Here is a 55180-nt window from a genome sequence, read left to right on the forward strand (position 1 = left end):
AAGACTGGCCGATGATCGAGCGCAGGCGAAGGCCGTTGTCGAAGGTGCCGGTATAACGCAGGCCCAGATTGGCGCGCGAACCGCCCTCGATCCGGTCGAAGCCGGAAAACTTGTCGCGCTCGAAGAGGTTGGTGGCGTCGAAGACGAAGCTCTGGGCGTCCTCGTTCGGCAGGCCGCCGGCATGGTCTTCGTCCGGACGCAGGTAGATCTGTGCGATCGGCTCGAAGAGATGCGTGCTGTAGTCGGTCGTCGCCAGGATCGGATAACGGGCTTCGAGGCCGGCGGTCAGCATCGTGCGGGTCGTGCTGTTGTCGTCGACATAGTTGCCGGCATAGCCGAGGCCCGGGTCGGTCATGTCGAGGCGGTGGATATCGCCGCGCGCCGCGAGCAGGGGGGTCAGAACAAGGCCGCCCGGCACGACGAACTGGCGCCGCCATTCGACCTCGCTGGTCAGCCGCGTCGTGCCGCCGGCAAGGCCGCGGAAGCGGTCGTTGCCGCGCACGCTGTAGGCGTCGCGCAGGTCGCGTTCGACATTGGTGATGTTCGTGGTGATCGACAGCTCGCCGCCAAGCACCGGCTGCGGCACGATATATTCGTGGTCGAGCGTCTGGGCGATCGCCTGCTTGCGCTCCAGACGGTCCTGCGGATCGGCGTCCTGCACGTCGAAATAGAACGAGCGCAGGTCGAAGACGTTCCGGTCGCCAAGGCCGGTCAGGTAGATCTGGTTGACGTGGATACGGTCTTCCAGGCCATCGAGATCGTAGGTGCGCGAGAAGTTGTTGTCGGTCTGCGCCATGACATCCCAGCCGAAGGACCAGCGGGGATTGATCTTGAAGCGGCCTTCGGAGGCAACCATGCCGCGGAAGTCGTCGCGCCGGTCACTCGTGCCGGCGGTGAACACACCGGGGTTCCACTGGTCGATGCCGGCAGCACGCAGCGTGATCTGGCCGTTGTGGAAGCGCTTGCGGAATTCACCCTCGACGAGGAAGCCCTGACGGGTCAGGACGGTCGGCGAGAGGGTCGCGTCCATGTCCGGCGCGATGGCGAAATAATAGGGCGTCGTGATGCCGAGGCCGAGCTTCTGCTCGTAGCTGAATTGCGGGAAGAGGAAACCGCTCTTCCGCTTGACCGTATGGTCCGGCACTTCCAGCACGGGAATATAGGCGATCGGCTTGCCGAACATCTCGAAGCGCGCGCGCTCCATGCGGATGGTCTTGGTGCGGCCGTTCTGCACGACGCGCTCGGCCTTGACCTGCCAGAGCGAGCGGTGCGTGGGGTTGGTGGCACAGGGCGTGCAGGCGGTGTAGACGGCGTGGTTGAGGATCATCTCCTCGCCGTTGACGCGCTCGCCGCTGGTTGCCGCCAGCTTGGTAAGGTCCGTGGTCTCGATGCGCAGCGCATTGACGAAACCGTTGGCGAAATCGTCCGACAGGTCCATCTCGTCGCCATAGACGCGATTGCCGGTCGGCTCGATGAGCTCGATATTGCCATGCGCCGTCAGGCGGCCGGTCTGCTGGTTGTACTCGACCTGGCGCGCGACGAGCTTGTAGCCGCCATAGTTGATCTGCACCGCGCCGCGGGCGATCACCTTTTCCGTATCCTTGTTATAGACGAGCTCGTTGGCCGCCAGCAGCAGCTTGGCGTCGTCGGAAATCTTCGGTTCCATCGACTGGATGTCGGGTGCCTGCGCCCGGGCGGGGAGCGCGGACACGATGGCGCACATGGCCGCACCTGCAAGCAGGGCGGCTTTCAACCACCGATTCGTTTTGCGGTCGCCTGCCGCCACTAGCCATCCTCCTGATGGAGAAGAATCGTCGCGCCCAAGGACATTGCGACGACCACTGGGAGCCAGGCCGCAACGAACGGAGGTACAACACCGCTGCTTCCGAATGCTTTCACAAGCACGGTGACGACATAAAGCATGAAGCCCGACAGGATGCCACCCAGAATCACCGCACGCGATTGATTAAACCGGCTAAATTTCAATGATACACAGGCTGCGATCAGCGTCATGGCAACCAGAAGCAGCGGCAGGGACAGCATGGAATGGAACTGGGTTTCCATTGCATCCGTGGGGAAGCCGAAGGACTTGGCCGCCTCGATCTTGCGTCCAAGGCTCAAAAACGGAATGGATTCAGGCTTTTCGAGGCTCTCCTGAACGAATTCCCGTTTCAGGTTGGTACGAAGCTGTACCTCGTCGAGACGGACCGGCAATTCGCCGTTGCGCGTCTCGTGCACGTTCTTAAGCAACCAGTAACCATCTTCCAAGGTCGCCGAATCGGCGTCCTGCCGCAGAACGATGCGGCCGTCGGGATCGAAGTGGATAACGGTGACGTTCACAAGGCGCGTACCGCCGTCGAGAACGGCCTTGGCGCCGATGATCGCCTGGTCGTTGCCGTAGATCTGGCGCAGCCACGGTACGGCGGTCTCGGTGCGTGCGGCGTTGCTGGCGCCCCAGCCCGCTTCCAGCTCCGCGGCCTTCTTCGAGCCCCAGGCGGCGATCGGATTGATGGCCAGTACGGCGGTGATGCCGAACAGGAAGGCGCCGATGATGAAGGGGCGCAGGAACTGCCAGACCGAAATGCCCGCCGCGCGCGTGACGACGAGTTCGTAGCGCCGGTTGAGCGAGATCAGCGCTGCCATGCCGGCAAAGAGCGCGACGAAGGGCACGGTCTGCATCAGGATAGTCGGGATGCGCAGAGCCGTCACCAGGAGGCCGCTGGTGATGGTATAGCCCGGCAGCACGCCGACACGGTTCGACATCTCGCTGAAATCGATGATGAAGATCAGCGAGAAGATGCCGAGCAGGAACCAGACGGTGGTGATGATGTAGCGGCGGAAGAAATAGAAGCCGAGCGTCGGGATCATGGCGTGCCGCTCCCGCCGGCGGAGGTGGAGCTCGCCCGCGAAAAGCGGGTCATGAGCCGGTCGCGCAGGTCCGTCAGCCGCTCGCCCAGCGTCACGGGAATGTCGAGGCTCTTGTTGCGCCCGAGATAGCGGATCGCCAGCGCCGCGGTGATGGCCGGAATGAGGTACATGATGGGAATGTAAAAGGCGGAATCGTCCGCGTTGTTCGATGCGTAGAAGCTCGTCCAGCGCACGAAGAGGGCGGTCAGCAGCGCCGTGATCATCGGATGGACGCGCGCCTCGCGGTGCGAGCGGGCATCGCCGCTGACGACGAGCGCGATGAGGCCGAAGACCGCCGGGAAGAGCCATTCGGTGAAGCGGCGGTGGATCTCGGCGGTGAAGGCGCCGGGGTTCTTCTTGTATTGCGGATCGTTGGGATCCGGGTCGAAGAGATAGATGAGATCGCGATCCTTGGCCCTGATGTTGGATTTGCCGACGCTCTGGGTGAGGTCGGCAAGGTCGAAGGCATAGGAATCGAACTTGATGATCGAGACGTTGCCGTCCGGCAGCTTGCGGTGCACCTCGCCGTCCTTCATGACGAGCGCCGAGCTGTTCTCGTCCACCGCGCCCTCGCGGGCATAGTAGACGAGCTCGAAGCGCGGGTCGCGCGTATCGGCGACGAAGAGGCCGGATAGCACGCCGCCATTGCGCCGCTCCGCCACCTGCACATAGAGGCCGTCGGTGATCTTGCGGAAGGTGTTTTCCTGCACGACGGCGGACAGCATGTCGGCATGGGCCGTGGCGATCATCTTGCGCACGGCGGTGCGCGAATAGGGTTCGACGAAGTTGTCGACGGCGAAGGAGACGAAACTCATCGCCACGGCGAGGATCATCACGGGCCGGATGATCGTCATGCGCGAGGCGCCGGCCGAATTCAGCACGGTCAGCTCCGAATCGGAGTTCATCACGGTCAGCGTCTGCGACACGCCGATAACGAGTGCGAAGGGCAGGATGATCGGGATGACCGAAGGCAGGACCAGCGACGCCAGCTTCAGGAAGGCGAAGATCGACTGGCCGCTGTCGGTGACGAGATTGATGCTGCCGAGCGCCTGCGTGACCCAGACGATGCCGAGCAGGGGCACAAGCGTGGCGACGAACATGAGCGACGCCCGCCGCAGGATATAGCGCTCGATCAGTTTCATCGTTTCGTCCGCGTTTCCGACAAGCGGCTCCGGCCTCGTGCGGGGGCACCCATCGGAACAGCCATGGGCATATAAGCTTTCTTCAGGCTGATGCCATAGGCGGGAGTCTCTCCGGCCAAGGAAAATTTATGGCGAACAAGCATGCCTAACCATCTGTAAACAAGGTGTCGCATCTTGCCAAGCGCCGCAAAAGCGACAAGGAATTGATGAGATTGGCGGCCTCCCTGGCGGGATGACAGGCCTGCCGGCATTCATTCGGAGTAAGTCATGGCTTCCAGATTCGACATCGGTTTCGCAAAGACGGCACGCGCTTCGGGCGGCCTTGCGATCCTCCTGCAGATTGCGAACGAGACCCCGGCCGGTCTCGGCGAGGTCGATCCGGAAGGTGTCGTCACCCGTGCGGCGGGTGTTGCGAAATTTTCGGGCAAGGCGCTGAAGACGCTCGACGTTCTGGCGCCGCACGGCGCCCCTGTCGACCGCATCCTCGTGCTGGGCCTCGGCGAGGCGGAAAAGCTGGTGGCTCATGACTGGCTGAAGGCCGGCGGCGCCGCTGCCGGCAGGATCGGCCGCGCCGAGAAGGTGACGATCTATCTCGATGCGCCCGGCGCCACCGTGACGGCAAAGAACGCCGCCGATTTCGCCCTCGGCATGCAGCTCGGCGCCTACAGCTTCGACACCTACAAGACGAAGAAGAGCGACGACGACGAGGCGAAGAACGGCAAGGCCGTCAAGGTGACGGTCGTCACCGCCGTGGCGAGCGCCGCCAAGAAGGCGAACGAGGTGTCCGATGCCGTCGCCGAGGGCGTGATTCTCGCCCGCAACCTCGTCAACGAGCCGGCCAACGTGCTTGGCCCCGTCGAGTTCGCCGACAAGGCCAAGGCGCTCGAAAAACTCGGCGTCGAGGTGGATATTCTCACCGAGCGCGAGATGAAGAAGCTCGGCATGGCGGCGCTGCTCGGCGTCGCGCAGGGCTCCGTGCGCCCGCCGCGCCTCGCCGTCATGCAGTGGAAGGGCGGCAAGGACAAGGATCGGCCGATCGCCTTCATCGGCAAGGGCGTCGTCTTCGATACGGGCGGCATCTCGATCAAGCCGGCCGCCGGCATGGAGGACATGAAGGGCGACATGGGCGGCGCTGCCGCCGTCATCGGCCTGATGCACACGCTTGCCGCCCGCAAGGCGAAGGCGAACGTCGTCGGCATTCTCGGACTTGTGGAAAACATGCCCGACGGCAACGCCCAGCGCCCGGGCGACATCGTCAAGTCGATGTCCGGCCAGACGATCGAGGTCATCAACACCGATGCCGAAGGCCGCCTCGTGCTGTGCGATGCGCTCTGGTACTGCAACGAGACCTTCAAGCCGCAGTTCATGGTGAACCTTGCAACGCTGACCGGCGCGGTCATGGTTGCGCTCGGCAGCCACCATGCCGGCCTGTTCTCCAACGACGACACGCTCTCCGCGCGCCTCACCGCCGCCGGCCTTTCGACGAATGAGCGCCTGTGGCGCATGCCGCTCGGCCGCGAATACGACAAGATGATCGACAGCAAGTTCGCCGACATGAAGAACACCGGCGGCCGCTATGCCGGCTCGATCACCGCCGCGCAGTTCCTGCACCGCTTCGTCAAGGACACGCCCTGGGCGCATCTCGACATCGCCGGCACCGCCATGGGCTCGCCGACCGACGAGATCAACCAGTCCTGGGGCTCGGGCTTCGGCGTGCGCCTGCTGGATGAGCTGGTGCGCGCGAACTACGAAGGGTGAGGAGAGGGTGAGCGAAGTCCTCTTCTACCACCTGACCGAATCGAAGCTCGAGGATGCGCTGCCGCCGCTCGTCGACAAGAGCCTCGAGCGCGGCTGGCGCGTCGTCGTGCAGACCGGCGATGCGGAGCGCCGCGATGCGCTCGACACGCATCTTTGGACCTTCCGCGAGGACAGTTTCCTGCCGCATGGCACCGACGAGCAGGCCTTTCCCGCCGAGCAGCCGGTGCTGCTGACCACCGCATTCGACAATGCGAACGGTGCGACGGTGCGCTTCCTCGTCGCCGGTGCCGCGCCGCCGCCGCTCGATGCCTATGAACGCGTCATCTTCATGTTCGACGGCTACGATCAGGTCGAGGTGGAAACAGCGCGCGAGCACTGGAAACGCCTGAAAGGCGAGGGGCACCAGCTCACCTACTGGCAGCAGAACAGCGACGGCCGCTGGATGAAGAAGGCCTGACCGCGTTGCGGCAGGCCTTGCTTCCGGGAGTTTGTGGGTATATACCCGAAAAAATGTCCAGGGATCTCTGTCACTGCATCGTGCTGCGCAAGGCCTCGCGACGGGTCTCGTCCTACTATGACGAGGCGCTGGCGCCGCTGGGGGTGAACATCGCGCAGTTCAGCCTGCTCCGAAATATCCATCGCATGGCGCCCGTCTCGCTGACGGATCTCGGTACGCGTGTCGAGCTCGACCGGTCGACGGTCGGCCGCAACGCCAAGGTGCTGGAGCGCATGGGGCTGATTGCGATCCAGCCCGGCAAGGACCAGCGCGAGGCGGTTCTGACCATCGCAGAACCCGGCCACGCGGTGCTGCGGGAAGGCTCGCCGCTATGGGATGGCGTGCAGGACGCGATCGAAGCCCGCTTGGGTCCCGACGGTACGGAACGGCTGCGGGAACTGCTCGCGGCGCTCTGAGTTTTTGGCTTGAAAGGGGTATATGCCCGCTAATGCGGGCATATACCCGAAAATCGCGCTGCATAGCGCAGGTGGGAAGGGATTTACGGATGTTCTCGACAGGCGTCGCCCGCTGGATGGCCGGCCGCAATCTTCACTACGGCTGGATGGTGGCCGCGACCACCTTCCTCACCATGCTGGCCACCGCCGGCGCGATGGGCTCGGCCGGTGTCATGATCCAGCCTCTGCACGAGGAGTTCGGCTGGGATATTGCCGACATCTCCTCGGCCATGGCCGTGCGGCTGGTGCTCTTCGGCCTGCTCGGCCCGTTCGCCGCCGCCTTCATGAACCATTTCGGCATCCGCCAGGTGGTGTCGACGGCGCTCGCCCTCATCATGGGCGGCATCGTCGCCTCCTTCTTCATGACGGAGGTCTGGCAGCTCCTGCTGCTCTGGGGCGTCGTCGTCGGGTTCGGCACTGGCATGACGGCGCTGGTGCTGGGAGCGACTGTCGCCGCGCGCTGGTTCGCGAAACGCCGCGGCCTCGTCGTCGGCCTGATGACGGCAAGCAGCGCCACCGGTCAGCTCGTTTTCCTGCCGCTGCTCGCGGCGCTTACGGACGCCTATGGCTGGCGCGCGGCCCTGACGCTCGCCGTCGCCGTCATCGCCGCGGCCATGGTGCTCGTCCTTCTCCTGATGCGCGATCATCCCGCCGATCTCGGCCTGCCCGCCTATGGCGAGACGGCGGTCGTCCGTCCGCCGAAGCAGGATCACAATCTTCGCGCCACGCTGCTTGCGCCGCTCGTCACGCTGAAGAGCGTTTCCGGCAACGCGGTGTTCTGGGTGCTGTTCGGCACGTTTTTCGTCTGCGGCCTCTCGACCAATGGCCTCATCCAGACGCACTGGATTTCGATCTGCGGCGATTTCGGCATGGCGGCGGTCACGGCGGCCGGCACGCTTGCTGTCATCGGCATCTTCGATTTCTTCGGCACCGTCTTTGCCGGCTGGCTCTCCGACCGCTACGACAACCGCCTTCTGCTCTTCTGGTTCTACGGGCTGCGCGGCCTCTCGCTGCTCTACCTGTCCTTTTCCGGTTTCAGTGTGGTGGAGCTGTCGGTCTTCGCCGTCTTCTACGGCCTCGACTGGGTTGCCACCGTGCCGCCGACCGTCAAGCTCGCCGCGGAGAATTTCGGCCGCGAAAAGGCCGGCCTCGTTTTCGGTTGGGTCTTTGCCGGCCACCAACTCGGTGCGGCAACGGCGGCTTTCGGTGCCGGCTATCTCAAGAGCGACTACGACACCTACATGCCCGCGCTGCAGATCGCCGGCCTGATGTGCCTTCTTGCGGCGCTTTCTGTCCTGTTCCTCAAGCGTCCCGATCCGGCCCCGCTCGCCACGCAGGCGGGGTGAACGAAGCCCTGACGGAGAAGGCCCGCCGGGAGGCGGGCCTTTGCATGCAGGCTAATCGTAGAACATGTCGACGAACTTGCGCCGCCCGAGCATGAAGGCGTCGGCGACGTGGCGCAGCGGCGCGAGATCGACATCCGATTGCCCGGTCTTCACCAGGTCGGCGAAGCGCCTGTAGAGCGTCGGATACTCCTGTTCCGGCTCGTCATGCACCAGCTTGCCGTCGACGGAGAGCTTTGCGCCGCCCTCCGACAGGACCATCTCGCCCGCCTCGGTCTGCGCAATGATGTCCCAGCTCTGCTTGCCGGTCTGCCGCCAGTCGAATTCGGCGGCGAGGTCGAGACCCCTGGCGTCAGTGAAGGTCATCGCGGCGGCGATCGGCGCATCGCGATTCTCCGGGAACTCCAGCGTGGCCGCGGTGATGAAGACCGGGCGCGGCAGGATATGGGTGACGATGGAGAGCGCGTTGATGCCCGGATCGAAGACGCCGAGGCCGCCAGCCTGCCAGATCCATTCCTGGTTCGGATGCCAGTGGCGCACGTCCTCCTTCCAGATCACCCGCATGGAACGGATCGTCGTGCCGGCGAGGAAGGCCCTGGCCGCCTCGACGGCCGGTGCGTAACGCGAATGCCAGCTGGCAAACAGCGACAGGCCCTTCGATGCCGCCAGTGCCTCGAGGTCGGCGACTTCGGAGAGCGTCGCGCCCGGCGGCTTTTCCAGGAAGACGTGTTTTCCGGCCGAAAGTGCCTTTTCCGCCGCCTCGTAGCGATATTGCGGCGGCATGCAAAGCGAGACGGCATCGATAGCGGGCGCTTTGGCCAGCATCTCGTCGATCGACTTGAAATTGTCGATTCCATCGACCGTGCCGTGGCGGCTCGCCGCCGCGATCAGCTTGTAGTCGGCATTCTTCGCGACGGCCGGAAGATGCTGGTCGCGCACGATCTTGCCGACGCCGACGATTGCGAGATTGATCGGGGACATGGCTCCGTCCTCATTTGTATGATGATTTGGCGCTGTTGTAGCAGAACCGCCGAAGGGGGCAAGGGCGCGGTTGCGCCCATATCTGCCTATCGTTTGTGCAATGCGGCCGAAGCCGTATTCGCCTTTCGTCTAATGCAGGCCCTCAGGCCGGGAAAACCGGGCCGCGGACTTGAAACGAGCCTTGAAATCGGCACTCTGGCTGTGCTTGGCACCAAAGCAATAACATACCAAGCGGGGAGGAGTTCTCATGAAAGCGCTGCTGGCCTTCAGCCGGCTCATCGACGTGATCACGGAAAATATCGGGAAGGCCGTTGGCTGGCTGATCCTGATCGCCGTGCTCGTCAGTGCCGGAAATGCCATCGTCCGAAAGGTCTTCAACACATCGTCCAACGCCTGGCTCGAGGCGCAATGGTATCTGTTCGGCGGCGCCTTCATGCTCGCCGCCGCCTACACACTGTCCCAGAACGAGCACATCCGCATCGACGTGGTTTACGGCAAGTTCTCGCGCCGGGTGCAGCACTGGATCGACCTGCTCGGCCATTGCCTCTTCCTGATGCCCTTCGTGCTGTTGATGGTCTACTTCCTCGTGCCCTATGTGCTGATGTCCTATCGCTCTGGCGAGGGCTCTTCCAGCGCCGGCGGCCTCATCGTCTGGCCGGCGAAGGCGATTCTCCTCGGCGGCTTCCTGCTGCTGGCCTTCCAGGGTGTCTCCGAGATCATCAAGAAGATCGCCATCATGCGCGGCGACATGGAGGACCCGACGCCCTACGTGCCGACGCACGCGCCGCTCGATACGTCCGTCGCAGGGGAGAAGGGCGCATGATCGAGTTCATTGCGGAAAATCTCGCGCCGATCATGTTCATGTCGCTGATCGTGTTCCTGCTGCTTGGCTACCCGGTGGCATTCGCGCTCGCGGCGAACGGCCTGCTCTTCTTCGTCATCGGCGTGGAACTCGCGCCGTTTTCCGACACGATCAACCTCTCCTGGCCGCTTCTCAACGCGATGCCGGAGCGGCTCTGGGGGGTGATGTCGAACGACACGTTGCTCGCCATCCCCTTCTTCACCTTCATGGGGATCGTGCTGGAGAAATCCGGCATGGCCGAGGACCTGCTCGACACGATCGGCCAGCTCTTCGGGCCGATCCGCGGCGGTCTTGCCTATGCGGTCATCTTCGTGGGCGCGCTGCTTGCCGCCACCACCGGCGTCGTCGCCGCCTCGGTCATCGCGATGGGCCTCATCTCGCTGCCGATCATGCTGCGCTACGGCTATGACCGGTCCATCGCCTCGGGCGTCATCGCAGCCTCCGGCACGCTGGCGCAGATCATCCCGCCGTCGCTCGTCCTCATCGTGCTCGCCGACCAGCTCGGCCGCTCGGTCGGTGACATGTATGCCGGTGCGCTCATTCCGGGTCTGGTGCTGACCGGGCTCTATATGGGCTACATCCTGCTGATGACCTTCCTGAAGCGGGACTCGATGCCGGCGCTGCCGCTGGAGGCGCGTTCTCTCGGCTCGGGCGTGACGTCGCTCGCCATCGCGCTCGCCGTCGCGGCCGGTTTTGCCTATGCGGCACATATCTATCTCTATCCGACGCAGGGCGAAAACGCCGACATTCTCGGCGGCACCGTCGGCGTCATCTTCATCTACATCGTGGCGGTGGCGGACAAGACGCTCAACATCAACATGATGTCGCGGCTGGCCCAGCAGGTCATCATCGTGCTGATCCCGCCGCTGGCGTTGATCTTCCTCGTGCTCGGCACGATCTTCCTCGGTATCGCGACGCCGACGGAAGGCGGCGCCATGGGCGCTGTCGGCGCCCTCGCCATGGCGGCGGCCAAGGGCCGGCTTTCCCTGGAGGTCATCCGCTCGGCGCTGACGGCCACAACCCGGCTTTCGGCCTTCGTCTTGTTCATCCTCATCGGTGCGCGCGTCTTCTCGCTCACCTTCTACGGCGTGAACGGGCACCTGTGGGTCGAGCACCTGCTGGTCTCGATGCCGGGCGGCGAGACGGGCTTCCTGATCGCGGTGAACGTGCTGGTCTTCTTCCTGGCGTTCTTCCTCGATTTCTTCGAGCTCGCCTTCATCATCGTGCCGCTGCTCGCGCCGGCCGCCGACAAGCTCGGCATCGACCTCATCTGGTTCGGCGTGCTGCTCGGCATCAACATGCAGACGAGCTTCATGCATCCGCCCTTCGGCTTTGCGCTGTTCTACCTGCGCTCGGTCGCGGCCAAGGTGCCCTATCTCGACAAGGTGACCGGCAAGGTGACCCAGCCGGTTACGACGGGGCAGATCTACTGGGGCGCCGTGCCCTTCGTCGGTATCCAGATCCTCATGGTGGCGCTCACCATCCTCTTCCCGGGCATGGTCATGCACTACAAGGGTGAGGGCAGCGGCGTCGATCCGGCGACCATCAAGATCGAGGTGCCCGGCTTCGGTGGCAGCGACGGCGGCCTGCCCGGCCTGACACTGCCCGACAATGGCGGCGGCCTCGGCCTGCCGGGCGGCCTGCAGCTTCCCGCCGGCAATCCGCTGGAAGGCGGCGAGCAGAAGCCGGCCGAGCAGGGCGGAGAGCAGAAGCCCGCCACGGACCTGTCGAGCCCGCCGTCCTTCAACTGACGGGAACGACCGGGAGACGGACATGGGAACCGCCTGCAGCCGACGGGTTGCAGGCGGTTTTTCTTTTCCGCATTCTGCTTCCGCGGATGCCACGGGAGGAGTGTCGATGCGCTTTGTGAACCCCATCCCCTTCGTCCGCGATATCGCGCGTTCGAAGGCGTTCTACCGGGACAGGCTCGGGCTCGTGGTGCGGGAGGATTTCGGAAGCTTCGTGCTCTTCGAGACGGGCTTTGCCCTCCATGAGGGGCCGGCATTGGAAGAGACGATCTGGCAGGAGGCCTCCCCGGGAGACGAGCCCTACGGGCGGCGGAACCTGCTGCTCTACTTCGAACACGAGGATGTCGATGCGGCCTTCGACGCCATCGCGCCGCATGTGGACCTGATCCATCCGGTCGAGCGGCAGGCCTGGGGGCAGCGCGTCTTCCGCTTCTACGACCCCGACAGGCATGCGGTCGAGATCGGCGAGCCGCAGACCCTGTGAGGTTATTGCATGGTCGTGTGGCAAAGAAAAACCCCGGAGCATCGCTGCTCCGGGGTTTCTGCATCCCTATTCCGGCAGGCTTACAGCTTGTTGCTGCGCTGCTGGATCATCATGAAGGTATCGTAGTTGTATTCGGCGATCTGGGCGTTGAGGTAGTACTCGCCGCGGAAGGCCTTGATCGATTCCCAGATCTTCTTGAAGGTCGGGTTCGAGGCTTCCATCTCGGCATAGACCTCGTTGGCGGCGTCGAAGCAGGCCGAGAGGATTTCCTGGCTGAACGGGCTGAGCTTCGCGCCGGCGGCGACGAGGCGCTTGATGGCCGAGGGGTTCAGGTAGTCGTATTTCTGCAGCATGTTCGCGTCAGTCGCCTGGCAGGCCGTGCGCAGCAGCGACTGGTAGGCCTTCGGCAGGCCGTCGAAGGCCGCCTTGTTGAACATGGCATGCACCGTCGGGCCACCTTCCCACCAGCCGGGATAGTAGTAGTAGGGCGCGACCTTGTAGAAGCCGAGCTTCTCGTCGTCATAGGGGCCGACCCATTCTGCGGCGTCGATCGTGCCCTTTTCGAGCGAGGGATAGATGTCGCCGCCGGCGATCTGCTGCGGCACGACGCCGAGCTTCTCGACGACCTTGCCGGCAAAACCGCCGATGCGCATCTTCAGGCCCTGCATGTCGGCGACAGTCTTGATTTCCTTGCGGAACCAGCCGCCCATCTGCACGCCGGTATTGCCGCCGGGGAAGCCGACGAGGCCCTGGGTGGCGAGGAATTCGTTGAAGAGGTCGATACCGCCGCCATGGTACTGCCAGGCGTTCATGCCGCGGGCGTTGAGCGCGAAGGGCACGGCCGCGCCAAGCGCCCAGACCGGGTCCTTGCCCCAGTAATAGTAGGAAACGGTGTGCGCGGCCTCGACGGTGCCGGCGGACGCAGCATCGGCGGCCTGCAGGCCGGGCACGATTTCACCGGCGGCGAAAACCTGGATCTGGAAGTTGCCGTCCGTCGCTTCGGAGACGTATTTCGACAGCACTTCGGCGCCGCCATAGATCGTGTCGAGCGATTTGGGGAACGAGGAGGCGAGGCGCCAGTTGATCTTGGGATTGCTCTGCGCGATGGCCGGGGCCGCAAGCACGGTGGCGGCCGCACCGCCCACGCCGGCAACACCGGCCTTCTTCATGAATGAACGACGATCCATAGTTTTCCTCCCAATGGCGAGCGGTGGTTTTTCCGCCCTTTGTCATCGTCGGAAACCTAACCATGTCGGCAAGGGGGTTTCAAGCCGAGGTGGGGAAGAAGGTGAAAGCCTCTTCTACAACTTTCGTCTTAGACGGCGATTCTCCGCTATCTGCCTGTTTTTTGAGCTTTTCCGGCGGTTTTCCGCAAGGTTGACAGCCTCTCGCGCGGTTGAAAGATTGAGCGCGGAGTATGGGATGGAAGGCACGGCATGGATATCGAGATTCGCAGGGCCTATCGCGACGAGCTGGTCGACATCCTGGAGCGGGCTGCCGCAGAAGGGTGGAACCCGGGCCTTGGCGACGCCGCGCCGTTCTGGGCGGCGGACCCCGAAGGCTATCTCGTCGCCGAAGCGGACAAGCGCGTCGTGGGTACGATCTCGCTCGTGCGCTACGGTGCGGACTATGCCTTTCTCGGCTTTTACATCGTGGATCCGCAGGTGCGCGGGCAGGGCGTCGGCCTGCGCCTCTGGAATGCGGCGATGGATCTGGCCGGCGGCCGCCTGGTCGGCCTCGATGGGGTCGTCCCCCAGCAGGAGAATTACCGCCGATCCGGCTTTGCCTACGCCCACGCCAATATCCGCCACGGGGGCCGGGTGGAGAGCGCCATGCCGACGGATTCGCGGCTGACGCCGGTCTCGCCCGTCCACATGCCGCTGATCGTCGACTACGATGCGCGCTTTACTCCGGCGCGCCGCGAGGCATTCCTGCGCGAATGGCTGAAGGAGCAGGAGACGCGCCAGAGCGTGGCGCTGCTGCACGGCACCGGCATTTCCGGCTACGGCACGATCCGCGCCAGCAGGGAGGGCTTCAAGATCGGCCCGCTGTTCTCCGACACCGATGTTGGCGCCGAGGTGATCTTCCGGGCGCTGGTCGCAAGCGTCGGCGGCGGGGAGATTTTTCTCGACATCCCCGCGCCCAATGCTGAGGCCAAGGCGCTTTGCGTGCGCCATGGTCTTTCGCCGGTCTTCGAGACCGCGCGCATGTACCGGGGCGCGGCGCCGGACCTGCCGCTCGGACACATCTACGGGATCACGAGCTTCGAGCTCGGCTGAGCGGCCTTACCGGTCTGCCAGGGCGAGCAGTTGCGGTTCCGTGCCGCCCCTGTGGCGCAGCGTCACCACCGAATAGCCTTCCGCCTTCAGCCGCGCGAGCAGCGAGGGCAGCACGGCAGCGGTCCGCTTGTGGATGTCGTGCATCAGGATGATGCCGCGGCCGCGCTTGCGCAGGCCCTGCATGGTGCGGCTGGCGACGGAGGCGGGCGTCACCTTGAAGTAGTCCTTCGAATCGACATCCATGTCCATGACGATGGTGCCGCGACGGGATACGGCGCTGCGCAGCGCGGACGTATCCGCGAGATAGGGGAAGCGGAAGAAATCCGGCTGGCGCGCGGTGGCGCGTTCCACGGCCTTCTCGCCCTTGCGGATTTCCGCCATGGCCGCCTCGAAGGCGAGATAGCGCAGATTGGCATGGCGATAGGTGTGGCTGCCGACGGTATGGCCGCGCGCCACAACCTTGCGGGCGATTGCCGGATAGGCGTCGGCCATCTGGCCGACCATCAGGAAGGTCGCCTTCACGCCATAGCTGTCGAGCGTGTCGAGGATCGCTTCGGTGCGGCCGGGCACGGGGCCGTCGTCGAAGGTCAGCACAACCTCCTTGTGCTTCAGCTTCAGGTCGCCGAGCGAGGCGACAGCGAGCGTGCGCCCGGCAAGGCCTGTTCGCCCGGCCCAGCGAGCCGGCGACATCGGCACGGGATCATCCGCGTCGAGCTTCTTCGCCGTCTCGGCCTCGGCAAAGGCGGTCTGGGTGGACGAGCGCGGCTTGGTCGTGTTGCAGCCGGCAAGAACGGAGAGGGCCGCCAGGGCGGCAAGAAGCAGGCGGCAACGCATCGGGAGCACTCGCAAGGCAATGATCTTGCGAGAACTTTTGTCAAATCATGGTTAATGAAGCGTTGCGCGGCCGGAAGGAAGGCGCGTTACCCGGCCATCGCCTCCTCATATTCCGCCGAAAGTTCCAGCCACTGTTCCTCGGCATCGTTGAGCTTGTCGGCTGCCATCGAGCGCAGCTTGGCCTTCTCCGCGGCCTTGGCCGGGCTCTTCTCGTAGAGCGCGGGATCTGCAAGCTCCACGTCAAGAAGCTGAATCTGCTTCTGCAGCTTTGCCGTCAGCGATTCGATTTCATTGATCTTTTTCTTCAGCGGGGCGAACTGCGCGCGCCGGTCCGCATTCGCCTTGCGCAGATCCGCCTTGCTGGCCTCGCCGCCGTTCGGGGTGGGCTTGTCCTTGTCGTCCCTCTTGCCGGACTGGACGATGAGGCTGCGATATTCCTCCATGTCGCCGTCGAAGGTTTTTACCGTGCCGTTGTTGACCAGCCAGAGCCGGTCGACGGTCGCCTCGATGAGATGCCGGTCATGCGAGATGAGGATGACGGCGCCCTCATAGTCGTTCAGCGCCTCGATCAGCGCACGACGGCTGTCGATGTCGAGATGGTTGGTCGGCTCGTCGAGGATGAGCAGGTTCGGCGCGTCGAAGGCCGCAAGCCCCATCAGAAGGCGCGCCTTCTCGCCGCCCGAGAGATCCTTGGCGGCGGTCGACATTTTTTCCGTTGCAAGCCCCATCTGGGCAACGCGGGCGCGCACCTTCGCTTCCGGTGCCTCCGGCATCAGCCGGCGCACATGTTCGACCGGCGACTGGTCCGGAATGAGGTCGTCGAGCTGGTGCTGCGCGAAGAAGCCGATCTTCAGGCCCGGCGCGCGCTTCACCGCGCCCGATTCGGCCTCCAGCCGGCCGGAAATGAACTTGGCGAAGGTCGACTTGCCGTTGCCGTTCGAGCCGAGCAGGGCGATGCGATCGTCGTTGTCGATGCGAAGGTTGATCTGCTTGAGGATCGGCTTGCCCGGCACATAACCGACCGTGCCGCCCTCGATCGCGACGATCGGCGAGGCCGGCTGTTTCTCCGGCTCGGGGAAGGTGATCGGCTGTACATGCGTCTCGACGACGGCGGCGACCGTGCCCATGCGCTCCAGCGCCTTGACGCGGCTCTGCGCCTGCTTGGCCTTGGTCGCCTTGGCCTTGAAGCGGTCGATGAAGCTCTGCAGGTGTTTGCGCGCGGCCTCGTTCTTGGTCTTGGCCTTCATCTGCAGTTCGTCGGCCTCGGCCTTCTGGCGCTCGAACTGGTCGTAGGAGCCGCGGTAGAAGGTGAGCTTCTGCTGGTCGAGATGCACGATGGCGTTGACGGCGGTGTTGAGCAGGTCCCGGTCGTGGCTGATGATGATGACCGTGTGCGGATAACGCCTCACATAGTCCTCCAGCCAGAGCGTGCCTTCGAGGTCGAGATAGTTGGTCGGTTCGTCGAGCAGCAGGAGGTCCGGCTCGGAGAACAGCACGGCCGCCAGCGCCACGCGCATGCGCCAGCCGCCGGAAAAGCTCTTTGCCGGGCGCTGCTGCGCTTCATGGTCGAAGCCGAGGCCTGCGAGGATGCTCGCTGCGCGCGCTTCCGCCGAATGGGCGCCGATATCGCCGAGGCGCGTCTGGATTTCGGCGATGCGGTGCGGGTCGGTCGCGGTTTCCGCTTCCTTCAGGAGGCTCGCGCGCTCCTTGTCGGCAGCGAGCACGATCTCGATCAGCGAATCGTCCGTGCCCGGCGCCTCCTGGGCCACCTGGCCGATGCGCGCGTTCTTCGGCAGCGAAATGCTGCCGGCCTCGGAGGCGAGCTGGCCGGTGATGACGCGGAACAGCGTCGACTTGCCGGTGCCGTTGCGGCCGACAAGACCCACCTTCACCCCGCTCGGCAGCGAAAGGGAGGCATTGTCGATGAGGAGACGCCCGGCAACGCGGGCTGTGAGGCCGGAAATCGTGATCATGCCGGGTCTATAGAGCAATTTCCGCAAAAGTGCGAAGCGGTTTTGTGCCCGGAATTGCACCAAAAGGGACAGGCTGTTGGGGAACGATGCTCGCGTGCCGGCGGTGTCAGGCGGCCGCGCCGCCGCGATAGCCCCGGCCGGCCCGGTCGGAGACTTCCGCCGAGTAGATTCTCAGCGCAATGCCGGCGTCGCCCGCATAAGCGAGTGCCTGCTCCGCCTGGTCGTAGAACACGGCTGGCGTCGCAGCCGCATCGCTCATCGAGACGCCGGCCGTCAGCGTCAGGAAGCCGGCGGGCAGTTCGCGGTCCATGAAGGGGAAGGGCTTTTCCGCGACGCGCACGGCAATGCGCCGGGCGATCGTCACGGCGATCTCGCGGCTGACATCCGGCAGCAGCAGGCAGAAGACATCCGGCCCGGTGCGCGCGACGAAATCACCCTTCTTGACCGAGCGGCGGAAGATGGCGGCAAGCCGCTTCAGCGTCTTTTCCGCAGCGCCCGCGGGATGGGTCTCGGCAAATTCCTTGAGCTGCTCGACGCGGAACATCAGCAGGCCGGCGGTCCCGCTCGCCGCCTCGGTCTGGTAGAAGACCTTCAGCCGGCCGAGCAGGGCGGCATGATTGCCAAGGCCGGTCACGGGATCGTGGGTCAGCGCCTCGCGGCTGACGGAAAGACCCGAGCGTAGTCCGTCGAGATGGGCCTGCAGGTCTTCTATGCGCGCGGTAGCCGAGCGATCGGCGCCGAGGATGTCGCGCAGGATCGACAGGAGCCGGACCGTATCGCTGGAGAAATCGGAAATGCCGAGCACCGGGTCCTTGCGCATGCGGGCGGCGATTTCCTCCAGCTCCTGCAGGGCGACCGCGCGGTTGCGCCGGCTGGCTTCCGCCGCCGCCGAGATTTCGGTGAGCACCCGCACGGCCTCGCCTGCCGCCTGGCCAGCGGCGAGCACGTTGTGGCTGGGCAGGGAGTGGCGCAGCGCGATCGAATCGAGCGCCGCCTGTTCCGGTGCCTTGCCGAGTGCCGCGATCTCACGCGCCACGCTCGCATTGCCGTTCAGCGCCTCGAACAGCAGTTCATAGTTCCGCGGCAGGCCGGCTATGCCGAGATTGGCCATCACATGTGCGATGCGCGCCGTGATCGGCGGAACGGCGGGCTGCGTGTTCGGGGTGGTGCTGTCTTTGCTGCTCATGGAACGCCGTCGGGTGCTGCGCGGGCGGGCGCCGGCGCGGGAAGGGAACGATCGGCGTAACTATCGGATTGCGCGGTTAATTTTGCGTGTGCTGAAGAAAAATTCAGGCCAAAGTTGATAATGCGCAAGACGGAAGAGGCGGTGTGCGGCGGCATCCTGTGGACGCCGCCGCACGAGGGTATGGTTCAGAACCTCATGCCGTTCGGCGGGTAAGCGGGATCACCCGCATCACCTGTCCGATCACGGTCGAGCGGGCCGGTTCCTTGGTGCGGGGCGCGCGATTTTGCTGGAGTTCGCGCATCGCCGCCGCATATCCCTCCGCGCGCGCTTCCTGCAGCGCCACGTCAAGGGTCTTCTCGATCACCGGATAGCACTCCTCCGGCAGATAGGCATTCGGGGCGTCCGTGCCGTAAACCCGTGCCATCTTGCAAAGCGTACTGCCGAGCAGGGCTGCCCACTCTTCGGTCGTTCTTGCCATTTTTCTTCCCTCTTTCAGGAGAGGCCTGTGCCGTCCCGCATCAGCCTCAATGGCAGCGACTATCCCATTACCGATCGCCCGTGCCTGTCACTTAGGTGACAGGACGAAGCAGCCCCCTTAATCGATGCCGAGCGCTCCCATACACCCCAAGTGTATCACCACTATTGCAGGAACAGGAAGGGTCACTCGCCCTAAAATTTATAGGAATTCCTTTCCTTCGGTGCGCGCGAAGTAGATGAGATCGAGCGTAATGCTCGGCCCGCCGACCGCTGTCAGCATGCCGTGGCACTGGCCACGGTGGTGGGTCTGGTGGTTGAACATGTGGGTGAGGGCGGGGCGAAGCGGATGGGTGATGACCGTCGGATTGGTGAGCGGGCTATAGGTGAAATCGGCGGCGATCGTCTCTTCCGAAAGCGAATCGGCATAGGCGACCAGCCGGGCGTCCTCCGCCTGTCGCGCCGCCCAGAGGCCGGAAAAATCCTCGTGGAGGATCGTATCGAGGCGCGTCGGGGCATCGCCTATGCCGGTGAAGCGTTTCATCCAGATGCGGTCGGCCGTGAGCAAATGGTTCAGCGTGCGGTGCAGCGAGCCGAAGAAAGTGCCGGTATCCCGACGAAACGCGTCGTCGTCGAGCTTGCCGACTTCGGTGTAGAGCGTACGGTTGGCCCAGGCATTGTAGGCGGCGAACATGCGGTAGTGGTCGAGCATTGCAGTCTCCATGATCTGACCGAACTATAACCGAAGCGCGGATGGGCCGCGTGAATGCCACCCATGAAATTATGTGATTTGCGTAAGGCGTCATCCTGCGGTCCTATGGCGGGAAACCGAACGAAGAGGCTTTGATGACCCGACTGCTCTATGCGCTTTCCGGTGCCGACCGGACCCGCCAGTTTTCGCCCCATGTCTGGAAGACGGTGATGTCGCTCGCCCACAAGGGCCTTGCCTATGAGACGGTGCCGGTCGGCTTTACCGAGATCCCGGCCATCGAGGGCGGCAGCACGGCGACGGTGCCGCTCCTGCGCGACGGTGACCGGCTGGTGCGCGACAGTTTCGACATCGCGCTCTATCTCGACGAAGCCTATCCCGACCGTCCGTCGCTGTTCGGCGGGGAGGGCGGAAAGGCGATGGCCCGCTTCATCGAGAGCTGGTCGCAATCGATCCTGCACATGGCCGTCACCCGCATCGCCATCCTTGACATCCACAATCTCCTGGAGCCGGCCGACCAGACCTATTTCCGCCGCAGCCGCGAGGAACGCCTCGGCGCCTCGCTTGAGGAGATCGCGGCGGCCGGCAAGGCGGAGGTCGAGGGCTTTTCCCGAAAACTGCAGCCGCTGCGCAACATGCTAAAGATCCAGCCCTTCATCGGCGGCGAAGGCCCGCTCTTTCCTGATTATATCGTCTTCGGCGCGCTGCAATGGCTACGCACGACGGCGGGCACGAAGGTGCTGGAGGAGGGCGATCCCGTTGCCGACTGGTTTGCCCGCTGCCTTGATCTGCATGGCGGCGTCGGCCACCGTGTGACGGCGGCGTGAAACTTTGCCGCTGGCGGCGCCAATCGCGGCGCCCCTCTTGTTTTGCCGGTCGTTGGCGGCTATGGAACCGGCCACTTTCACCGGAAAACCAAGGGAAACGGGAAAATGGCGATTGAACGCACCTTTTCGATGATCAAGCCGGACGCGACGAAGCGCAACCTGACCGGCGCGATCACCAAGATGCTCGAAGACGCGGGCCTGCGCGTCGTTGCTTCCAAGCGCGTCTGGATGAGCAAGCGCGAAGCCGAAGGCTTCTACGCCGTTCACAAGGAGCGTCCGTTCTTCGGCGAGCTCGTTGAAGGCATGACCTCCGGCCCGACGATCGTCCAGGTTCTGGAAGGCGAAAACGCCATCCTGAAGAACCGCGAAGTCATGGGCGCCACCAACCCGGCCAATGCCGACGAAGGCACGATCCGCAAGACGCACGCCCTGTCGATCGGCGAAAACTCGGTTCACGGTTCGGATGCTCCGGAAACCGCTGCCCAGGAAATCAAGTACTGGTTCTCCGACACCGAAATCGTCGGCTGAATCGGTTTCTCCGGCTCCGGCCGGAAACCTTTGACGGAACTTGAAAACCGGGGCCGAAAGGCCCCGGTTTTTATTGTGCCGGGTCGAACTTGAAGAGCGGCTGGCCGGCCAGGAGCAGTGCTTCGGCCGGGTGGTGCATGTAGCTCTGGCAGCCGCGATCGAGGCGCATTGCAAAATCGGTGGCGATGGCAAGCTTCGTTTCGGCTGGCTCGACGGCAAGGACGAAATCGGCAAGACGGGCATGATCGCCGGCGGCAAACAGCAGCTCTGCGACGATCGGCGCCTTTACAGGGTCTTTTGCAAGCGGCGTCAGCGGTACGGATGTCAGGGATTTTGAAAGCTCCGCCCACAACGGCCATTCCGCCTGGAATTTCAGGCTGACATCCGTCGGCGCCTCCGGGAGGACATCGGACTTGCCGGTGAGGTAGGGAGCAAGCGCGTCGATGGCCACGATCCGGTCGATGAGGTCCCGTATCGAGACATTGCTGGTCGGGGGAACGACGCGGCGCGTATTGATAGGCATGCTTTCGAGCGTCGTATCGACCACGGCGGGATCGGGCACGGCAGCGCGAAGGGTCCGATAGGCCAGCAGCCATGCAGGATCCAGAAGGCCTTCCGGCTTGATCCGCCCGGCCGTGATCTCGGCCAGAACCGCCGTCGCCGCCTTTTCCGCGGAGGCGACATCGCCGGTCTGGTTCAGATAGGTCATCAGGAAATCGCGCTCCGGCTCCTTCGCGGCCATAATCCAGATGGCATGCAGGCTTTTCTGCGTCGCCTGCATTGCGGCATCAGGCACCGGGATTCGCGGCAAGGCCGGGTTGCCGACCAGCGCCGGCGCCCAGCTCCACATGCGCGTCAGGTCCGCGAGCATCGCTGCCTCGGGAAAGCCGGCAACGAAGACCGGCCAGGCATTCGGGTCGCGCTGGCTCGCGACGAGCCCCGCCTGAAGGAAGAACAGCTTGTGGCGGCCTGCCGATGCGGCGAGCTTGGCCTTCTCCTCGTCGGGCCGGTCTGCAATGGCGGGCACGATCCGCCCGCTTATCGGGATCTGCCGTTCCGGCGGTAGGCTGGCGATGGCGGCCAGCAATTTGTCGCCATCGCCATGCACCAGGATTGCCCGCACGGTGGAGATCAGCCCGTTCAGTTGAACCGGATCGGCGTTGCCCAGCGCGTCGAACCCGTCTCGCGCTCCATCGATGGCGCCTGCAAGATCGATGGCTTCGCGCACGCCGGCATCGCGCAGTCCGTGGGCGAGCTTGGTCGCCTCGTCCATGGAAAGGCGGCCGTAGCGGATTTTCAGATAGGCGGCTTCCGCCCCGAAACCGCGCGCTTTCAATCGCGGCAGTTTTTCCCGGTCGGCCAGCACCGTATCAGAAAATGCAAGGATGACGGGCTTTGCTGGACAGGTCGCGGCTTCCTCGGCATAGGCCGCAGGAGAGAAAACGGACAGGCCGAGAACCAGGGCAGGCAGGAATCGCATCGGTCCGATCCTCCGGGAAGCAGCTTTGGAGGGAACGCACGAACCCTGACGAATATTCGTCAGTCGGTGGGGCAGGTCGCCATTTCGAAATGCGCCGGCGCCTTGCCGTCCTTGAACACCTCCGGGTTCTTGTCGTAGCCGGGGCCGACGACCAGCGCCTTTGCCGGCAGGATGCTCTGGTCGACATTGGACGTAACCTGGGTTTCCAGGCTTTGCAGCACCGCGCCGTCTGGCCCGACGACCCGGATGGTCACCTTGTAGGGAACGCCCTTCTTCACGCAGGAGATGTCCGGACTCTCCAGCGCGACGCGGGTGAGGTTGGCAAACAGCTTGCGCTCCAGCGTCAGCGGCGCGCCGCCCGCCGGGTTTTCGAACTCGGCCCGGACCATGGAGCCTTCCGGTACCGGTTCTGTCCGGTCGAGCGTCACCATGTAGGTGGCGTAGGCGAGGCGGTAGTTGAAGACGAACATCTTGCCCGTCAGCTTGAGCGGATCCGGTCCCGTCTCGCGCTGGCAGGCGGCAAGCGAAAGCAGGAGCGGCAGCAGGATCAGCCAGGACGCTCTCATGGCCCTTTCTCCTCGCGGTTGCGGTGATAGTGGCGGCTGGCCTTTGCCCGGTTGCCGCAGACCGCCATGTCGCACCAGGCGCGCGAACGGTTGCGGCTGCGATCGAGGAAAAGCCAATGGCAGTTCGGGCAGATTTTCAGGCGCTCCGACTCGGGCTGCGCGAGCAGGAGCAGGGCCGAGCGCGCCGTCGCGGTATCGAGCGCCTGCGGCCTTGTACCCGAGCGACGCAGCGTGGCGGCGATGGCCTCCAGGAGACCGGCAAGCAGCGCCGGCGTTCCCTGGCCCAGCACTTCGGCACGAAAATGCCGGTCGATCGCCTCGCGCAGCGCGAAAAGTCCCGCGCGTGCATCTTCGCGCACCGGTTCGAGCGAGCCGAAAAGTGCGCGCTCCGCCCCGTGCCGGCCTGCTCCGGCGGGGAAGGCGTCCATGACGACAGGATCGGCGAAACGGTCGATCCGCCGCTCGGGATCACCGCGCAGCACGACCGAATTGGCGACATCGAGGGCGAGTGCGCCGCCGGAGAAACGATGCGGGGTCCAGGAAAAGGTCATGCGATATTCTAACTGGTAAAAGTACTTTTGCCAGTTATAATTCCGTATGGATCCAGGAGGACGGGGAGCGCCCTTCCGGGCGGCGTGCGTGACAATGCGGGAAACCTGGAACCGCCATGGCCTATTTCCTCCAGCAGATCGCCAATGCCGCGCCCGTGGCCGCGCTCTATGCGGCGCTCGCCTTCGGCTATTCGATCGCCTTTGCCGTAACGCGCCGGGCGGATATCGGCTATGGCGCGCTCTTCGCCTTCGCCGCGCAGATGTTCATCCTGTTTTCCGGGTACGGCTGGGATCGGCTCTGGCTGGTGTTGCCGGCAGCGCTCGGTTTCGGTGCGGTCGTCGCGCTGCTTTACGGCGTCGGAGCAGGCCTCGTCATCGGGCGCCATGTCATGCGCCCGCTCGCCTTCTCCTCGGACAACACGGTGGTGGTCGCCGCGCTCGGCGTCGTTCTGGTGCTGATGGAGACGGCGCGGCTCGCCTCGGACACGCGCAGCCTCTGGCTGCCGCCCTTTCTCAACACGCCGGTCGTCCTGTGGAGTGATCCGGCCTTTCCCGTCGCGCTGACGGTGCTGCAAATGGCCAACACCCTTGCCATGGCCGCTATCGTTCTTGCCGGCCACGTCTTCCTCGCGCGGTCCGCCTGGGGCCGGCGCTGGCGGGCGGTTTCGCAGGATCGGCGGGCGGCGGAGCTCTGCGGCGTCGATGCTGCGGGCGTCTACCTTTCGGCCTATGCGCTGGCGGCGCTGATCGCCAGCCTCACCGGCATCCTTGCCGTCTCCTATTACGGCAACATGGATTTCGGCGGCGGCCTCGTCTTCGGGGTGAAGGTGCTGTTCATCGCCGCCATCGGCGGGGCGGGCACGCCGCTGCTCTCCGCCCTCGGCGGTGCGGCCATGGGCCTCGCCGAAACGCTCTGGAGCGCCTATGGCGATTTCCTGTGGCGGGATCTGGTGATCTTTTCCGCGCTGGTGCTGCTGCTGGTGATCTTCAGGCGCGAGCGGCCGTCGCCGTGAGGGACGTTACGACCACTTGTTCCGCGCCCGGTCGTCGCTTTCCTTGGCATCCACCCAGCCGCCCTCGCGGCCGTCGGCAAAGTGCTCCTTCTTCCAGAAGGGGGCGGAGGTCTTCAGATAGTCCATGACGAAGGAGGCGCCGTCGAAGGCGGCATGCCGGTGCGGGGCGAGTGCGATGACGAGCACGATGTTCTCGCCCGGTGCGATCTTGCCGACGCGGTGGATGGCGGTGATGCCGAGAAGGGCGAAGCGCTCGACGGCCTCGCGGCAGATGCGGCCGATTTCGGCTTCGGCCATGCCGGGATAATGTTCGAGCTCAAGGGCGGACAGCCTGCCGCCCTCGTCGCGACAGAGGCCGGTGAAGGTGACGATGGCACCGGTATCGCGCCGGCCGGCAGTCATGCGTGCAGCTTCCGCGGCGGCGTCGAAATCCGCCGGCTGGACGCGCACGGTGACCGGGACGCCGGCCACCGCTCAGCCTCCCGTCATCGGCGGGAAGAGGGCGATCTCGCGGGCGCCGAGAATGGGCTCGTCATGCTCGACATGCTCCTGGTTGATCGCGATTCGGATAACCGTCTCATGCTCCAGCGCGTGGGCATAGTCCTCGCCGAGCGTCTTCAGATAGGCGAGCAGGTCGCCGCCGGTCCTGACGGAGGCGGGCAGGGCGATCTCTTCCTCGCCCTTGCCGATCCGTTCGCGCACCCAGGCGAAGTAGACGAGCTTCGTCATCTCACTCGTCCACGATGTGCTTCAGGCCGACGCGGAAATAGTCGTAGCCGGTATACATGGTGATGAGGGCGGCGGCCCAGAGCAGGGTGATGCCGATCTCCGTCGTGTATGGCAGGATCTTGTCGCCGGCGGGGCCTGCCAGAAGGAAGGCGATGGCGAACATCTGGATCGCCGTCTTCCACTTGGCGATGCGCGTGACGGGTACGCTGACCTTGAGGTCGGCGAGATATTCGCGCAGGCCCGAGACGAGGATCTCGCGGCACAGGATGATGATCGCGGCCCAGATCGTCCAGCCGGCGATGGTGCCGTCGGCGGCCATCAGCAGCAGCACCGAGGCGACCAGCAGCTTGTCTGCGATCGGGTCCAGCATGCGGCCGATGTTCGACGTCTGGTTCCAGATGCGGGCGAGGTAGCCGTCAAGATAGTCGGTGATCGAGGCGACGACGAACAGCCAGAAGGCCGCCCAGCGCGCAAAGTCCGACGATTCCAGCCGCCCTTCGACGAAGAAGCAGAGAACGATCAGGGGCACGGCCACGATGCGGGCGTAGGTGAGGAGGTTCGGTATGCTGTATGCGCGGGAAGCCATGGATTCTTCAGTCTCGACAGGTTTGCGGCTAGATGAGGTCTTTGTGACATCGCCGTCAACCTTTGTTTCCGGCAATTCTTGGCGATTTTACGGAGCGTGGACGAATGTCGCAGCCATTGTCGCAAAACGCTGCGGATTCTCCGGTTCTGGCGGGTTCACGTCGGAGGTTTTCCGTCCGTCGTGAAGGCGGCGGAAAAGCGCTTGCCATCCGGCAGCGTGCCCTCGCAGGCAATTGTCGCCGGTCCTTTCATCGGGTTGCCGAAACCGCAGGTGCCCGTCGCCGGAAAGACGTCCGGCTGGTCCGGCGTGTCCGTGCGGCTGACGATCACCTTGTCGAGCTTGACCACGTCCGTCTCCGGTGTCGGATTGTCGCCGTCCATGCCGGTGAAGGTAATGATGCGGCTGTCGTCGAGAACGAAATAGAAACCGACGCGGCCGTCCGGATAGGTGACGTTGAGCAGCTTTTGCGAACAGGCCTTGCTGAATTCCAGGTCGCCGACGATGAGTTCACTGCAGGTTCCGCTGACACCCAGCATCTGCGCATCGCCGACCTGCGTCTGCGCGGCGGCGGCTGTCGCGAGAAGACAGAGGCCGAAGGGCGTGATCCGGCGGAAGGCGGTCATGATGTCGCTCCGGGTGAAGGAATGCCGTGGAGGCACCCTAGCACCCACCGGCAGGGCGGGCCAGCTATCCCGCGGCGTCGTCGTGGAAATGGTTGTAGACGATGCGGGCGACACTTTCGGAAATGCCGGCGACCGCCATGAGGTCGGCCATCGCCGCGCGGGAAACGGCCTTGGCGGTGCCGAAATGCTGGAGCAGGGCACGCTTGCGCGTCGGGCCGATGCCGCCGATCTCGTCGAGCGGGTTCTTCACCATTTCCTTCTTGCGCCGTGCCCGGTGCGAGCCGATGGCGAAGCGGTGCGCCTCGTCGCGCAGGCGCTGCACGAAATAGAGCACGGGATCGCGCGGCGGCAGGGAGAAGTCGGCAAGGCCCTTCATGAAGAAGCGTTCGCGCCCGGCCTCGCGGTCGGCGCCCTTGGCGACACCGATGGCGACGACCTGGTCGGTGATGCCAAGGTCTTCGAGGATGGCGCGCACCGCCGTCATCTGGCCTTGGCCGCCGTCGATGAGGATGACGTCGGGCCAGGCGGGGAAGGGCAGGTCCGCCGCGTCCGCACTCTGGTCGGCGGTGCGGTCCGGCAGTCCTTCTTCCTTGATGAGGCGGGAGAAGCGCCGGGTCATCACTTCCTTCATCATGCCGAAATCGTCGCCGGGCGTGATGTCGGTCGATTTGATGTTGAACTTGCGGTACTGCCCCTTCACGAAGCCTTCCGGCCCCGCCACCACCATGCCGCCGACGGCATTGGTGCCCATGATGTGCGAGTTGTCGTAGATCTCGATGCGGCGCGGTACGGAGGAAAGCTTGAACGTTGCGGCGAAGCCATCGAGCAGGCGGGACTGCGAGGCCGTCTCCGCCAGCTTGCGGCCATGGGCCTCGCGGGCATTGGCGACGACATGGTCGACGAGGTCCTTCTTCTCGCCGCGCTGCGGCACGGAGATGGCGACCTTGTAGTTCGAGCGTTCGGAAAGAGCCTGGCTGAGCAGGTCCATTTCCTCGACGGATTCGGAGAGAAGAATCTGCCGGGGACAGGGTTTGTCGTCGTAGAACTGGGCGAGAAACGCGTTCAGCACTTCGGCGCCTGAAAGCTGCGGGTCGGCCTTCGGGAAATAGGCGCGGTTGCCCCAGTTCTGCCCGGTGCGGAAGAAGAACACCTGGATGCAGGAGACGCCGCCCTCGTGGTGGATGGCGAAGATATCGGCTTCCTCGACGCCGGCCGGGTTGATGCCCTGGTGGCTCTGGACGTGGCTCAGCGCCGCCAACCTGTCGCGATAGACGGCGGCGCGCTCGAAATCGAGGTCTTCGGCAGCGGCATTCATGGCCTCGGCCATGTGCGCCTTCACCTTCTGGCTCTTGCCGGAAAGAAAGTCCTTCGCCTCCTGCACCAGCTCCGCATAGTCGGCATCGCGGATCTCATGGGTACAGGGGCCGGAACAGCGCTTGATCTGGTAGAGCAGGCAGGGCCGTGTGCGCGTCTCGAAGACACTGTCCGTGCAGGTGCGCAGGAGGAAGGCGCGTTGCAGCGAGTTGATCGTGCGCCCCACCGCGCCGGCGGAGGCGAAGGGACCGAAATAGTCCCCCTTCCGGCTGCGCGCGCCGCGATGTTTGAAGATTGCCGGCGCACGCGTATCGCCCGTCACGAGAATGTAGGGGAAGGACTTGTCGTCACGCAGGAGCACGTTGAAGCGCGGGCGCAAGCGCTTGATGAGGTTCGCTTCCAGCAGCAGCGCCTCGGTTTCGGTGCGCGTGGTGACGAACTCCATGTTCGTCGTCTGGCGGATCATCTGGGAGATGCGGTTGGAATGGCCGCGGCCCTGCGCATAGTTCGTCACGCGCTTCTTCAGGCTGCGCGCCTTGCCGACATAGAGCACGTCGCCGGCCGTGTTGAACATGCGATAGACGCCGGGGCTGTTCGGCAGGCGCTTGACGAAGTGCTGGATCAGCTCGGCGCCGATGATGCCCTCGGGCGTATCGCCGCCTTCGTTCCAATCGATTCCGGGAGTGGCGATGCCGGGCGTGACGGCGCCGGTCGCCGCGGGGGATTCCTGCAGCTCGTCCTCGTCGTCCGTCTCGTTCTCGTCATAGAGGATGCCGCCATCCTCCACCTTCCGGCCATTCATTCGGTTATTCCCCCGACATCGGGTGTTTCCCAGGCGAGATGCTGTCCGCCGTCGAGCGCTATCATTTGCCCGGTAATGGATGGCGTGTCGAACAAAAAGCGAACTGTGCGGCCAAATTCCCCAAGATCCGGTCCCCGGCGTAGGATCAGGCCCTCCACCTGCGCCTGGAAGGCGGCATCGTCCTGCCGCTCGTTCGGCAGCGACGGGCCGGGACCGATGGCATTGACGCGCACGCGCGGCGCAAAACTCTGCGCCATGGTGCGGGTCGCCATCCACAGCGCCGATTTGGAAAGCGTATAGGAATAGTAGCGCGGCGTCGGGTTCCAGACGCGCTGGTCGATGATGTTGACGATCAAGCCCGCTGTGCCCTCTGGAAGCTGGCAAACGAAGTCGCGTGCAAGGATCGACGGCGCCTTCACATGCACGGCGAAATGCCGGTCCCACAAGGGATCGTCGAACGCCTCGACCGTGTCGGGCTTGAAGAGGGAGGCGTTGTTGACAAGGAGGTCGATGGGGCCGAGCGCCGCTGCCGCAGTGCCGATCAGTCGACCGGTCGCCGCCCCGTCCGCGAGGTCGCATTGCACGGCGACGGCCCTTCCGCCGGCCTCATTGACGGCGCTGGCCATCGCCTCGGCGTCTTCCAGAGATGTGTTGGCATGGATGGCGACGGCGAAACCGTTCGCGATGAGGTCTTCCACGATGGCCTTGCCGATGCGTTTCGCGCCGCCCGTCACGAGGGCTGTCCTGAGGGGCTTGTTCACGAAAATCCATCCTGCCGATTCATTTGATTAACCGGCCCAAGATATAGACATCCCAGCGCAGGCTTAAACTCCCCCTGACAATTGGTTGCAGAAAAATTAACTGCAAAAGCGACTTCAAAGTAATTTGAAGTATATTTTATTGATTTTTCCGCTTACTGAAATCGTGGTTAACAAATACCCTGGTGCGCAAAAGTCACATCCCATTTGTGCCGCGCCGTTGCCACAATCATTTCACATTTTGGCTCTTTCAATTCCTCAATCTTTATTCAATTTCCGCTCAACCGGGCGGGACTGAATTGGAAATGACGATGCCCGATCGCCTCCCAGAGAGGGCGTCGTTTAGTAAAGGAGAATATCATGCGTACACTTATCGCCACCCTCATCGCTTCGACCGTTTCCATGGTCGCTTTCCAGGCTGCTCACGCTGCTGACGCCATCGACGAAATTCCGCAGGCTCCGGCCGCCGAATATTCCGAGCCGGTTGCCAGCGGCAACTGGGCCGGCGCCTATGCCGGTGGTACGGCAAGCTGGCAGCGCGGTGACTTCAACCGTCAGGGCGACGCCAAGGCGAACGGCCTCGGCGGCGGCGTCTACGGCGGCTACAACATGCAGAGCGGCCAGCTCGTCTACGGCGGTGAAACCGACCTGAACTACTCGGGCGTCGATGCCGAGCGCAACGGCCTCAAGGGCAAGCAGGGCGTCAACGGCTCGATCCGCGGCCGCGTCGGTATCGACCTGAACCCGGTCCTCGTCTACGGCACGGCCGGTATCGCCGGTACCAACGTCGAGATGAAGAACGCCAACGGCAAGGACGACCGCAACATGGTCGGCTGGACCGCCGGTGCCGGTGCCGAAGCCTTCGTGACCAACAACGTCACGGCGCGTATCGAGTACCGCTACAGCGACTACCAGAAGAAGAGCTTCAACCTCGGCGGCGACAAGGTCAAGTCGGGCTTCGAAGACCACAGCGTTCGCGTCGGTCTCGGCGTGAAGTTCTAAGCCTCACGGCTCCAGCAAGACGGAAAGGCCGGGCGAAAGCCCGGCCTTTTCTGTTTTGGAGGGATGGGATTGCCCCTCACCCTAACCCTCTCCCCGCAAGCGGGGAGAGGGGATGTGCCCCGCAAATTGTTGTTGCCTGGGGAAATCGTCGCGGCATATCCCCTTCGCCCCGTTTACGGGGAGAAGGTGGCCGGCAGGCCGGATGAGGGGCTTTGCAATCGAGCCGTCAGTCTTTGAACTGCGCATAGTCAGGGAAAACCGCCTCGAAGCGGGAGAGGAAGCGCTTCAGCTTCGGCCGGCCACGCTGCCATTTGCCGGCAAAGCGCAGCTCGATGTAGCGCAGCATGGCGGCGAGCGCGAAATGGCCGGCATTTGGCTTCTTGCCGAGGCGCGGCATGTTTTCTTCGAGATGGTCGAGCGCACGCTCCACCTTCTGCCACTGCCGGTCGATCCAGGGCTGGTGGACCTTCTCTTCCGGTCGCGAGCGGCGCTCGTAGACGATGGCGAGCAGGCTGTCGCAGATACCGTCGGCCGTCGCCTCCAGTATATCCACTTCCGTGCGTTTTGCCGCATTGCGGGGGTAGAGCGTACCCTTCGTCTGGCGGTCGATGTAGTTCATGATCGCACGGCTGTCATAGACAGCAAGGCCCTCGTCGGTCACGAGCGTCGGGATCTTCCCGAGGGGATTGGCAGCCAGCAGCTCCGCCGGGTCGGCATTGGTGTCGGCTGAGACCGACTGCGCGGCAAGGCCTGCGAAATGCGCGGCCATGCGCACCTTGGTGGAATAGGGCGAGGCACTCGAATAGAAGATCTTCATCAGCGGCATCCTGTTCTAGCGAATGGGCGGTTGTTCGATGGATTTGGCGCGGCAGCCCGCGCGGTCGACGGCAGGGCAGGTGCGGAAGGAAAGGTCCGTCGTCATGCAGATGCGGATCTCCTCCAGCCGCCCGTCTTCGCAGGTCACGGCGATGCCCTTGCGATCGAGCCCGGGATTGGCCGCGATGAAGGCGGCCTCCGCCGCATCGGGGGAAAGCCGGGCAACGCCGCGCTGTGGCGCGAGGTCGGCGGGAATGTCGATGCGCTCGAAGGCCGCGCGGGTCACGGCAAAATAGTCCTTCTGGCTGAGGCCAGAGCAGGAGCCGTGCTTGCGCCACTGGTGGCCGACCAGCCCCATGGAGGGAATGATGTCGAGCACGGTGCGGCCGAGCTTCTCCGGCACGCGGTCCGGCTGGCGCGTCGGGCAGAATTCCGGGTAGCCGCGGTCGTTCTGCGGCCAGAGCCCGTGCACGATGAAGCCGTTGTTCTCGCCGCGCCGGCACTGTTGCGTTCGGCCGCCTGCATCGTTGTCCGCGCACCAGGTCGGTGACCAGGAGAGCGACAGCACGTAGAAATCGAAGCCCGTGCCGAGCGGCACGGCCGCGCGCGTTTCCGGCGCTTTGCGGCTCGCCTCGGTCTTCTGCTTTTCGGCCGGCTTGTCCTCGCTGCAGCCGGCAAGCGCGACCAGCCCGGCGAGGAGCAGACACAGGGGGCGGGCGAGGGGGAAGGAAGGCGGGCGGCTCATCGTTCGGCGGCGGCAGGCAAAGGCGTCATTGAGGTCTCCCGGTTCGGCGCGCGATTGTTGCCGCCGGACGGCAAAGGTCAAGAGGCCTTCGTCTCCCCGGCGATCCAGAAGGCGCGGGCCGAGCCGAAGCGGTCCTGCGCCAGCCGCTCCTTGAGGAAGGGCAGCAGAACGTCGAGTTCCTGCTTCAGCGTATAGGGTGGATTGACGACGATGAGGCCGGAGCCCGTCAGTCCCGTCGTCTCGCGGTCGCTCTTCACCGAAAGCTCCGCGCAGAGCATCTTGGGGATGCCTGTCTCCTTCAGCGTCTTGTGGAAGGCGGCGATGGGAGCGTTCTTTTTCAGAGGATACCACAGGCAATAGACCCCGCCGGGAAAGCGGCGCACGGCCTTTTGCAGCCCGTCGACCAGCCGCTCGTACTCGCCCTCGATCTCGAAGGGCGGATCGACCAGCACGATGCCGCGCTTTTCCTTCGGCGGCAGGTGCGCGCCGAGCGACAGCCAGCCGTCGAGCCGGGTGATGCGGCTCTGGAAGTCGCCGTCGAACAGGCGATGCAGCGTCTCGTAGTCGTCCGGATGCAGTTCCATGGCGGAGAGCCGGTCCTGCGGGCGGAAGAGCAGGCGCGCCAGTTTTGGCGAGCCTGGATAATAGGTTAGCCCGCCTTGCGGATTCAACTCGTGAACAGCCTTCAGGTAGGGCGCGAGAATTTCCGCAACCGCCGCCGGCAGGTCGCCGTCGAGCAGCCGGCCGATGCCGTCGCGCCATTCGCCTGTCTTCTGCGCTTCCCCGCTCGAAAGATCGTAGAGGCCGATGCCGGCATGGGTGTCGAGCACGCGGAACGCCTTGTCCTTGCCCTGCATGTAGAGGACGAGGCGAGCGAGCACGGCGTGTTTGAGCACATCCGCGAAATTGCCGGCGTGATAGATGTGGCGGTAGTTCATTTGAGGCCCCGTGCGACGCCCACGATCATCCGCGCTGATGCGACGATGAATTGTTGCAATGGTAGAATGATTTGCCTTTTGGCACTTCGTGCTCTGCAATATAGAAAAGCCATGAACGTTGCGACCCCCCATCTCGGAAAACCGCGTATCGGCCACTCGGCCTGTCCGCATGACTGTCCCTCCACCTGCGCTCTCGATGTCGAGATCGGCGCAGACGGACGCATCGGCCGCGTCAAGGGCAGCGCCGACAACAGCTACACGGCCGGCGTCATCTGCGCCAAGGTCGCCCGCTATGCCGATCGCCTCTACCATCCGGACCGGTTGATGAAGCCGCTGGTGCGCAGGGGCGAGAAGGGCGGCGGCGAATGGGCCGACATTTCCTGGGAGGCGGCGCTCGACGCCATTGCGGAAAGCTTCGTCAAGGCCGAGCAGGCCCATGGCAGCGAGGCGGTCTGGCCTTATTATTATGCCGGAACGATGGGTCTGGTGCAGCGCGATTCCATCGAGCGTCTGCGTCATGCGAAACGCTATTCCGGCTTCTTCGATTCGATTTGCACCAATCCCGCCTGGACCGGCTTTTCCATGGGCGCCGGAACGTTGCGCGGACCCGATCCGCGCGAGATGGCAAAATCGGACTGCGTGGTGATCTGGGGCACAAACGCCGTCTCCACCCAGGTCAACGTGATGACCCATGCGGTGAAGGCGCGCAAGGAGCGGGGGGCGAAGATCGTCGTTGTCGACATTTACGACAACCCTACGATGAAGCAGGCCGACCTTGCATTAAAACTTCGGCCCGGCACCGATGCCGCGCTCGCCTGCGCCGTCATGCATGTCGCCTTCCGCGACGGTTATGCCGACCGTGCCTATATGGAGGCATTCGCCGACGACCCGGCCGGTCTCGAGACGCATCTTGCCAGCCGCAATCCGGCCTGGGCGGCCGGAATCACCGGTCTGACGGTGGACGAAATCGAGGCCTTCGCCGCTCTCGTTGGGCAAACAAAACGGAGTTTTTTCCGCCTCGGCTATGGTTTTACCCGCAGCCGCAACGGTGCCGTCTCCATGCATGCGGCGCTCTCCATCGCCACCGTGCTCGGTTCCTGGCAGTATGAGGGCGGCGGTGCGTTCCACAGCAATTCCGCGATCTTCCATCTACGCAAGGGCGAGCTGACAGGCGCGAAGCTCGTCGATCCCGATATCCGCATGCTCGACCAGTCGCAGATCGGTCGCATCCTGACAGGCGATGCCGTCGCGTTGCGCGGGCGCGGCCCGGTCAACGCCATGCTGATCCAGAACACCAATCCGGCGAATGTCGCGCCGGAGCAACGCCTGGTGAAGCAGGGCTTTCTGCGCGACGACCTTTTCGTGGCGGTGCACGAGCATTTCATGACCGATACGGCGAAGCTTGCCGATATCGTGCTGCCGGCCACCATGTTCGTCGAGCATGACGACATCTATCGCGGCGGTGGCCACCAGCACATCCTGCTCGGGCCGAAGCTCGTCGAGCCGCCCGAAACGGTACGCACCAATCTTTTCGTCATCGAAGAGCTCGCCAGGCGTCTCGGCGTCGGCGACATGCCGGGCTTCGGGCTTTCCGAGCAGGAGCACATCACCCGCATGCTGCCCTACTACGAGCGGGATTTCGACGGCCTGAAGGAGGAGAAGTGGATCGACTGTCAGCCGGATTTCGAAACCGCACATTTTTCCAAGGGCTTCGGCTTTCCCGATGGCAAGTTCCGCTTCCGGCCGAACTGGACGAACACGCCCGCGCCCAACCGGCCGCCGAAGGTGCTCGGCGCCTTCGGTCCGCATGAGGCGCTGCCGACCTTCCCGGATCATGTGGCGATCATCGAGACGCCGGATGGGGATCACCCCTTCCGTCTCGCCACGTCGCCTGCCCGAACCTTCCTCAACTCGACCTTCACGGAGACGAAGGGCTCGCGCGAACGCGAGGGCCGGCCGGAGGTGATGATCCATCCCGAGGATGCGGCGGCGCGCGGTGTAGCCGAGGGTGATATCGTGCAGCTTGGCAACGTCCGCGGCGACATCCGCCTGCACGCCAAGGTGACAGACAGCGTGAAGCCGGGTGTACTGATCGCCGAAGGGATCTGGCCGAATTCCGCCCATCTCGACGGGGAGGGCATCAATGTCCTGACCGGCGCCGACCCGGTCGCGCCCTATGGTGGCGCTGCCTTCCACGACAACCGCGTCTGGCTGCGCAAGGCCTGAACGTCACGCAAGGATTTTTCATGACGTCCGACATGTCCTCCGCCGTCCGTATCGTCGATCAGCAGACGGTCTGGAAGCGCTTCATCCATCTTCGCACTGTCGTGGTCGAGCAGAGGCGGGCGGACGGCCGGGTGGAGCAGCTGGATCGCGAGGTGCACGACCATGGCCCGGCGGCCTGCGTGCTGCTGGTCGATCCGGTCCGCCAGTCGGTCATCCTGGTGCGGCAGTTCCGTCCCGGCGCCTTCTTCGGCGGCCATCCGGACGGTTTCCTTGCGGAAGTGCCGGCGGGCCTGCTCGACGACGACGCGCCCGAGGCGGCCGTCGCTCGCGAGGCGATGGAGGAGACCGGCTATGCGGTGCGCGACGTGCGCCACCTCTTCGACATCTATTCCAGCCCCGGCACGCTGACGGAGCGCGTCGGCTGCTTCGTTGCCCGTATCGACGCGACGGCGCGTGACGGCGAGGGCGGCGGCGTCGACGGGGAGGGCGAGGATATCGAGGTCGTCGAACTGCCGATCGACGAAGCCTACGGCCTCATCGCCACCGGTGGCATCCAGGATGCGAAGACCATCGTCATGCTGCAATGGCTGATGCTGCACCGTGGGGAGTTCGGCTGATCCCTCGCCGGGATCATGTTCGCGGTCGGGATGCAGAACGTTTCCGGGGCGCGGCTGGAAGCAAGGCGTAGCCCCTCACCCTGGCCCTCGCCTCGCAAGCGGGGAGAGGGGACGTGCCCCACGAACCGGTGATGACGAAGGAAAACGGTGCGGCATATCCCCTTCGCCCCGCTTGCGGGGAGAAGGTGGCGGCAGCCGGATGAGGGGCGGGGACAGCCGGCACCCTCCCGGCAAAAGACCCGCAAGCCTTGACAAACAGCGTCGGCCATGCGCTTTTCCGCGCGATTTTTCTTGGTCGCCGCGCCGGGTTCTTCCCGCGCGGCCTATCAGCATTTCAGGATACCACGATGCACCGTTACCGCAGCCACACCTGCGCCGCCCTCCGCAAGTCCGATGTCGGCCAGACCGTCCGTCTTTCCGGCTGGGTTCACCGCGTTCGAGATCATGGCGGCGTGCTCTTCATCGACCTGCGCGACCATTACGGCATCACCCAGGTCGTCGCCGATCCCGATTCGCCGGCCTTCAAGAAAGCCGAGACCGTGCGCGGCGAATGGGTGATCCGCATCGACGGTCTCGTCAAGGCACGCACCGAGGATACCGTCAACAAGGGCATGCCGACCGGCGAGATCGAGCTCTACGCGCAGGACATCGAAGTCCTCTCGGCCGCCAAGGAACTGCCGCTGCCGGTCTTCGGCGAGCCGGACTATCCGGAAGACGTGCGCCTGAAGTACCGCTTCATCGACCTGCGCCGCGAGACGCTGCACAAGAACATCGTCAAGCGCACGCAGATCATCTCCTCCATGCGCAAGGGCATGGGTGAGGCGGGTTTTGCTGAATACACGACGCCGATCCTGACCGCCTCCTCGCCCGAGGGCGCGCGCGACTTCCTCGTGCCCTCGCGCATCCACGAAGGCAAGTTCTTCGCGCTGCCGCAGGCCCCACAGCAGTACAAGCAGCTGCTGATGGTTGCCGGTTTCGACCGCTACTTCCAGATCGCGCCGTGCTTCCGCGACGAAGATCCGCGTGCCGACCGCCTGCCGGGCGAATTCTATCAGCTCGACGTCGAGATGAGCTTCGTCACCCAGGAAGACGTCTGGGAGACCATGGAGCCAATGATGACGGCCGTTTTCGAAGAATTCGCCGAAGGCAAGCCGGTCACCAAGAAGTGGCCGCGCATCCCCTATGACGAGGCGATCCGCAAGTATGGCTCCGACAAGCCGGACCTTCGCAACCCGATCGTCATGCAGGCCGTCACCGATCATTTCGCCGGTTCCGGTTTCAAGGTCTTCGCGAACATGATCGCCTCGAACCCGAAGGTCCAGGTCTGGGCGATCCCGGCCAAGACCGGCGGTTCCCGTGCCTTCTGCGATCGCATGAACGCCTGGGCACAGTCGATGGGCCAGCCCGGCCTCGGCTACATCTTCTGGCGCAAGGAGGGCGAGAAGCTCGAAGGCGCCGGCCCGCTTGCCAAGAACATCGGCGAAGAGCGCACGGAAGCCGTCCGTCAGCAGCTCGGTCTCGATGACGGCGATGCCTGCTTCTTCGTCGCCGGCGATCCCGCGAAGTTCTACAAGTTCGCCGGCGAAGCCCGCACGCGCGCCGGCGAGGAGCTGAACCTCGTCGACCGCGATCGCTTCGAAATGTGCTGGATCGTCGATTTCCCGTTCTACGAATACAACGAAGACGAAAAGAAGATCGACTTCGCGCACAACCCCTTCTCCATGCCGCAGGGCGGCCTCGAGGCCTTCGACAGCAAGGATCCGCTGGAGCTGAAGGCCTACCAGTATGACGCGGTCTGCAACGGCTTCGAAATCGCCTCGGGCTCGATCCGTAACCAGTCGCCGGAACTGATGGTCAAGGCCTTCGAGAAGGTCGGCCTCTCGCAGGGCGACGTGGAAGAGCGCTTCGGCGGCCTCTACCGCGCCTTCCAGTACGGTGCTCCGCCGCACGGCGGTTGCGCCTTCGGCATCGACCGCGTGGTTATGCTGCTCGTCGGCGCGAAGAACCTGCGCGAGATCTCGCTGTTCCCGATGAACCAGCAGGCACAGGACCTCCTCATGAACGCCCCGTCGCCGGCCGCCCCGGCGCAGCTGCGGGAACTGGCGCTGCGCGTCGTTCCCTCGCAGAAGAAGGACTGAGCCTTCGCGGCTGTCTCCTGTGAAAGGGCCGGTGGAAACACCGGCCCTTTCCTTTTGCGCGGACGCCACAATGCCGTGAATTCGCCGCCAGTCGATCCCAATTCGGCGCACAATCAGTCGAAATGCACCCCTAGCGTGAAGATGCGCCCGAAAGAGGCGATTCACGACTGGAGGGACTTTTCATGACATCGACGGAAGCGGACGATCCCATTCCCGTATCGAGCAGGCAGATGCCGCCCATCGAGCCGCGCGGCAATCTTGCCACGTTCCTGCGCTCGCCCGGCGTCAAATTCATCATGATCGGCATCATTTCGGTGGCGCTGCTGGTGCCGCTGCTCCTGGTCTGGGGCCTGACGGAGGAGCGCGCACAGCGCGCGGCCGATGTCTCGCGGCGCATCGCCAACGGCTGGGGCGGCGACCAGGCGATCAACGGCCCCTATCTTGCGGTACCCTTCGAGGTCGAGCGCAGCCGCACGATGGATGCGCGCACGGTCGTCGAGCGGGTGACCGAATGGGTGCTCGTCATGCCGGAAACACTCGACGTGACGGCCGATCTGAAGGCGGAGGAGCGCAAGCTCTCCATCTACACGCTGCCGGTCTATAACGGCGCGCTGACGTTGAAGGGCCGCTTTGCCGGCAACATCCTGCAGGACCTTGCGCAATTCGACGGCACGCCGCAGCTCGACCGGGCGTTTCTGGTGCTCAACATCAACGACATCACCGGCATCCGCTCCGATGCCGGTGTGAGGATCGACAACGGGGTCGCGCGTCCGTTCGATCCCGGCATGCGGCAGATTTCCGCGATGGCGAGCACGGGCGTGGAGGGTTATGCCACACCACAAACGAGCGCAGGCGTGCACCGGTTCATCGAACGCCCGCTCATCGAAAACGGTTTCGTCTTCGAGATCGCCCTGTCGCTCAACGGTTCGCGCAGCTTCGCCGTCGCGCCCGCCGGCCAGACGACGACCTTTTCGGCCAAGGCGAACTGGCCGCATCCCGGTTTCGAAGGCCTCTTCCTGCCGGAGCAGAAGACCGTCACCGCGTCGGATTTTTCGGCCAAGTGGACGATCCCCTATCTCGCCCGTGGCATCGATCGCGTCGCTGCCGGCCCGACCCTGCCGTTGTCGGGCAGCATGATGAGCATCAACCTCGTGGAGCCCGTGCAGTTCTATCAGGTGGTGTCGCGGACGCTGAAATACTCGATCGGCTTCATTTCGCTCGTCTTTCTCGCCGTCTTCGTCGTGGAGCTGAAGGGCGGGCGCATGGTGCACTGGATCCAGTATGTGCTGACGGGGCTTGCGCTCATCGTGTTCTACGTGCTGCTTCTGGCGCTTGCCGAACACACCGGTTTCACCATCGCCTATGCCGCAGCCTCGCTTGCCACGACCCTGTTGATCGCCGCCTATCTCGGCAGCGCGACGGGCAGCCGCAGGAACGGCCTGTCGCTCGGCGCGGTGCTGCTCTCGGCCTATGGCGTCATGTATCTGGTGCTGCGCGAGGACGAATACGCGCTGCTCGCCGGCGCGCTGATCTCCTTCGTCACCATCGCAGCGACGATGTACGCGACGCGCCGCGTCGAATGGTCGGTGCCGCAGGCGGCCCCGGCTCACTGAGGCAAGTCTCTCAACGCAAAAGGCCCGGAGCGTCAGCTCCGGGCCTTTCCTTTTCGGTCGATCAACCGAATGTCTTACATCTCGTCGTTGGCCGTAACCGTGACGCCGAGAACCTGCGGGATGGTCTGCGGTGCACCCATGGCGGCGCCCATGATCATCGGGAACGGTACCGGCTCCTTCGGCTCGGCGCTGATCGTGATGCTCTTGGGATCGTCGAGATAGGCGTTGGCGGCTTCCGCGATCTGGTTCTGCAGATCCGGCATGTTCAGCTGGGCGAGCATGATCGGGATGAGGCCCTTCAGCGACTGGGCCATCTGGTCGCCGGAAACGCCCTGCTCGCTGCCGGCATAGTCAAGCAGCTTCTTGGTGATCGAGGCGTCTTCGAAGGAGATGGAGGCGCTGTTGAAGGTCAGCTGCTGCACGAGGCCCATCATGGACATGCCCATGGCGGCGTTGGCCTCTTCCTTGTTCGGATTGGCTTCGGCGGCCTTGATGGCCTCCTGCATGCTCTTCAGGAAGTCGAGCGTGTAGCCGGAGAACTCCAGCGCCAGGTTGAGACGGCCGACATCCTTGAAGTCGAAGGCGTATTCGTCGACGGCGAGCTTGCCGCTGGCAAGTTCCCAGCTGCCCGACATCGAGACCTTGCCTTCCAGTGTCTGCATGTTCAGCTTGGCGAGCGTGTCCTTGGCCTTCGGGTCTTCGACCGAGGTGAGGTCGGCCTTCAGGTCCGACAGCGTGGCGTCGAATTCGAGGCCGGCATCGGCGTCCATGCGCTTGATGTTCGCCTCCATGCCGGACATGGAGAAGACTTCCTTGCCCTTGGAGGTGACGGAGACCGGGCCGGCGGTGGCCGATTCGTACATCAGCAGCGATTCCAGCGTGCCGGGAACGACCGTGCCGGGAATGATGACGCCGTTGATGGCGATGTCCTTAGCCGAAACCGTGGCATCCGCTTCGGTGACGTTGATGTCCTGGAACGAAACGGTCTCGACGGTGTAGCCGCCTTCGCCGTCTTCCTCGACGCCATCCATGGTGATGGTGCCGAGCTTGACCGGGGCTTCCGAGCCGGTGGCCTTCAGTTCGGCGCTGTCCAGCGTCACGGTCGAGCCGTCGACGGCGACGTTCGAGGAGCTGATGGTGACGCCGCTCGTGGCATAGGTGGCATTCAGCTTGGCCAGCAGATCCGCGCCATCGAGCGCGAAGGCGGGGCTTGCCAGGGAGGCGAGCGCGGCGCCGGCGAGGAGGGTGCGGAAATGGGAGGTGCGCATCATGTTAGGCTCTCTTTCTGGATTTTTGGACGGCTGCCTTGCCGTTACCGCATCTATACGTGCGGCGCGGCGACTATATTCGGGCCGTTGGAACTTTCCATGGAAATCTCTGCCGCCGGCCGGATTTCCGACTTAGGCTTTACAAAGCGCTATCCACAGGCTGAACGCCCGGTTTCCTTGCCGCGAATCGGCAGGAACGCTAGTCAAGACCCATGGGACAGAACACTTTGCCGCCGGATGGCGGAGACGACAATATCCTGCCGGTCGACCTCAAGGCGGCGCTGGAAGAGCGCTACCTTGCCTATGCGTTGTCGACCATCACGCAGCGCGCGCTGCCGGATGTGCGCGACGGCCTGAAGCCGGTGCACCGCCGCATCATCCATGCGATGAGCGAAATGGGCCTCAGGTCCAATTCCTCGTTCAAGAAATGCGCGCGTATCGTCGGCGACGTCATCGGTAAGTTCCACCCGCACGGCGACCAGTCGGTCTATGACGCGCTGGTGCGCCTCGCCCAGGATTTTTCGCAGCGCTATCCGATCGTCGACGGCCAGGGGAATTTCGGCAATATCGACGGCGACAACGCCGCCGCCTACCGATACACCGAAGCGCGCATGACCGAGGTCGCGACGCTGCTGCTCGAAGGCATCGACCAGGACGCCGTCGACTTCCGCAAGACCTACAACGAGGAGGACGAGGAGCCGATCGTCCTGCCGGGCGCCTTCCCGAACCTGCTTGCAAACGGTTCCTCCGGCATCGCCGTCGGCATGGCGACGTCGATCCCTTCGCACAACGTGCATGAACTGTGCGACGCGGCGCTGCATCTCATCCGTCATCCGGATGCCGATGTCGAAAAGCTCACCGAGTTCGTGCTCGGCCCCGATCTTCCGACCGGCGGCATCATCATCGACAGCCGCGAAAGCATCATCGAGGCCTACAAGACGGGACGCGGCGGTTTTCGTGTGCGTTCGAAGTGGGAGACGGAAGATCTCGGCCGCGGCGGCTACCAGATCGTCGTCACCGAAATTCCCTACCAGGTGCAGAAGTCGCGGCTGATCGAGAAGATCGCCGAGCTGCTCATCGCCCGCAAGCTGCCGCTGCTCGAGGATATCAGGGACGAATCGGCCGAAGACGTGCGAATCGTGCTGGTGCCGAAGAGCCGCACCGTCGATCCGACGATCCTGATGGAATCGCTCTTCAAGCTGTCGGAGCTGGAAAACCGCATTCCGCTCAACATGAACGTGCTCTCGATGGGGCGCGTGCCGAAGGTCATGGGCCTGAAGGACGTGCTCGTCGAGTGGCTCGCCCATCGGCGCGAGGTGCTCCAGCGCCGTTCGCGCCATCGCCTTGCCGCCATCGACCGCCGCCTCGAAATCCTCGGCGGTTATCTCGTCGCCTATCTCAACCTCGACGAGGTGATCCGCATCATCCGCGAGGAGGACGAGCCGAAGACCTCCCTGATGGAGACCTTCTCGCTCACCGACGTGCAGGCCGAGGCGATCCTCAACATGCGCCTGCGCTCGCTGCGCAAGCTGGAAGAATTCGAGATCCGCACCGAATTCGACACGCTGTCGAAGGAGAAGGCGGAGATCGAGGCGCTGCTTGCCTCCGACGAGAAGCAGTGGCAGACCGTCGCCTGGGAAATCGGCGAGGTCCGCAAGAAATTCGCCAAGGCCACCGAGATCGGCCGCCGCCGCACCCAGTTTGCCAGCGCTCCGGAGGCCGATGTCGAGGCCATCCAGCAGGCGATGATCGAGAAGGAGCCGGTTACGGTCGTCATCTCGGAAAAGGGCTGGATCCGCGCGTTGAAGGGACATATCGCCGATACGTCCGGCCTCCAGTTCAAGGAGGGCGACGCCCTGAAGGTGGCTTTCCCGGCGCAGACGACCGACAAGGTGCTGATCATGACGACGGGCGGCAAGGTCTTCACGCTCGGCGCGGACAAGTTGCCCGGCGGTCGCGGCCATGGCGAGCCCTTGCGCATCATGGTCGACATGGAGAACGACCAGGACGTGCTGACCGCCTTTGTGCATGACGCCTCGCGCAAGGTCATCGTCGCCTCGCAGGCCGGCAACGGTTTTGTCGTCGCCGAAACCGAGATGGTCGCCAACACCCGCAAGGGCAAGCAGGTGATGAATGTGGGCATGCCCGACGAGGCCAAGCTGGTGGTGCCGGTGCGCGGCGATCACGTCGCCGTTGTCGGCGAGAACCGCAAGATGCTGGTCTTCCCGCTGGCGCAGCTTCCCGAGATGTCGCGCGGCAAGGGCGTCCGCCTGCAGCGCTACAAGGACGGCGGCGTGTCGGATCTGCGCTGCTTCGCCATCGCCGACGGCCTCACCTGGGACGACAGCGCCGGCCGCAACTTCGTGCGCAGCAAGGACGAACTCGCCGAGTGGCTCGCCGACCGCGCCGGCGCCGGCCGCACTGTTCCCAAGGGTTTCCCGCGCAGCGGAAAGTTCAGCGGCTGATCAAACGGAATAGGGAAGGCTGACGTCGCGCAGGAAGCGCGTCGCGCCTTCCTCATCGATCTCGCCGGCTGCGACGGCGAGGACGAACGCGATGACATCGGCTTGTGATGCTTCGATCAAGAAACCGTTCAGCATCAGAAATGTGAACGCGGCGAGGAAGCCGGTTCGCTTGTTCCCGTCTGAAAATGGACGGTTTTGTACAATACCGTACAGGTAGGCCGCGGCGAGTTCAAAAACATCGGGCTGACTATAGATGGCCTTGTTGATCGGGCGAGCTAACGCGGCTTCGAGGGCGTTCTCGTCCTTGAGGCCAGCCAGCCCGCCATGCTCGCGAAGCTGCTCATCACGCATGACCTCGACGGTTTGGCGCGAAAGCCATTTGATGTCCCTCATTTGGCGAGTTCGCGCAGGGCGACGCGATATTTCTCCATGCCGCGGCGAGCGGCCTTCAACTGTTCCGCAAGGTCGGTATTTTGCGGGACCAGCTTGATCTTGCCGTCCTCCTCAGAAAGGATCAGTTCATCGCCAGCCTTGACACCCATACGGTCAAGGACGTCTTTCGGGATGATTATGCCCTCGGAATTGCCGATCTTGCGAATAGTGATGTTCATGGTGCACTTTGTTATAACCGAGTTATAACACGGCTCGCCCCTCACTTCAATTTACCCCGCAGACGGAAGCTCAACCGCGGCATCCCTCTCCGCAGCGCGGGCCCTGGAGCGCAGCTGCCACAGCGAGTGGGCGAGCAGTGCGAGGATGAGGATCGTGCCGCCGATCAGGGTTTGCGTGGTGGGGGTTTCGGCAAAGGCGACCCAGACCCAGATGGGGGCGAGCACCGTTTCGACGAGATAGAACATGCCGACTTCCGGGGCGGAAAGGTAGCGCGGGCCGGTTGCAAGACACCAGAAGGCGAGGGGGAGGAGCACGAGGCCGTTGAGGAGGATATAGACCGGCTCGGCGATCGAAAGGCCGCCGGGCGGCAGAAAGAACAGCGCAACGACGCCCGAGAGCACGGCGGCAACGAGCGGAACGAAGCCCATGTCGGCCTTGCTCCTGCGGCTGAGTGTCAAGGAGGTCGCCAGCACCAGCGCCGAGCAGAGGGCCATGGCGTCGCCGAAGAGGTTTCCGCTCGAAAGCCCGTCATGCACGATCAAAAGCACGCCCGCGACCATGGCGGCCATGGTGAGCAGCGTGGCGTTGCTCGGGCGCTCGCCGAGGAAGATCCAGGAGAGGATGGCGGCGAACATCGACGTGAAGGCGAGGATGAAGACGACATTGGCCGTCGTCGTGTTGAACACCGCCAGCATGAAGGTCAGCCCGTTGATGCCGTAGCACAGGCCGATCAGCAGGCCGATGCGCCCGGGAACGAGCACCGTCCTGCGGCGCAGGACGAAGTTCAGACCGGCCCAGAGCGCGATCGCCACAACAAAAACCGAGATATTCCGCACGGCGACCATCGACCAGACGTCGCCGCCGGCGGCGCGGATCAGCGGAATGTCGAAGGAGAGGGCGAGGCCGCCGATGGCGGTGATGAGAAGACCCTTGCGGTGAAGGGCGGGATCGCTTGTCGAGGGCACGGCGGGACCGGGTTTAGAAGCTGGAAAGGCGTTGAATACAATGTTTCTGGAGCAGGTCGGGCTTTCGCCGATATGGCTTCAGGTATCGTTGGTCTCGCCGTCATAGCGCTCCCAGCCGCGTGGCATCAGGTGTTCCTGCGGCAGAAACTTCGTCTTGTAGTCCATCTTGCGCGATCCCTTGACCCAGTAGCCGAGATAGACATGCGGCAGGCCGAGCATTCTGGCGCGGCGGATGTGGTCGAGAATCATGAAGGTGCCGAGGGAGCGGTCCGCCACCTCGGGATTGTAGAAGGAATAGACCATGGACAGGCCGTCGCCCATGCGGTCCGTCAGCGCCACGGCGAGCAATTCGCCCTGCGGCCGTTCCTTCAGACCCGAGCCTTCCTCGCGCAGGCGGTATTCGATGATCTTGGTGTGCACATGGGTGTCCTCCACCATCATCGCATAGTCGAGCACCGACATGTCGGACATGCCGCCCTTCTGGTGGCGGGCATCGAGATAATGGCGGAAGAGGGAGTATTGCTCGCTGGAGGGCTCGGCCGGATATTCGTGCGAAATGAGATCGGCGTTGGCGGCCAGCACCTTGCGCATCGAGCGGCGCGGTTCGAACTCATTGACGAGGATGCGCACGGAAATACAGGCGCGGCAGGTCTCGCAGGCAGGTCTATAGGCGATGTTCTGCGAGCGGCGAAACCCGCCCTGCGTCAGGAGGTCGTTCAGTTCCGGCGCACGCTCGCCCACCAGATGGGTAAACACCTTCCTCTCCATCTCCTGCGGCAGATAGGGACAGGCCGCCGGCGCGGTGAGATAGAATTGCGGAGAGGGTGTTGCCTGCGTATTCATCGGCCGTGGGGCGACTCCGTCGCTGTGTGACACTTCTATGCCAATACCATGGCCTAGTTCAAAAAAAGGTCAACTGGGGCGCGACCCTTCCGGCCGGAATCGACCGGGACAACGGATCGCGCGCGCGGTGAGGGCGCCTCGTCCTCAGTAACGGTCCCGGCGCACCACCACGGTGCCAAGCAGGAGGTCGTGCAACAGGCGGCCACGGTCGGTGAAGAGGCCGACGAGCACGATGAACGGCGTCAGAAGCGCGTTGCCGATCCAGAACAGCACGAGATGCACGATTGCCGTCAGGAAGTCGATCGGGCGCCCATCCACACGGGCAAGTGCGAGGCCCATCACGTTCATGCCTGCGCTCGCCTGGCTCGGGCCGCCCATCGTCAGGCCGAAATAGAGCATGGCGACAATGGCGAAGAGCGCCGGATAGAGGAAGAAGCCGAGGCCGAGTGTCAGGATGCCGAGGAAGAACACGATCACGGCGGCCGGGATCCAGAGCAGGGCGACGATCGCATAGTCGATCAGAAACGCAAAAATCCGGCGCGACAGCACGCCGCGATAGGCCTGCCAGTCCGTCGTCGGAACCCGCGTTTCGTTGAAGTCGGCGCTCATCTCATTGTCTCCCGAATGGAACATGCTTGTTATATGGGGAGGCTCTTGGGGGAAAACAACGGTGATTGGGGTTGGGGGCGTATGCCCTTCATCCGGCCTGCCGGCCACCTTCTCCCCGCAAGCGGGGCGAGGGGGATATGCCGCGCCGTTTTCCGAACTCTCTGCCGTAGAGTTGGGCACGTCCCCTCTCCACGCTTGCGGGGAGAGGGTTAGGGGAGGGGCAAATCGGATTTCAGCCCTTGCGGGCGAGATGCCGCGCCACGTCCATCGCAAAGTACGTCAGGATGCCGTCACACCCCGCGCGCTTGAACGCCAGGAGGGTCTCCAGCATCACGCGTTCGCCGTCGATCCAGCCGTTCATCGCGGCGGCCTTGATCTGGCTGTACTCGCCCGAGACCTGATAGGCGAAGACCGGAAGACCGAAGGCCTCCTTCATGCGCCAACAGATATCGAGATAGGGAAGGCCGGGCTTGACCATCAGCATGTCGGCGCCTTCCTCCACGTCGAGCGCCGCATCGCGGATCGCCTCCGTGCCGTTGGCCGGGTCGATGTAGTAGGTCTTCTTGTCGCCCTTCAGGAGGCCGCCGGTGCCGATCGCGTCGCGGTACGGGCCGTAGAAGGCGGAAGCGAACTTCGTTGCATAGGACATGACGCCGACATCCTGGTGGCCGGCGGCGTCGAGCGCCTGGCGGATGACGCCGATGCGGCCGTCCATCATTTCCGACGGCGCGATGATGTCGGAGCCCGCATCGGCCTGGATGACCGCGGCGCGCGCCACAAGTTCGACCGTCTCGTCGTTGACGATGACGTCGCCGCGCAGCACGCCGTCATGGCCGTGGCTGGTGAAGGGGTCGAGCGCGACGTCGGTGATGACGCCGATATTGGGCACGGCCTTCTTGATGGCGCGCGTCGCGGCGTTGATGAGGTTGTCGGCCGCAAGGCTGTTCGAGCCGGTCTCGTCGCGCAGGTGCATCTCGATGTTCGGGAAGGTGGCGATGGCGGGAATGCCGAGATCTGCGGCTTCCTTTGCCGCTTCCACCAGCCTGTCGACGCTCATGCGGTTGACGCCGGGCATGGCGGTGACGGGGTCGATGACATTCTCGCCGGGCACCACGAAGACCGGCCAGATGAGATCGTCGACCGTCAGACGGTTTTCCTGGACCAGCCGGCGCGTCCAGTCGGCCTTCCGGTTGCGCCGCATGCGGCGGTGGCCGGTGATCTCGTCGACGATGTTCCTGCTGCCGGTCATGATGCCATTTCCTTGCGTGGGCCCGTTTTCGCCTCCTTATCATGCTGCATGCGTCAATCAAATCGCCAGCGATACGGGGACGTGCGGCATATGGCCGTGCATGATCGCGGTTACGGGCTTTATGCCGGCCGGCCTTGCCCTTACTGTCCGCGCCATGGTTGCTGATTCTGCAAAGGGCCCGAGGCCCAGCCTGACCGAGACGCTGTTCGCGCTGTTCCTGCGGCTGGTGGCGGTCGGCTCGTTGTGGTTCGCGCTGCAGTACTGGGCGATGCTGACGGGCTTCTCCTTCGGCGGGCAGGGGCGTTTCGACCTGCTGCCGCCGGCCTGGAAGGCGGCCTACACGGCGCTCGCCGTGCTGTTTCCCGTCGCGGCCGTCGGCCTCTGGCTCCTCGTCTCCTGGGGGCCGGTGATCTGGCTCATCGCGGCCGCCACCGAGATCGCCATGCACGAGGTCTATCCCTCGACCTTCGGCGTCAACCGGCTGCTGGTTCTGACCCACGGTGCTATCGCGCTTGTCTTCGTTCTTTTCCGCGTCGCGCTCTTCGTCCAGCGCCGCCGGCAGGCCCGCACGGTAAGAACTGATTCACCCTGAGACAGAGTCGCCTTCCGGTAAGGCGCTGTTAAGGCTGCGGTTTAAGTAGAATTTTAGATGCATTCGTTAGGTTCTCACTCAAGGCGGGAAAACAAACCACACCGCCAAACAAAACAGTGAGGCAGAAACCATGAACACCAAGATGAAGCCGCAGCAGGCCCCCGTCGTCGACCCGCAGGAAGACGCGATCCGCAATCTCTACCTGGAATCCCTCCACCTCGTCGAGCGTCTGCACCGTCGTCTGCTCGACGTCATCAAGGACGAGTTCGACCGCGCCGGCCGCTCGGATGTCAACGCCGTCCAGGCGCTGCTCCTCTTCAACATCGGCAATTCGGAACTGACGGCAGGCGAGCTGCGCAGCCGCGGCTATTATCTCGGCTCGAACGTTTCCTACAACGTCAAGAAGCTGGTCGACCTCGGCTTCATCAACCACCAGCGTTCGCGCGTCGATCGTCGCTCCGTCCGCATCAGCCTGACGGAAAGCGGCCAGGAAATCGCCGAGACCGTGGCAAAGCTCTATGAGCGCCATATCGGTTCGATCCAGAAGGTCGGCGGTATCGGCGAAGGCGAGTTCAACCAGATGAACAAGCTGCTCCAGCGCCTCGATCGCTTCTGGAACGACTCGATCCTCTACCGCCTGTAAGTCCGGGCGCCGTTTTCGACCTCCTCCATAAAAGCCGGCCGCGTCCCCTGCGCGTCCGGCTTTTCACGTTTTCGTGCGGGGGGTTAGGGTGACGTGTGCCTGCCGAGACACGAATTGGCCATATTGCTATGACACCCGGAAACTGGGCTAAGGTATGCGCGGGCGGCAGGGCCGGTTTGCGTTTGTTAACCCTGTTCGTGATAGCTGCATCGGGTATGGACCCTTGAGGTCACCGTGCCGCGTGCACCTCGCCGCCTTCAGCGGCGCTCAGGAGATGGTAGGATAAATGTCTCGCAAAACCGGATTTGATGTGTTCTCGCGCCGCGCATTCCTGCGCTCTGCCGCAACCTTCGGCGCCGCCGCCGTGGCCGGTCAGGCGCTCGCCCAGACAGCGCTCGACGACATCCTCAATGCTCCGCGCCGCGGCAACTGGGACGACCAGTTTGACGCAGAGGCATCGCGCACCGCGACCGCCGTCGTCTCCAACAATCCGATCTTCGGCTCCGGCACCACGGGCTATCTCCAGCAGGCGATCGTCGATTACCAGAACATCGTCTCGAACGGCGGCTGGCCGACGGTCAACACGCAGCAGAAGATGGAGATGGGCGTCGCCGATCCCGCCGTGCAGCAGCTGCGTCAGCGCCTGATCATCTCCGGCGACCTGCCGCGTTCCGCCGGCACGAACGGTGCCTTCGATTCCTATGTGGACGGCGCCGTCAAGCGCTTCCAGGCGCGCCATGGCCTGCCGGCCGACGGTGCCGTCGGCGAGTACACGCTGAAGGCGCTGAATGTCCCGGCCGTCACGCGCCTCGGCCAGCTTCAGACCAACCTCGTGCGCCTGCAGGCCATGTCGGGCGACCTCGGCCGCCGCTATGTCATGGTCAATATCCCGGCCGCCTATATCGAGGCTGTCGAGAACGGCCGCGTTGCCTCGCGCCACACCGCCATCGTCGGCAAGATCGACCGCCAGTCGCCGGTGCTGAACTCCAAGATCTATGAGGTGATCCTCAACCCCTACTGGACCGCGCCGCGCTCGATCATCCAGAAGGATATCATGCCGCTGATGCGCAAGGATCCGACGTACCTCTCGCGCAACTCGATCCGCCTCTTCGACGGCAACGGCGGCGAAGTCTCGCCGGAAACGGTTGACTGGAACGCCGAGAAGGCGCCGAACCTGATGTTCCGTCAGGACCCGGGCAAGATCAACGCGATGTCCTCGACGAAGATCAACTTCCACAACGAGCATCAGGTCTACATGCACGACACGCCGCAGCAGGGCCTGTTCAACAAGCTGATGCGCTTCGAATCGTCCGGCTGCGTGCGCGTGCAGAACGTGCGCGACCTTTCGGTCTGGCTGCTGAAGGATACGGCCGGCTGGTCGCGCTCGCAGATGGAGGCGACGATCAAGAGCGGCGTCAACACGCCGATCAAGTTGGCGGAAGAAGTGCCTGTCTTCTTCACCTACATCACCGCCTGGTCGGCCAAGGACCGCGTCGTGCAGTTCCGCGACGACATCTACCAGAAGGACGGCGCCACCGAGCTCGCCCTCCAGACCAACTACAACCAGGAAGGCGGCCAGGCCGTCGACAGCGACCTTCTGCCGCAATAAGGCAATTTGTCTGACTTTTGCGAGGCCCCGTTTCCCTTTGGAATGCGGGGCCTTTCTGTTTTGCGGCTTTTTGCGTCTGTCGTTTTTATCGCAGAACACGCGCGGAAATGGCGCAAACCGTGGAGCGGATATTGCCCTTGCCATGCGAGGACGTTAAACACCGTGCCACCCACCCTTAAGGAGCCTCGAGGATGAGCAATTCTTCCGCTACCGACGTTTTCTTCACGCGTTCCCTTGCCGACACCGACCCGGAGATTTTCGGCTCGATCCAGAAGGAACTCGGTCGCCAGCGCCATGAGATCGAACTGATCGCCTCGGAAAACATCGTTTCGCGCGCCGTGCTCGAAGCCCAGGGCTCGATCATGACGAACAAGTATGCCGAAGGCTATCCGGGCAAGCGCTACTACGGTGGCTGCCAGTTCGTCGACATTGCCGAAGAACTCGCCATCGAGCGCGCGAAGAAACTGTTCGGCGTCGATTTCGCCAACGTGCAGCCGAATTCCGGTTCGCAGATGAACCAGGCTGTCTTCCTTGCGCTGCTCCAGCCGGGCGACACCTTCATGGGCCTCGACCTCAACTCGGGCGGCCACCTGACGCACGGCTCGCCGGTCAACATGTCCGGCAAATGGTTCAACGTCGTCTCCTACGGCGTGCGTGAAGAAGATCACCTGCTCGACATGGACGACGTGGCCGAAAAGGCCCGCGCCAACAAGCCGAAGCTGATCATTGCCGGCGGCACCGCGTATTCCCGCATCTGGGACTGGAAGCGCTTCCGCGAGATTGCCGATGAAGTCGGCGCCTATCTCATGGTCGACATGGCGCACATTGCCGGCCTCGTTGCCGGCGGCCAGCACCCGTCGCCGTTCCCGCATTGCCATGTTGCCACGACCACCACGCACAAGTCGCTGCGCGGCCCGCGCGGCGGCATCGTGCTTACCAATGACGAGACGATTGCCAAGAAGGTCAACTCGGCGGTCTTCCCGGGCCTGCAGGGCGGTCCGCTGATGCACATCATCGCCGCCAAGGCGGTCGCCTTCGGCGAGGCGCTGCAGCCGGAGTTCAAGGACTATGCCGCGCAGATCGTCAAGAATGCCAAGGCGCTTGCCGAGACGCTGAAGGCCGGTGGTCTCGATATCGTCTCGGGCGGCACCGACAACCATCTGATGCTCGTCGACCTGCGCAAGAAGAACGCCACCGGCAAGCGTGCGGAAGCCGCTCTCGGCCGCGCCTATGTCACCTGCAACAAGAACGGCATCCCGTTCGACCCCGAAAAGCCGTTCGTCACCTCGGGCGTCCGCCTCGGTACCCCGGCCGGCACGACCCGCGGCTTCAAGGAAGCCGAGTTCAAGGAAATCGGCAACCTGATCGTCGAGGTTCTCGACGGCCTGAAGATCGCCAATTCCGACGAGGGCAATGCGGCTGTCGAAGCTGGCGTTCGGGAGAAGGTCGTCGCGCTGACGGACCGCTTCCCGATGTACTCGTATATGTAAGACAGCAGTACCAGGAAAAGTGCCGCGCGGTTTTCCGTCCGGAACCGCGTAAAGCAAGGAGACTTCATGCGCTGCCCCTATTGCGGTTCGGAAGATTCGCAGGTGAAGGATTCCCGTCCTGCAGAGGACGGGGCCGCCATTCGCCGCCGGCGCATCTGCCCGGATTGCGGTGGTCGGTTCACGACCTTCGAACGGGTGCAGCTGCGTGAGCTGATGGTCGCCAAGAAGACGGGCCGCAAGGCCCCCTTCGACCGCGACAAGCTGCTTCGCTCCTTCGAGATCGCGCTTCGCAAGCGGCCCGTCGACCGGGACCGCATCGAACGCGCGGTCTCGGGCATCGTCCGCCGGCTTGAAAGTTCCGGCGAGACGGAAATCTCTTCCGAGGAAATCGGCCTCCAGGTGCTGGAGGCGCTGAAGGCGCTCGACGACGTCGGCTTCGTGCGCTACGCCTCGGTCTACCGCGATTTCTCCCATGTCGATGATTTCGAGAAGATCCTTTCCGAAGTCGCCGCCAAGATCGCCCGGGATCCGGGCGCCGACGGCTAGATGTCCGGCGCGGCGACAGACGACGCACGCTTCATGGCAGCGGCCATCCGCCTCTGCCGCCGTCATCTCGGCCTGACTGCCACAAACCCCTCCGTTGCCTGCCTGATCGTCAAGCACGGCGTGGTCCTCGCCGCCGCCGTGACCGCGCGCGGCGGGCGGCCGCATGCCGAAACGCAGGCGCTCGCCGAGGCGGGGGAAGCCGCGCGCGGCGCGACGGCCTATGTCACGCTCGAACCGTGCTCGCACCACGGCAAGACGCCGCCCTGCGCCGATGCGCTGATCGCCGCTGGCATCGCCCGTGTCGTGGTCTCGGTGACGGATCCGGACGAGCGCGTGGCGGGCAGGGGACTTTCGATGCTGCGCGATGCCGGCATCGTGGTCGAGACGGGCGTTCTGGAAGCGGAAGGCTGTGCGGCGCTCGCCGCCTATCTCACACGCCAGACGAAGAAGCGCCCCTATGTGACTCTCAAGCTTGCCGTTTCCGCCGATGGCATGCTTGGCCGCCTCGGTGCGGGGCAGGTGGCGATCACGGGGCCGGTTTCGCGCGGGCAGGTGCATGGTCTGCGTGCCGAGACAGATGCGATCCTCATTGGCATCGGCACGGCCCTGGCCGATGATCCGGAGCTGACCTGCCGTCTTCCGGGGCTCGAAGCCCGCTCGCCCGTGCGCATCGTGCTCGATCCTCGGCTGGAACTGTCGCCGGCCTCGAAGCTGGCGCGGACGGCGAAGGATGTGCCTGTTATCGTTGTGACGACGAAGGGGACGGAGATACCCCCCTCTGGCCTGCCGGCCGACGACGCGCGCGCCGGCGCCCTCGAAGCCGCGGGCGTCGAAATCCTGACCTGCGACCCGCGCCGGCTCGACGATCTCCTGATGGCGCTCGCCACCCGCGGAACCTCCTCGCTGCTCGTCGAAGGCGGCGCGCGCACGGCGCAATCCTTCATCGAAGCCGGCCTCGTCGATCGCATCCTGCTGTTTGCGGGCACCGGTACCATTGGCAAAGACGGGGTCGCATCCCCATGTGTGTCCGGGCGCATGCCGGATGGCTTTTCGCTCCGGAACACGGCGCGCCTCGGCGCGGACAGTTTGCACGAATACGAAAGAGACGATTGATGTTTACCGGCATTGTCACAGACATCGGAACGGTCGAGAAGGTCGAGCCCATGAACGAGGGCGTACGCCTGCGCGTGCGCACGGCCTACGACCCGGCCACCATCGACATGGGGGCCTCCATCGCCCATTCCGGCACCTGCCTCACCGTCACGGCGCTGCCCGAAGAGGGCTCGAACGCCCGTTGGTTCGAAGTGGAGGCCTGGGAAGAGGCGCTGCGGCTGACGACCATCGCCGGCTGGACGGCCGGCACCCGCATCAACCTCGAACGCTCGTTGAAGATCGGCGACGAGCTCGGCGGCCACATCGTTTCCGGCCATGTCGACGGCAAGGCCGAGATCCTCTCCGTCGAGGCCGAGGGCGACGCGACGCGTTTCCGCATCCGCGCGCCCGCGGGGCTGGAGCGCTTCGTGGCGCCAAAAGGATCGGTCGCGCTCGACGGCACATCCCTCACCGTCAACGCCGTCGATGGCGCCGTCTTCGACGTGCTTCTCATCCGCCACACGCTCGACGTCACCACCTGGGGCGAGCGCAAGGCGGGCGACTTCGTCAACTTCGAGGTCGACACCATGGCACGGTATGCGGCGCGGCTTGCCGAGTTTCCCGCCCCCAAGGCGTGACGGCAGCGTGACTTTCGCGGGCACCGTCACGGATCGGCACAAACCGGCGTGACGGCCAGCCTGCAAGGTAACGATATCGATACTTCTTGCTCCCTAGTGTGCGCGCATCGGACCGCTGGAGACCGTTGCCGCATGGCGCCTGATTACCAAACCCTTCTGCTGGCGATCGGGCTCGCGGGTTTTTGCCTGTCGGCCACGCTGTTCGCCTCGTGGATGTCCGCCCGCGTCGAGCGCTTCCTTCTCAGCTGGTCCATCGGTATCGGCTGCATCGTGCCCGCGGTTGCGGTCTACAGCCTCTATATCGATCAGGCGAATGTCGCGATCGGGTGCCTCGCCTTCACGCTGCAGTTCCTCGGCTTCGCCTTCATCTATGGCGCAGCCTACAGGTTCCGCTCCGGCGCCTCCGCCCGCCGGCGCATCGCCATCGTCTTTGCGGCCTGCCTCGCCATCGCTCTGCCGCCGCTGGTCGCCGGCTATGACGGCATCGCCTTCATTGCGCTCAACCTGCTTATCACGGCCTGCCTCGCCGCGACGGCCCGAGAGTACTGGCGCGGCCGCGCGGAAGCGCCGCTGCCGCTGACCGGCATCGTCACCCTCTACCTCCTGACCGCCGTTTCCTTCCTGCTCTGCGCCGGCGTGCTGATTCACGACGGCCGCTGGGTGATGGGACACGCGCCGGACAACTGGGCGGAAAATCTCAATCTGGTCGCGGCAATCATGGGCATCACCGGTATCGGGGCCATGTCGCTCGCGCTCAACCAGTGGCGGGTTGCCGGCAGCCACCGCCACGCCGCCATGACCGATGCCCTGACCGGCTTACTCAACCGTCGCGCCCTTTTCGATCGCTACGGGGCGCTTCCCGTCGGTGAGCACCAGGCGGCAATCGCCTTCGACCTCGACAACTTCAAGGCGGTCAACGACAGGCACGGTCATGCGGCGGGCGACGCGGTGCTCATGGTCTTCGCCGATATCCTGCGCGATTCCTGCGGGGTGGCGGCCTGCCTCGCCCGCCTTGGCGGCGAAGAATTCGTCGTCGTTCTGGAGCGCACCTTGCCG

General features: G+C 64.2%; 54 protein-coding genes (2 of these 54 running past the window's edge). 25 read left to right on the top strand and 29 right to left on the bottom strand.

What is annotated here, in order from left to right; all coding sequences use genetic code 11:
• The 3 genes in view from AKG11_RS03105 to lptF are tightly spaced (each overlapping or abutting the next) and all read right to left on the bottom strand, a layout consistent with a single transcriptional unit that may run on beyond the window.
• Nucleotides 1–1786, bottom strand: partial view of an LPS-assembly protein LptD gene (locus tag AKG11_RS03105; RefSeq protein WP_023513991.1) — the 5' portion only. It extends 545 nt beyond the left edge of the window; the window shows 1786 of its 2331 coding nt (coding positions 1–1786); it begins with the start codon at nucleotides 1784–1786; its stop codon lies off the left edge, out of view.
• Nucleotides 1786–2868, bottom strand: coding sequence for an LPS export ABC transporter permease LptG (gene lptG, locus AKG11_RS03110; RefSeq protein WP_050742899.1), 1083 nt, complete (start codon nucleotides 2866–2868; stop codon nucleotides 1786–1788). The genes AKG11_RS03105 and lptG overlap by 1 nt, the downstream gene beginning before the upstream one ends.
• Nucleotides 2865–4049 carry an LPS export ABC transporter permease LptF gene (lptF, locus tag AKG11_RS03115; protein ID WP_050742900.1) on the bottom strand — a complete coding sequence of 395 codons (1185 nt, stop codon included), beginning with the start codon at nucleotides 4047–4049 and terminating at the stop codon, nucleotides 2865–2867. Before lptF ends, lptG begins: the two co-directional genes overlap by 4 nt.
• Nucleotides 4050–4316: 267 nt before the next feature.
• On the opposite strand from lptF, the gene AKG11_RS03120 reads away from it, so the two are divergent.
• From AKG11_RS03120 to AKG11_RS03135, 4 genes are all read left to right on the top strand, one after another.
• The gene (locus AKG11_RS03120; RefSeq protein ID WP_023512334.1) at nucleotides 4317–5807 is read left to right on the top strand and encodes a leucyl aminopeptidase; all 1491 of its coding nucleotides are present in this window, start codon (nucleotides 4317–4319) and stop codon (nucleotides 5805–5807) included.
• A gap of 7 nt (nucleotides 5808–5814) precedes the next feature.
• A complete protein-coding gene (locus AKG11_RS03125) occupies nucleotides 5815–6264 on the top strand; it encodes a DNA polymerase III subunit chi (RefSeq protein ID WP_050742901.1) in 450 nt (149 codons plus the stop codon).
• Nucleotides 6265–6317: 53 nt separating this feature from the next.
• A complete protein-coding gene (locus AKG11_RS03130) occupies nucleotides 6318–6719 on the top strand; it encodes a MarR family winged helix-turn-helix transcriptional regulator (RefSeq protein ID WP_050742902.1) in 402 nt (133 codons plus the stop codon).
• A gap of 89 nt (nucleotides 6720–6808) precedes the next feature.
• Entirely contained in the window at nucleotides 6809–8104 is a 1296-nt protein-coding gene (locus AKG11_RS03135) for an MFS transporter (RefSeq protein WP_023512331.1), read from the top strand.
• Between the two features lie 51 nt (nucleotides 8105–8155).
• Here the strand turns inward: AKG11_RS03135 and AKG11_RS03140 are convergent, their stop codons facing one another.
• On the bottom strand, nucleotides 8156–9082 hold the full coding sequence (locus AKG11_RS03140) for a Gfo/Idh/MocA family protein (RefSeq protein WP_050742903.1): 927 nt from the start codon (nucleotides 9080–9082) through the stop codon (nucleotides 8156–8158).
• Between the two features lie 247 nt (nucleotides 9083–9329).
• On the opposite strand from AKG11_RS03140, the gene AKG11_RS03145 reads away from it, so the two are divergent.
• From AKG11_RS03145 to AKG11_RS03155, 3 genes are all read left to right on the top strand, one after another.
• Entirely contained in the window at nucleotides 9330–9905 is a 576-nt protein-coding gene (locus AKG11_RS03145; RefSeq protein WP_050742904.1) for a TRAP transporter small permease subunit, read from the top strand.
• Nucleotides 9902–11695, top strand: a complete 1794-nt coding sequence (locus tag AKG11_RS03150; protein WP_023516230.1) for a TRAP transporter large permease — start codon at nucleotides 9902–9904, stop codon at nucleotides 11693–11695. The genes AKG11_RS03145 and AKG11_RS03150 overlap by 4 nt, the downstream gene beginning before the upstream one ends.
• A 106-nt stretch (nucleotides 11696–11801) precedes the next feature.
• Nucleotides 11802–12176 carry a VOC family protein gene (locus AKG11_RS03155; RefSeq protein ID WP_050742905.1) on the top strand — a complete coding sequence of 125 codons (375 nt, stop codon included), beginning with the start codon at nucleotides 11802–11804 and terminating at the stop codon, nucleotides 12174–12176.
• An 80-nt stretch (nucleotides 12177–12256) separates the two neighbouring features.
• Here the strand turns inward: AKG11_RS03155 and AKG11_RS03160 are convergent, their stop codons facing one another.
• Nucleotides 12257–13363: a TRAP transporter substrate-binding protein gene (locus AKG11_RS03160; protein ID WP_023516232.1), complete on the bottom strand. Its 1107-nt coding sequence runs from the start codon at nucleotides 13361–13363 to the stop codon at nucleotides 12257–12259.
• A gap of 249 nt (nucleotides 13364–13612) precedes the next feature.
• On the opposite strand from AKG11_RS03160, the gene AKG11_RS03165 reads away from it, so the two are divergent.
• Nucleotides 13613–14455, top strand: coding sequence for a GNAT family N-acetyltransferase (locus tag AKG11_RS03165; RefSeq protein WP_050742906.1), 843 nt, complete (start codon nucleotides 13613–13615; stop codon nucleotides 14453–14455).
• A 6-nt stretch (nucleotides 14456–14461) separates the two neighbouring features.
• Here AKG11_RS03165 and AKG11_RS03170 read toward each other — a convergent pair whose 3' ends face one another.
• The 5 genes from AKG11_RS03170 to AKG11_RS03190 all read right to left on the bottom strand — a co-directional run bounded on the left by AKG11_RS03170 (nucleotide 14462) and on the right by AKG11_RS03190 (nucleotide 19634).
• Complete coding sequence (locus tag AKG11_RS03170) at nucleotides 14462–15289, bottom strand: polysaccharide deacetylase family protein (RefSeq protein ID WP_050742907.1); 828 nt, start codon at nucleotides 15287–15289, stop codon at nucleotides 14462–14464.
• Between the two features lie 86 nt (nucleotides 15290–15375).
• Nucleotides 15376–17262 carry an ABC-F family ATP-binding cassette domain-containing protein gene (locus AKG11_RS03175; RefSeq protein WP_050742908.1) on the bottom strand — a complete coding sequence of 629 codons (1887 nt, stop codon included), beginning with the start codon at nucleotides 17260–17262 and terminating at the stop codon, nucleotides 15376–15378.
• A 106-nt stretch (nucleotides 17263–17368) separates the two neighbouring features.
• Nucleotides 17369–18448 (bottom strand): GGDEF domain-containing protein, encoded by a 1080-nt coding sequence (locus tag AKG11_RS03180; RefSeq protein ID WP_023516345.1) that lies wholly within the window; start codon nucleotides 18446–18448, stop codon nucleotides 17369–17371.
• A gap of 193 nt (nucleotides 18449–18641) precedes the next feature.
• Nucleotides 18642–18926, bottom strand: a complete 285-nt coding sequence (locus AKG11_RS03185; RefSeq protein WP_023515476.1) for a hypothetical protein — start codon at nucleotides 18924–18926, stop codon at nucleotides 18642–18644.
• A gap of 198 nt (nucleotides 18927–19124) precedes the next feature.
• Nucleotides 19125–19634, bottom strand: a complete 510-nt coding sequence (locus AKG11_RS03190) for a DinB family protein (RefSeq protein WP_023515477.1) — start codon at nucleotides 19632–19634, stop codon at nucleotides 19125–19127.
• A gap of 134 nt (nucleotides 19635–19768) precedes the next feature.
• Between AKG11_RS03190 and AKG11_RS03195 the strand changes: the two genes are divergently transcribed.
• Together AKG11_RS03195 and ndk are read left to right on the top strand one after the other, a co-directional pair.
• Nucleotides 19769–20458, top strand: coding sequence for a glutathione S-transferase family protein (locus AKG11_RS03195; protein WP_023515478.1), 690 nt, complete (start codon nucleotides 19769–19771; stop codon nucleotides 20456–20458).
• A gap of 105 nt (nucleotides 20459–20563) precedes the next feature.
• Nucleotides 20564–20986, top strand: a complete 423-nt coding sequence (gene ndk, locus AKG11_RS03200) for a nucleoside-diphosphate kinase (RefSeq protein ID WP_050742909.1) — start codon at nucleotides 20564–20566, stop codon at nucleotides 20984–20986.
• A gap of 70 nt (nucleotides 20987–21056) precedes the next feature.
• On the opposite strand, the gene AKG11_RS03205 is transcribed toward ndk, so the two are convergent.
• From AKG11_RS03205 to AKG11_RS03215, 3 genes are read right to left on the bottom strand one after another with little or no spacing between them, the layout of a single operon-like run.
• Nucleotides 21057–22466 (bottom strand): hypothetical protein, encoded by a 1410-nt coding sequence (locus AKG11_RS03205; RefSeq protein WP_023515480.1) that lies wholly within the window; start codon nucleotides 22464–22466, stop codon nucleotides 21057–21059.
• 59 nt (nucleotides 22467–22525) lie between these two features.
• Nucleotides 22526–23032, bottom strand: coding sequence for a hypothetical protein (locus tag AKG11_RS03210; RefSeq protein WP_050742910.1), 507 nt, complete (start codon nucleotides 23030–23032; stop codon nucleotides 22526–22528).
• Nucleotides 23029–23583 (bottom strand): CGNR zinc finger domain-containing protein, encoded by a 555-nt coding sequence (locus AKG11_RS03215; RefSeq protein ID WP_050742911.1) that lies wholly within the window; start codon nucleotides 23581–23583, stop codon nucleotides 23029–23031. Before AKG11_RS03215 ends, AKG11_RS03210 begins: the two co-directional genes overlap by 4 nt.
• Before the next feature lie 116 nt (nucleotides 23584–23699).
• Between AKG11_RS03215 and AKG11_RS03220 the strand changes: the two genes are divergently transcribed.
• A complete protein-coding gene (locus tag AKG11_RS03220; RefSeq protein WP_050742912.1) occupies nucleotides 23700–24596 on the top strand; it encodes a branched-chain amino acid ABC transporter permease in 897 nt (298 codons plus the stop codon).
• A 6-nt stretch (nucleotides 24597–24602) separates the two neighbouring features.
• Here AKG11_RS03220 and AKG11_RS03225 read toward each other — a convergent pair whose 3' ends face one another.
• From AKG11_RS03225 to AKG11_RS03250, 6 genes are all read right to left on the bottom strand, one after another.
• Nucleotides 24603–25067, bottom strand: coding sequence for a molybdenum cofactor biosynthesis protein MoaE (locus tag AKG11_RS03225; protein WP_050742913.1), 465 nt, complete (start codon nucleotides 25065–25067; stop codon nucleotides 24603–24605).
• Between the two features lie 3 nt (nucleotides 25068–25070).
• Nucleotides 25071–25325 carry a molybdopterin converting factor subunit 1 gene (gene moaD / locus AKG11_RS03230; RefSeq protein WP_050742914.1) on the bottom strand — a complete coding sequence of 85 codons (255 nt, stop codon included), beginning with the start codon at nucleotides 25323–25325 and terminating at the stop codon, nucleotides 25071–25073.
• Between the two features lies 1 nt (nucleotide 25326).
• Nucleotides 25327–25911, bottom strand: a complete 585-nt coding sequence (gene pgsA, locus AKG11_RS03235) for a CDP-diacylglycerol--glycerol-3-phosphate 3-phosphatidyltransferase (RefSeq protein ID WP_023515486.1) — start codon at nucleotides 25909–25911, stop codon at nucleotides 25327–25329.
• A 155-nt stretch (nucleotides 25912–26066) separates the two neighbouring features.
• On the bottom strand, nucleotides 26067–26534 hold the full coding sequence (locus tag AKG11_RS03240) for a hypothetical protein (protein WP_050742915.1): 468 nt from the start codon (nucleotides 26532–26534) through the stop codon (nucleotides 26067–26069).
• A gap of 64 nt (nucleotides 26535–26598) precedes the next feature.
• Nucleotides 26599–28650 (bottom strand): excinuclease ABC subunit UvrC, encoded by a 2052-nt coding sequence (uvrC, locus tag AKG11_RS03245; RefSeq protein ID WP_050742916.1) that lies wholly within the window; start codon nucleotides 28648–28650, stop codon nucleotides 26599–26601.
• Nucleotides 28647–29411: an SDR family oxidoreductase gene (locus AKG11_RS03250; protein ID WP_050742917.1), complete on the bottom strand. Its 765-nt coding sequence runs from the start codon at nucleotides 29409–29411 to the stop codon at nucleotides 28647–28649. The genes uvrC and AKG11_RS03250 overlap by 4 nt, the downstream gene beginning before the upstream one ends.
• 357 nt (nucleotides 29412–29768) lie before the next feature.
• Between AKG11_RS03250 and AKG11_RS03255 the strand changes: the two genes are divergently transcribed.
• A complete protein-coding gene (locus tag AKG11_RS03255) occupies nucleotides 29769–30410 on the top strand; it encodes an outer membrane protein (protein ID WP_024271289.1) in 642 nt (213 codons plus the stop codon).
• A 226-nt stretch (nucleotides 30411–30636) separates the two neighbouring features.
• On the opposite strand, the gene AKG11_RS03260 is transcribed toward AKG11_RS03255, so the two are convergent.
• From AKG11_RS03260 to AKG11_RS03270, 3 genes are read right to left on the bottom strand one after another with little or no spacing between them, the layout of a single operon-like run.
• Nucleotides 30637–31230: a glutathione S-transferase gene (locus AKG11_RS03260; protein WP_197283960.1), complete on the bottom strand. Its 594-nt coding sequence runs from the start codon at nucleotides 31228–31230 to the stop codon at nucleotides 30637–30639.
• Between the two features lie 12 nt (nucleotides 31231–31242).
• Nucleotides 31243–32052 carry a ribonuclease T2 family protein gene (locus AKG11_RS03265; protein ID WP_371260036.1) on the bottom strand — a complete coding sequence of 270 codons (810 nt, stop codon included), beginning with the start codon at nucleotides 32050–32052 and terminating at the stop codon, nucleotides 31243–31245.
• On the bottom strand, nucleotides 32049–32909 hold the full coding sequence (locus tag AKG11_RS03270; RefSeq protein ID WP_050742918.1) for a 23S rRNA (adenine(2030)-N(6))-methyltransferase RlmJ: 861 nt from the start codon (nucleotides 32907–32909) through the stop codon (nucleotides 32049–32051). The genes AKG11_RS03265 and AKG11_RS03270 overlap by 4 nt, the downstream gene beginning before the upstream one ends.
• 111 nt (nucleotides 32910–33020) lie before the next feature.
• Between AKG11_RS03270 and AKG11_RS03275 the strand changes: the two genes are divergently transcribed.
• From AKG11_RS03275 to creD, 4 genes are all read left to right on the top strand, one after another.
• Nucleotides 33021–35135, top strand: a complete 2115-nt coding sequence (locus AKG11_RS03275; RefSeq protein ID WP_371260037.1) for a molybdopterin-containing oxidoreductase family protein — start codon at nucleotides 33021–33023, stop codon at nucleotides 35133–35135.
• Nucleotides 35136–35155: 20 nt separating this feature from the next.
• Nucleotides 35156–35752 (top strand): NUDIX domain-containing protein, encoded by a 597-nt coding sequence (locus tag AKG11_RS03280; protein ID WP_050742919.1) that lies wholly within the window; start codon nucleotides 35156–35158, stop codon nucleotides 35750–35752.
• 347 nt (nucleotides 35753–36099) lie between these two features.
• Nucleotides 36100–37890: an aspartate--tRNA ligase gene (gene aspS, locus AKG11_RS03285; protein WP_050743156.1), complete on the top strand. Its 1791-nt coding sequence runs from the start codon at nucleotides 36100–36102 to the stop codon at nucleotides 37888–37890.
• Between the two features lie 182 nt (nucleotides 37891–38072).
• A complete protein-coding gene (gene creD, locus AKG11_RS03290) occupies nucleotides 38073–39503 on the top strand; it encodes a cell envelope integrity protein CreD (protein WP_050742920.1) in 1431 nt (476 codons plus the stop codon).
• A gap of 74 nt (nucleotides 39504–39577) precedes the next feature.
• Here creD and AKG11_RS03295 read toward each other — a convergent pair whose 3' ends face one another.
• Nucleotides 39578–40774 carry a YdgA family protein gene (locus AKG11_RS03295; RefSeq protein WP_023512798.1) on the bottom strand — a complete coding sequence of 399 codons (1197 nt, stop codon included), beginning with the start codon at nucleotides 40772–40774 and terminating at the stop codon, nucleotides 39578–39580.
• Nucleotides 40775–40983: 209 nt separating this feature from the next.
• Here AKG11_RS03295 and parC point away from each other — a divergent pair, with 209 nt between their 5' ends.
• On the top strand, nucleotides 40984–43236 hold the full coding sequence (gene parC / locus AKG11_RS03300) for a DNA topoisomerase IV subunit A (protein ID WP_023512799.1): 2253 nt from the start codon (nucleotides 40984–40986) through the stop codon (nucleotides 43234–43236).
• Here parC and AKG11_RS03305 read toward each other — a convergent pair whose 3' ends face one another.
• The 6 genes from AKG11_RS03305 to hemB all read right to left on the bottom strand — a co-directional run bounded on the left by AKG11_RS03305 (nucleotide 43237) and on the right by hemB (nucleotide 47514).
• Nucleotides 43237–43629, bottom strand: a complete 393-nt coding sequence (locus AKG11_RS03305; protein WP_050742921.1) for a type II toxin-antitoxin system death-on-curing family toxin — start codon at nucleotides 43627–43629, stop codon at nucleotides 43237–43239.
• Entirely contained in the window at nucleotides 43626–43847 is a 222-nt protein-coding gene (locus AKG11_RS03310; RefSeq protein ID WP_050742922.1) for an AbrB/MazE/SpoVT family DNA-binding domain-containing protein, read from the bottom strand. Before AKG11_RS03310 ends, AKG11_RS03305 begins: the two co-directional genes overlap by 4 nt.
• A gap of 51 nt (nucleotides 43848–43898) precedes the next feature.
• Nucleotides 43899–44813 carry a DMT family transporter gene (locus tag AKG11_RS03315; protein WP_050742923.1) on the bottom strand — a complete coding sequence of 305 codons (915 nt, stop codon included), beginning with the start codon at nucleotides 44811–44813 and terminating at the stop codon, nucleotides 43899–43901.
• Nucleotides 44814–44891: 78 nt separating this feature from the next.
• Complete coding sequence (locus AKG11_RS03320; protein ID WP_023516919.1) at nucleotides 44892–45656, bottom strand: arginyltransferase; 765 nt, start codon at nucleotides 45654–45656, stop codon at nucleotides 44892–44894.
• A gap of 144 nt (nucleotides 45657–45800) precedes the next feature.
• A complete protein-coding gene (locus AKG11_RS03325; protein ID WP_023516918.1) occupies nucleotides 45801–46265 on the bottom strand; it encodes an RDD family protein in 465 nt (154 codons plus the stop codon).
• A gap of 232 nt (nucleotides 46266–46497) precedes the next feature.
• On the bottom strand, nucleotides 46498–47514 hold the full coding sequence (hemB, locus tag AKG11_RS03330; protein WP_023513588.1) for a porphobilinogen synthase: 1017 nt from the start codon (nucleotides 47512–47514) through the stop codon (nucleotides 46498–46500).
• A 154-nt stretch (nucleotides 47515–47668) separates the two neighbouring features.
• On the opposite strand from hemB, the gene AKG11_RS03335 reads away from it, so the two are divergent.
• The 8 genes from AKG11_RS03335 to AKG11_RS03370 all read left to right on the top strand — a co-directional run.
• Nucleotides 47669–48106 carry a DUF6163 family protein gene (locus AKG11_RS03335; protein WP_037407643.1) on the top strand — a complete coding sequence of 146 codons (438 nt, stop codon included), beginning with the start codon at nucleotides 47669–47671 and terminating at the stop codon, nucleotides 48104–48106.
• A 130-nt stretch (nucleotides 48107–48236) separates the two neighbouring features.
• The gene (gene ldtR / locus AKG11_RS03340; protein ID WP_050742924.1) at nucleotides 48237–48749 is read left to right on the top strand and encodes a transcriptional regulator LdtR; all 513 of its coding nucleotides are present in this window, start codon (nucleotides 48237–48239) and stop codon (nucleotides 48747–48749) included.
• Nucleotides 48750–49035: 286 nt separating this feature from the next.
• Nucleotides 49036–50358 carry a L,D-transpeptidase family protein gene (locus AKG11_RS03345; protein WP_050742925.1) on the top strand — a complete coding sequence of 441 codons (1323 nt, stop codon included), beginning with the start codon at nucleotides 49036–49038 and terminating at the stop codon, nucleotides 50356–50358.
• A 191-nt stretch (nucleotides 50359–50549) separates the two neighbouring features.
• Nucleotides 50550–51848 carry a serine hydroxymethyltransferase gene (gene glyA / locus AKG11_RS03350; RefSeq protein WP_023515611.1) on the top strand — a complete coding sequence of 433 codons (1299 nt, stop codon included), beginning with the start codon at nucleotides 50550–50552 and terminating at the stop codon, nucleotides 51846–51848.
• 66 nt (nucleotides 51849–51914) lie between these two features.
• A complete protein-coding gene (gene nrdR / locus AKG11_RS03355; RefSeq protein WP_023515610.1) occupies nucleotides 51915–52394 on the top strand; it encodes a transcriptional regulator NrdR in 480 nt (159 codons plus the stop codon).
• On the top strand, nucleotides 52395–53507 hold the full coding sequence (gene ribD, locus AKG11_RS03360; protein WP_050742926.1) for a bifunctional diaminohydroxyphosphoribosylaminopyrimidine deaminase/5-amino-6-(5-phosphoribosylamino)uracil reductase RibD: 1113 nt from the start codon (nucleotides 52395–52397) through the stop codon (nucleotides 53505–53507). It abuts the gene before it with no gap.
• Nucleotides 53507–54124, top strand: a complete 618-nt coding sequence (locus tag AKG11_RS03365) for a riboflavin synthase (protein ID WP_050742927.1) — start codon at nucleotides 53507–53509, stop codon at nucleotides 54122–54124. Before ribD ends, AKG11_RS03365 begins: the two co-directional genes overlap by 1 nt.
• Before the next feature lie 132 nt (nucleotides 54125–54256).
• A protein-coding gene (locus AKG11_RS03370) for a GGDEF domain-containing protein (RefSeq protein WP_050742928.1) crosses the window boundary here: on the top strand, nucleotides 54257–55180 show its 5' portion. 213 nt of this gene lie beyond the right edge of the window; only the first 924 of its 1137 coding nucleotides appear in the window; the start codon lies at nucleotides 54257–54259; its stop codon lies off the right edge, out of view.

This window comes from Shinella sp. SUS2, from assembly GCF_001262505.1.
GTDB lineage: Bacteria > Pseudomonadota > Alphaproteobacteria > Rhizobiales > Rhizobiaceae > Shinella.

What these genes read in the sequence shown, in the direction of transcription:
- lptG (WP_050742899.1), bottom strand. Translation starts at nt 2,868, where the DNA reads ATGATCCCGACGCTCGGCTTCTATTTCTTCCGCCGCTACATCATCACC.
- lptF (WP_050742900.1), bottom strand. Translation starts at nt 4,049, where the DNA reads ATGAAACTGATCGAGCGCTATATCCTGCGGCGGGCGTCGCTCATGTTC.
- AKG11_RS03120 (WP_023512334.1), top strand. Translation starts at nt 4,317, where the DNA reads ATGGCTTCCAGATTCGACATCGGTTTCGCAAAGACGGCACGCGCTTCG.
- AKG11_RS03130 (WP_050742902.1), top strand. Translation starts at nt 6,318, where the DNA reads ATGTCCAGGGATCTCTGTCACTGCATCGTGCTGCGCAAGGCCTCGCGA.
- AKG11_RS03135 (WP_023512331.1), top strand. Translation starts at nt 6,809, where the DNA reads ATGTTCTCGACAGGCGTCGCCCGCTGGATGGCCGGCCGCAATCTTCAC.
- AKG11_RS03140 (WP_050742903.1), bottom strand. Translation starts at nt 9,082, where the DNA reads ATGTCCCCGATCAATCTCGCAATCGTCGGCGTCGGCAAGATCGTGCGC.
- AKG11_RS03145 (WP_050742904.1), top strand. Translation starts at nt 9,330, where the DNA reads ATGAAAGCGCTGCTGGCCTTCAGCCGGCTCATCGACGTGATCACGGAA.
- AKG11_RS03150 (WP_023516230.1), top strand. Translation starts at nt 9,902, where the DNA reads ATGATCGAGTTCATTGCGGAAAATCTCGCGCCGATCATGTTCATGTCG.
- AKG11_RS03155 (WP_050742905.1), top strand. Translation starts at nt 11,802, where the DNA reads ATGCGCTTTGTGAACCCCATCCCCTTCGTCCGCGATATCGCGCGTTCG.
- AKG11_RS03160 (WP_023516232.1), bottom strand. Translation starts at nt 13,363, where the DNA reads ATGGATCGTCGTTCATTCATGAAGAAGGCCGGTGTTGCCGGCGTGGGC.
- AKG11_RS03165 (WP_050742906.1), top strand. Translation starts at nt 13,613, where the DNA reads ATGGATATCGAGATTCGCAGGGCCTATCGCGACGAGCTGGTCGACATC.
- AKG11_RS03170 (WP_050742907.1), bottom strand. Translation starts at nt 15,289, where the DNA reads ATGCGTTGCCGCCTGCTTCTTGCCGCCCTGGCGGCCCTCTCCGTTCTT.
- AKG11_RS03175 (WP_050742908.1), bottom strand. Translation starts at nt 17,262, where the DNA reads ATGATCACGATTTCCGGCCTCACAGCCCGCGTTGCCGGGCGTCTCCTC.
- AKG11_RS03180 (WP_023516345.1), bottom strand. Translation starts at nt 18,448, where the DNA reads ATGAGCAGCAAAGACAGCACCACCCCGAACACGCAGCCCGCCGTTCCG.
- AKG11_RS03185 (WP_023515476.1), bottom strand. Translation starts at nt 18,926, where the DNA reads ATGGCAAGAACGACCGAAGAGTGGGCAGCCCTGCTCGGCAGTACGCTT.
- AKG11_RS03190 (WP_023515477.1), bottom strand. Translation starts at nt 19,634, where the DNA reads ATGCTCGACCACTACCGCATGTTCGCCGCCTACAATGCCTGGGCCAAC.
- AKG11_RS03195 (WP_023515478.1), top strand. Translation starts at nt 19,769, where the DNA reads ATGACCCGACTGCTCTATGCGCTTTCCGGTGCCGACCGGACCCGCCAG.
- ndk (WP_050742909.1), top strand. Translation starts at nt 20,564, where the DNA reads ATGGCGATTGAACGCACCTTTTCGATGATCAAGCCGGACGCGACGAAG.
- AKG11_RS03205 (WP_023515480.1), bottom strand. Translation starts at nt 22,466, where the DNA reads ATGCGATTCCTGCCTGCCCTGGTTCTCGGCCTGTCCGTTTTCTCTCCT.
- AKG11_RS03210 (WP_050742910.1), bottom strand. Translation starts at nt 23,032, where the DNA reads ATGAGAGCGTCCTGGCTGATCCTGCTGCCGCTCCTGCTTTCGCTTGCC.
- AKG11_RS03215 (WP_050742911.1), bottom strand. Translation starts at nt 23,583, where the DNA reads ATGACCTTTTCCTGGACCCCGCATCGTTTCTCCGGCGGCGCACTCGCC.
- AKG11_RS03220 (WP_050742912.1), top strand. Translation starts at nt 23,700, where the DNA reads ATGGCCTATTTCCTCCAGCAGATCGCCAATGCCGCGCCCGTGGCCGCG.
- moaD (WP_050742914.1), bottom strand. Translation starts at nt 25,325, where the DNA reads ATGACGAAGCTCGTCTACTTCGCCTGGGTGCGCGAACGGATCGGCAAG.
- pgsA (WP_023515486.1), bottom strand. Translation starts at nt 25,911, where the DNA reads ATGGCTTCCCGCGCATACAGCATACCGAACCTCCTCACCTACGCCCGC.
- AKG11_RS03240 (WP_050742915.1), bottom strand. Translation starts at nt 26,534, where the DNA reads ATGACCGCCTTCCGCCGGATCACGCCCTTCGGCCTCTGTCTTCTCGCG.
- uvrC (WP_050742916.1), bottom strand. Translation starts at nt 28,650, where the DNA reads ATGAATGGCCGGAAGGTGGAGGATGGCGGCATCCTCTATGACGAGAAC.
- AKG11_RS03255 (WP_024271289.1), top strand. Translation starts at nt 29,769, where the DNA reads ATGCGTACACTTATCGCCACCCTCATCGCTTCGACCGTTTCCATGGTC.
- AKG11_RS03270 (WP_050742918.1), bottom strand. Translation starts at nt 32,909, where the DNA reads ATGAACTACCGCCACATCTATCACGCCGGCAATTTCGCGGATGTGCTC.
- AKG11_RS03275 (WP_371260037.1), top strand. Translation starts at nt 33,021, where the DNA reads ATGAACGTTGCGACCCCCCATCTCGGAAAACCGCGTATCGGCCACTCG.
- AKG11_RS03280 (WP_050742919.1), top strand. Translation starts at nt 35,156, where the DNA reads ATGACGTCCGACATGTCCTCCGCCGTCCGTATCGTCGATCAGCAGACG.
- aspS (WP_050743156.1), top strand. Translation starts at nt 36,100, where the DNA reads ATGCACCGTTACCGCAGCCACACCTGCGCCGCCCTCCGCAAGTCCGAT.
- creD (WP_050742920.1), top strand. Translation starts at nt 38,073, where the DNA reads ATGACATCGACGGAAGCGGACGATCCCATTCCCGTATCGAGCAGGCAG.
- AKG11_RS03295 (WP_023512798.1), bottom strand. Translation starts at nt 40,774, where the DNA reads ATGATGCGCACCTCCCATTTCCGCACCCTCCTCGCCGGCGCCGCGCTC.
- parC (WP_023512799.1), top strand. Translation starts at nt 40,984, where the DNA reads ATGGGACAGAACACTTTGCCGCCGGATGGCGGAGACGACAATATCCTG.
- AKG11_RS03305 (WP_050742921.1), bottom strand. Translation starts at nt 43,629, where the DNA reads ATGAGGGACATCAAATGGCTTTCGCGCCAAACCGTCGAGGTCATGCGT.
- AKG11_RS03310 (WP_050742922.1), bottom strand. Translation starts at nt 43,847, where the DNA reads ATGAACATCACTATTCGCAAGATCGGCAATTCCGAGGGCATAATCATC.
- AKG11_RS03320 (WP_023516919.1), bottom strand. Translation starts at nt 45,656, where the DNA reads ATGAATACGCAGGCAACACCCTCTCCGCAATTCTATCTCACCGCGCCG.
- AKG11_RS03325 (WP_023516918.1), bottom strand. Translation starts at nt 46,265, where the DNA reads ATGAGCGCCGACTTCAACGAAACGCGGGTTCCGACGACGGACTGGCAG.
- hemB (WP_023513588.1), bottom strand. Translation starts at nt 47,514, where the DNA reads ATGACCGGCAGCAGGAACATCGTCGACGAGATCACCGGCCACCGCCGC.
- AKG11_RS03335 (WP_037407643.1), top strand. Translation starts at nt 47,669, where the DNA reads ATGGTTGCTGATTCTGCAAAGGGCCCGAGGCCCAGCCTGACCGAGACG.
- ldtR (WP_050742924.1), top strand. Translation starts at nt 48,237, where the DNA reads ATGAACACCAAGATGAAGCCGCAGCAGGCCCCCGTCGTCGACCCGCAG.
- AKG11_RS03345 (WP_050742925.1), top strand. Translation starts at nt 49,036, where the DNA reads ATGTCTCGCAAAACCGGATTTGATGTGTTCTCGCGCCGCGCATTCCTG.
- glyA (WP_023515611.1), top strand. Translation starts at nt 50,550, where the DNA reads ATGAGCAATTCTTCCGCTACCGACGTTTTCTTCACGCGTTCCCTTGCC.
- nrdR (WP_023515610.1), top strand. Translation starts at nt 51,915, where the DNA reads ATGCGCTGCCCCTATTGCGGTTCGGAAGATTCGCAGGTGAAGGATTCC.
- ribD (WP_050742926.1), top strand. Translation starts at nt 52,395, where the DNA reads ATGTCCGGCGCGGCGACAGACGACGCACGCTTCATGGCAGCGGCCATC.
- AKG11_RS03365 (WP_050742927.1), top strand. Translation starts at nt 53,507, where the DNA reads ATGTTTACCGGCATTGTCACAGACATCGGAACGGTCGAGAAGGTCGAG.